The 57,671-nt window shown below is 39.9% G+C and carries 45 protein-coding genes and 1 pseudogene (1 of these 46 running past the window's edge); 41 read left to right on the top strand and 5 right to left on the bottom strand.

Features of this window, described 5'->3' with window-relative positions; all coding sequences use genetic code 11:
- The 29 genes and pseudogenes from ACIY19_RS05850 to ACIY19_RS05710 form a co-directional block, all read left to right on the top strand.
- The coding region annotated (locus ACIY19_RS05850) for an SspB-related isopeptide-forming adhesin (protein ID WP_409002934.1) crosses the window boundary (this coding region is incomplete at its 5' end): on the top strand, positions 1–1,274 show 1,274 of its 1,821 nt. Its footprint begins 547 nt before the window's first position.
- A 77-nt stretch (positions 1,275–1,351) separates the two neighbouring features.
- The gene (locus ACIY19_RS05845) at positions 1,352–1,789 is read left to right on the top strand and encodes a single-stranded DNA-binding protein (RefSeq protein WP_409002933.1); all 438 of its coding nucleotides are present in this window, start codon (positions 1,352–1,354) and stop codon (positions 1,787–1,789) included.
- 171 nt (positions 1,790–1,960) lie between these two features.
- Positions 1,961–2,206 carry a hypothetical protein gene (locus tag ACIY19_RS05840; RefSeq protein ID WP_061742871.1) on the top strand — a complete coding sequence of 82 codons (246 nt, stop codon included), beginning with the start codon at positions 1,961–1,963 and terminating at the stop codon, positions 2,204–2,206.
- Positions 2,207–2,210: 4 nt separating this feature from the next.
- Complete coding sequence (locus tag ACIY19_RS05835) at positions 2,211–5,339, top strand: VirD4-like conjugal transfer protein, CD1115 family (protein WP_409002932.1); 3,129 nt, start codon at positions 2,211–2,213, stop codon at positions 5,337–5,339.
- Between the two features lie 82 nt (positions 5,340–5,421).
- On the top strand, positions 5,422–5,919 hold the full coding sequence (locus ACIY19_RS05830; RefSeq protein ID WP_409002931.1) for a hypothetical protein: 498 nt from the start codon (positions 5,422–5,424) through the stop codon (positions 5,917–5,919).
- A 122-nt stretch (positions 5,920–6,041) separates the two neighbouring features.
- Entirely contained in the window at positions 6,042–8,321 is a 2,280-nt protein-coding gene (locus tag ACIY19_RS05825; protein ID WP_409002930.1) for a pLS20_p028 family conjugation system transmembrane protein, read from the top strand.
- A gap of 8 nt (positions 8,322–8,329) precedes the next feature.
- On the top strand, positions 8,330–8,611 hold the full coding sequence (locus tag ACIY19_RS05820) for a BRCT domain-containing protein (RefSeq protein ID WP_409002929.1): 282 nt from the start codon (positions 8,330–8,332) through the stop codon (positions 8,609–8,611).
- Positions 8,612–8,716: 105 nt separating this feature from the next.
- Positions 8,717–9,388, top strand: coding sequence for a hypothetical protein (locus ACIY19_RS05815; RefSeq protein WP_409002928.1), 672 nt, complete (start codon positions 8,717–8,719; stop codon positions 9,386–9,388).
- The gene (locus ACIY19_RS05810; RefSeq protein WP_261085707.1) at positions 9,369–10,499 is read left to right on the top strand and encodes an XRE family transcriptional regulator; all 1,131 of its coding nucleotides are present in this window, start codon (positions 9,369–9,371) and stop codon (positions 10,497–10,499) included. Before ACIY19_RS05815 ends, ACIY19_RS05810 begins: the two co-directional genes overlap by 20 nt.
- A gap of 163 nt (positions 10,500–10,662) precedes the next feature.
- Positions 10,663–10,971 (top strand): DUF5592 family protein, encoded by a 309-nt coding sequence (locus tag ACIY19_RS05805; RefSeq protein ID WP_049538583.1) that lies wholly within the window; start codon positions 10,663–10,665, stop codon positions 10,969–10,971.
- Positions 10,971–11,618, top strand: a complete 648-nt coding sequence (locus ACIY19_RS05800) for a hypothetical protein (RefSeq protein WP_409002927.1) — start codon at positions 10,971–10,973, stop codon at positions 11,616–11,618. Before ACIY19_RS05805 ends, ACIY19_RS05800 begins: the two co-directional genes overlap by 1 nt.
- Before the next feature lie 10 nt (positions 11,619–11,628).
- The gene (locus ACIY19_RS05795) at positions 11,629–13,578 is read left to right on the top strand and encodes a virulence factor (protein ID WP_409002926.1); all 1,950 of its coding nucleotides are present in this window, start codon (positions 11,629–11,631) and stop codon (positions 13,576–13,578) included.
- A 19-nt stretch (positions 13,579–13,597) separates the two neighbouring features.
- Positions 13,598–13,849, top strand: a complete 252-nt coding sequence (locus ACIY19_RS05790) for a hypothetical protein (protein ID WP_001107251.1) — start codon at positions 13,598–13,600, stop codon at positions 13,847–13,849.
- Between the two features lie 15 nt (positions 13,850–13,864).
- Positions 13,865–15,205 carry a CHAP domain-containing protein gene (locus ACIY19_RS05785; RefSeq protein ID WP_409002925.1) on the top strand — a complete coding sequence of 447 codons (1,341 nt, stop codon included), beginning with the start codon at positions 13,865–13,867 and terminating at the stop codon, positions 15,203–15,205.
- Positions 15,206–15,219: 14 nt separating this feature from the next.
- Positions 15,220–15,810, top strand: coding sequence for a hypothetical protein (locus ACIY19_RS05780; RefSeq protein WP_409002924.1), 591 nt, complete (start codon positions 15,220–15,222; stop codon positions 15,808–15,810).
- 123 nt (positions 15,811–15,933) lie between these two features.
- Positions 15,934–16,752 carry a ParA family protein gene (locus tag ACIY19_RS05775; RefSeq protein WP_000701737.1) on the top strand — a complete coding sequence of 273 codons (819 nt, stop codon included), beginning with the start codon at positions 15,934–15,936 and terminating at the stop codon, positions 16,750–16,752.
- Positions 16,749–17,021 carry a hypothetical protein gene (locus tag ACIY19_RS05770; RefSeq protein ID WP_409002923.1) on the top strand — a complete coding sequence of 91 codons (273 nt, stop codon included), beginning with the start codon at positions 16,749–16,751 and terminating at the stop codon, positions 17,019–17,021. Before ACIY19_RS05775 ends, ACIY19_RS05770 begins: the two co-directional genes overlap by 4 nt.
- Before the next feature lie 25 nt (positions 17,022–17,046).
- A complete protein-coding gene (locus ACIY19_RS05765; RefSeq protein WP_409002922.1) occupies positions 17,047–17,781 on the top strand; it encodes a hypothetical protein in 735 nt (244 codons plus the stop codon).
- Between the two features lie 28 nt (positions 17,782–17,809).
- Positions 17,810–18,139, top strand: a complete 330-nt coding sequence (locus tag ACIY19_RS05760) for a hypothetical protein (protein WP_006152272.1) — start codon at positions 17,810–17,812, stop codon at positions 18,137–18,139.
- A 109-nt stretch (positions 18,140–18,248) separates the two neighbouring features.
- A complete protein-coding gene (locus tag ACIY19_RS05755) occupies positions 18,249–19,586 on the top strand; it encodes an ISLre2 family transposase (protein ID WP_409002921.1) in 1,338 nt (445 codons plus the stop codon).
- Between the two features lie 521 nt (positions 19,587–20,107).
- Positions 20,108–20,521 (top strand): 30S ribosomal protein S12, encoded by a 414-nt coding sequence (rpsL, locus tag ACIY19_RS05750; protein WP_001142332.1) that lies wholly within the window; start codon positions 20,108–20,110, stop codon positions 20,519–20,521.
- 19 nt (positions 20,522–20,540) lie between these two features.
- Positions 20,541–21,011, top strand: coding sequence for a 30S ribosomal protein S7 (rpsG, locus tag ACIY19_RS05745; protein WP_000087873.1), 471 nt, complete (start codon positions 20,541–20,543; stop codon positions 21,009–21,011).
- A 278-nt stretch (positions 21,012–21,289) separates the two neighbouring features.
- Positions 21,290–23,371, top strand: a complete 2,082-nt coding sequence (fusA, locus tag ACIY19_RS05740) for an elongation factor G (protein ID WP_409002920.1) — start codon at positions 21,290–21,292, stop codon at positions 23,369–23,371.
- A 323-nt stretch (positions 23,372–23,694) separates the two neighbouring features.
- The gene (locus ACIY19_RS05735; RefSeq protein WP_409002919.1) at positions 23,695–25,395 is read left to right on the top strand and encodes an acetolactate synthase large subunit; all 1,701 of its coding nucleotides are present in this window, start codon (positions 23,695–23,697) and stop codon (positions 25,393–25,395) included.
- Positions 25,388–25,864, top strand: coding sequence for an acetolactate synthase small subunit (gene ilvN / locus ACIY19_RS05730; protein WP_409002918.1), 477 nt, complete (start codon positions 25,388–25,390; stop codon positions 25,862–25,864). The genes ACIY19_RS05735 and ilvN overlap by 8 nt, the downstream gene beginning before the upstream one ends.
- Before the next feature lie 65 nt (positions 25,865–25,929).
- Positions 25,930–26,952 (top strand): ketol-acid reductoisomerase, encoded by a 1,023-nt coding sequence (gene ilvC / locus ACIY19_RS05725; protein ID WP_000218054.1) that lies wholly within the window; start codon positions 25,930–25,932, stop codon positions 26,950–26,952.
- 79 nt (positions 26,953–27,031) lie between these two features.
- Complete coding sequence (gene ilvA / locus ACIY19_RS05720; protein ID WP_409002917.1) at positions 27,032–28,282, top strand: threonine ammonia-lyase IlvA; 1,251 nt, start codon at positions 27,032–27,034, stop codon at positions 28,280–28,282.
- An 82-nt stretch (positions 28,283–28,364) separates the two neighbouring features.
- The gene (locus tag ACIY19_RS05715) at positions 28,365–29,261 is read left to right on the top strand and encodes an SPFH domain-containing protein (protein ID WP_000244062.1); all 897 of its coding nucleotides are present in this window, start codon (positions 28,365–28,367) and stop codon (positions 29,259–29,261) included.
- 106 nt (positions 29,262–29,367) lie between these two features.
- Positions 29,368–29,582: pseudogene (locus ACIY19_RS05710) on the top strand (hypothetical protein).
- 92 nt (positions 29,583–29,674) lie between these two features.
- Here the strand turns inward: ACIY19_RS05710 and ACIY19_RS05705 are convergent.
- Together ACIY19_RS05705 and ACIY19_RS05700 are read right to left on the bottom strand one after the other, a co-directional pair.
- Positions 29,675–30,415, bottom strand: a complete 741-nt coding sequence (locus ACIY19_RS05705; protein ID WP_000193349.1) for an amino acid ABC transporter ATP-binding protein — start codon at positions 30,413–30,415, stop codon at positions 29,675–29,677.
- Positions 30,412–31,980: an ABC transporter substrate-binding protein/permease gene (locus ACIY19_RS05700; protein ID WP_409002916.1), complete on the bottom strand. Its 1,569-nt coding sequence runs from the start codon at positions 31,978–31,980 to the stop codon at positions 30,412–30,414. Before ACIY19_RS05700 ends, ACIY19_RS05705 begins: the two co-directional genes overlap by 4 nt.
- A 138-nt stretch (positions 31,981–32,118) precedes the next feature.
- Between ACIY19_RS05700 and ACIY19_RS05695 the strand changes: the two genes are divergently transcribed.
- Both ACIY19_RS05695 and ACIY19_RS05690 read left to right on the top strand, forming a co-directional pair.
- The gene (locus tag ACIY19_RS05695; protein ID WP_409002915.1) at positions 32,119–34,008 is read left to right on the top strand and encodes a DUF2207 family protein; all 1,890 of its coding nucleotides are present in this window, start codon (positions 32,119–32,121) and stop codon (positions 34,006–34,008) included.
- A 59-nt stretch (positions 34,009–34,067) separates the two neighbouring features.
- A complete protein-coding gene (locus ACIY19_RS05690; protein WP_409002914.1) occupies positions 34,068–34,913 on the top strand; it encodes an undecaprenyl-diphosphate phosphatase in 846 nt (281 codons plus the stop codon).
- Between the two features lie 35 nt (positions 34,914–34,948).
- Here the strand turns inward: ACIY19_RS05690 and dinB are convergent, their stop codons facing one another.
- On the bottom strand, positions 34,949–36,010 hold the full coding sequence (gene dinB, locus ACIY19_RS05685) for a DNA polymerase IV (protein WP_042769070.1): 1,062 nt from the start codon (positions 36,008–36,010) through the stop codon (positions 34,949–34,951).
- A 232-nt stretch (positions 36,011–36,242) separates the two neighbouring features.
- Between dinB and pflB the strand changes: the two genes are divergently transcribed.
- The 3 genes from pflB to ACIY19_RS05670 all read left to right on the top strand — a co-directional run bounded on the left by pflB (position 36,243) and on the right by ACIY19_RS05670 (position 45,508).
- Positions 36,243–38,558, top strand: a complete 2,316-nt coding sequence (pflB, locus tag ACIY19_RS05680) for a formate C-acetyltransferase (RefSeq protein ID WP_000260621.1) — start codon at positions 36,243–36,245, stop codon at positions 38,556–38,558.
- A 320-nt stretch (positions 38,559–38,878) separates the two neighbouring features.
- On the top strand, positions 38,879–42,952 hold the full coding sequence (locus ACIY19_RS05675; protein ID WP_409002913.1) for a Spy0128 family protein: 4,074 nt from the start codon (positions 38,879–38,881) through the stop codon (positions 42,950–42,952).
- Between the two features lie 450 nt (positions 42,953–43,402).
- Positions 43,403–45,508: an AAA family ATPase gene (locus ACIY19_RS05670; protein ID WP_095726272.1), complete on the top strand. Its 2,106-nt coding sequence runs from the start codon at positions 43,403–43,405 to the stop codon at positions 45,506–45,508.
- Positions 45,509–45,567: 59 nt separating this feature from the next.
- Here ACIY19_RS05670 and ACIY19_RS05665 read toward each other — a convergent pair whose 3' ends face one another.
- Positions 45,568–46,050, bottom strand: coding sequence for an S-ribosylhomocysteine lyase (locus ACIY19_RS05665; RefSeq protein ID WP_000032556.1), 483 nt, complete (start codon positions 46,048–46,050; stop codon positions 45,568–45,570).
- Positions 46,051–46,345: 295 nt separating this feature from the next.
- Here ACIY19_RS05665 and ACIY19_RS05660 point away from each other — a divergent pair, with 295 nt between their 5' ends.
- Genes ACIY19_RS05660 through ACIY19_RS05645 form a run of 4 tightly spaced genes read left to right on the top strand, consistent with a single transcriptional unit; the run spans position 46,346 to position 49,814 of the window.
- Positions 46,346–47,383 carry an ATP-binding cassette domain-containing protein gene (locus ACIY19_RS05660; protein WP_409002912.1) on the top strand — a complete coding sequence of 346 codons (1,038 nt, stop codon included), beginning with the start codon at positions 46,346–46,348 and terminating at the stop codon, positions 47,381–47,383.
- A complete protein-coding gene (locus ACIY19_RS05655; RefSeq protein ID WP_409002911.1) occupies positions 47,383–48,105 on the top strand; it encodes a lantibiotic ABC transporter permease in 723 nt (240 codons plus the stop codon). The genes ACIY19_RS05660 and ACIY19_RS05655 overlap by 1 nt, the downstream gene beginning before the upstream one ends.
- Before the next feature lie 12 nt (positions 48,106–48,117).
- A complete protein-coding gene (locus ACIY19_RS05650; RefSeq protein WP_409002910.1) occupies positions 48,118–48,816 on the top strand; it encodes a response regulator transcription factor in 699 nt (232 codons plus the stop codon).
- Positions 48,783–49,814, top strand: a complete 1,032-nt coding sequence (locus ACIY19_RS05645) for a sensor histidine kinase KdpD (protein ID WP_084945099.1) — start codon at positions 48,783–48,785, stop codon at positions 49,812–49,814. The genes ACIY19_RS05650 and ACIY19_RS05645 overlap by 34 nt, the downstream gene beginning before the upstream one ends.
- Before the next feature lie 135 nt (positions 49,815–49,949).
- Here the strand turns inward: ACIY19_RS05645 and ACIY19_RS05640 are convergent, their stop codons facing one another.
- Positions 49,950–51,434, bottom strand: coding sequence for a DUF1846 domain-containing protein (locus ACIY19_RS05640; RefSeq protein WP_409002909.1), 1,485 nt, complete (start codon positions 51,432–51,434; stop codon positions 49,950–49,952).
- A gap of 152 nt (positions 51,435–51,586) precedes the next feature.
- On the opposite strand from ACIY19_RS05640, the gene ACIY19_RS05635 reads away from it, so the two are divergent.
- The 3 genes from ACIY19_RS05635 (at position 51,587) to ACIY19_RS05625 (ending at position 57,452) form a co-directional block, all read left to right on the top strand.
- Complete coding sequence (locus ACIY19_RS05635) at positions 51,587–53,197, top strand: glycoside hydrolase family 13 protein (RefSeq protein WP_409002908.1); 1,611 nt, start codon at positions 51,587–51,589, stop codon at positions 53,195–53,197.
- Between the two features lie 168 nt (positions 53,198–53,365).
- Positions 53,366–55,333 (top strand): peptide ABC transporter substrate-binding protein, encoded by a 1,968-nt coding sequence (locus tag ACIY19_RS05630; protein ID WP_409002907.1) that lies wholly within the window; start codon positions 53,366–53,368, stop codon positions 55,331–55,333.
- A 157-nt stretch (positions 55,334–55,490) separates the two neighbouring features.
- The gene (locus ACIY19_RS05625) at positions 55,491–57,452 is read left to right on the top strand and encodes a peptide ABC transporter substrate-binding protein (RefSeq protein WP_409002906.1); all 1,962 of its coding nucleotides are present in this window, start codon (positions 55,491–55,493) and stop codon (positions 57,450–57,452) included.
- The last annotated feature ends 219 nt before the right edge of the window (positions 57,453–57,671 follow it).

Below are 57,671 nucleotides of genomic sequence, written 5' to 3'. Positions count from 1 at the left end.
ACACTGTTACGAACTACACACCGAAGCCACCTAAACCAGTAAAATCGGTTCTGGATCGCTCTGGTAAGGATATCAATGGTGCGAAAACATTTGATCGTAACGTGACCTTCCGCTTGATGACAGATTACAGCCCTTACACCAAAACACTTGCTTCAGTGGAAGCACTTGGTAAGAAGTTTGGAATCCTGGACGATGTTCAAGACAAAGCCTTCACAGTTGACCACAGCAAGATCAAGATGACCGCTGCAGGACAAGATGTGAAAAGTCTCTTTGATATGTATCATGTGCTTTCAGACAAAGGCCGTACAGATGCAATCAATAAGATTCTGAAAGAATTGAACTTGAATCCTAAAGGTGAGTTTTATCTTTGGACAGCGAAGGATTCTAAGAGTTTCTACCAAAATTACGTTAAGAAAAACAAAAACGTGACGATTGATCTACCAGCTAAGCTCCTGGTTAAAGCAGGGGAGAAAGTTGAAAATAGCTTTAAGCAAATTGACTTCGCTAACAGCTATCAGTCAAACCTCGTGACTGTTGAAGTACCAGATGTGAATCCAGAGAAACACGCTTTGGATCAAAAGGATAATAAGAAAATCCTAGACGGCCAAGAAGTGCAGATTGGCCAATATATTCGCTACTTACTTGACGGTGTAACCGTTCCAACCAAACACGATAGCCTCTTTCAATATGACGGTAGTGACCAGTTGGATGTGGTTCATGATCGATACACAGGCAAGTGGGAAGGTATTATCAAGGGAACAGAGTACACAGCTGCTCAAGACCTTATCTTACCTTATGACGTTATCCTGAAGGATGGTAAAGTCATCAAAGCTGGTGAGAAGATTTCCAAAGGTACATCTTATGCCTTCTTGTTTGAAGTGAACCAAGATACGGATCCTAACTTCCTCAAGAAAATTGTGACCGTTAAATGGAACGAAAAGGAAGGCAAATGGTCGTATGTTATTAACCAGGATTTCCTAAATTCTTTAGGTGTAAAAGGCACGTTCGATGCGGATTTCTACCTAGAGGTAGAACGCATCAAGGCTGGTAAGGTTGAAAATACCTTTATCAATACAGTCAATTTACAAGAGATGACGGCTAAAGTTACAACAACAACGCCGGAACCTCCAAAACCAGAGCCTAAAGAACCAGGCAAGCCACAACCGCAGCCATCACTTCCAAATACAGGAACATCAGCAAGCATGCTTCCAGTTGTGGGAATGATTTTGGGATTGTTGAGTCTTGCAGGTCTTCGTAAGTCGAAAGAAAACTAATTTGACGAACTAAAATGAAAGGATGACCACAAGCTGGGGTATAACTCTCTTGTGGTCTTTATTGAAAGGAGAAAAAAATGCAAGTATTTATCGCTACTGGACGTGTTGCATTCATCCCAAGTGATGCAGTAGGTCAAACTAAAAATGGTCATGCCAGTTTCAAATTTGAGTTTGTTTGTGATTCGAGTATGAATGATGATACAAATAAACCAATTTCTAGTTTCTTCCATGTGCAAGTATACGGAAAACAAGCAGAATTGATGGCTCAGAGTCTATCAAAAGGCTCTCCAATCCTCTTAAAAGGAGAAATTATCCAACGACCATATAATGATGAACAAGGTCAACGTCGGACGTATCAGTTTATTTCCCCAAACCAACAAGGAGGAATCACTTTCCTTGAAAATAAGGAAGCACCAAACCGACGTAAGCAGGAACAACAAGGCTTTTCTCAGCCGACACAAAGTTCTATTCCTACATCCTATCCTGAACCAATGGATGCGGATTCCCCATTCTAAAGGGATTGAAAGCATACAAGAACACTTGTGTGCTTTTTCTGTTGTTTATTTATTGTATAAAAAGTTATATAACTTATGGCACAATAATATCTTTTGTCCCTTTAACAAAGAATTTGATATTATCCTTTAGAATAGAGGGGAATTAAGAGATAATAAGAAAGGAGTGCAACAATGGAAAGACAAAAATACAATTATCTGTCTGATGAATTGATTGCGGAATCTCTTCAGGTGACCAATTACCTAGAACAAAGTCGATCCAGTCGATTGAATGTTCTTCAGTTGGATGGAGAGAAATGGTTAGAAAGTTACTTTCACCGTTATGAGAAAGCCTCTCCAAGGCTACAGTTTCACATATTTCTCTTTTCGAGCTTCTATACTCGAAAAATGGAATGGTTTTTGGAAGGTGTAAGGGGGTAGTCGTTTGTTTGAGTTATTTGAAGTAGTATTTTATACCCTTATCCAAGCGATTCGAGCCAGTTGGATCAATACCTTCCTTTTTCTAGGAGGCGCAGGTTATTACCTATTCAAACTCTTCCAGCCGTATTTTTTAAGAAATTATCAAAGGTTATTAACAGGTAAGACTAGTCTAAGCCAGGCAATAAAAAGAGGTTGGAAAAATCATAAAGAAATTGATTGGAAAAAAGTATGGCTCAAATCAATTAGAGGGCTGTTCAATTGGATGAAGTCATTCATACCTAAACTCTTGGCGCTTGTCTCTCTCATCCTTTGGAATGTTTTCTTCAGGATATTTTATACCCTCCCTTTTGTCAAACGAGAACGGAAACGTTTTGATAAAGAAATGAAACCCATTCTTTATTTTAAAAGTTATCGCAGCTTCGTTTATATGGGATTAGGTTTTAGCTTTATTGCTTTTATCTTGACGAATTATTTGGTTACTGTTTTGAGGGCTACAATCCGCTTTCTCTATTTTAGTATTTGGTCGTTTAAAGATGCTAGTAAGGCCGTAAACTTTGACTTAAACAGCCTCTTGTTTCAAAGTTTATTGAATGCTAAAGTCTTCTTGATAGCACCGATTTTAGCATTTCCAATCTTTTTACTGGGATTAGTTATCGCCTGGAAATCTGCCTGGGTGAACTTCGAGCAGTTTCGAGACTATAACAACAATGAAGAAGGAGATGACCGTTTTGTGACGATTGATGAAATTCGTCGTCAATACAAAAAGATCCCCAATAAAGATTTAACTTATCCAGGTGAAGGTGGAGCTCCTGTACTTCATGAACTGACTCATGATTTAGCAGGACAAACACTGAGAACTCAAATGTTATGGCAAAATAGAAAAATGAGCCGATACGTGACTAATGCGGAGCGGATTTTAGGCACGTTAGCTTTTCCTTCAGGTTACTACTATATTGAAGATAAGCCGACGAATCTGTTAGGGATTGGGATGACTCGTTCAGGTAAGGGTGAAGGTCATATTACTCCAGCAATTGAAATCAACAGTCGTGCTGAATTGCAGCCATCGATGGTACTAGCAGACCCGAAAGGGGAACATTATCAAGCCTCCTACAAACTCATGAGGCAACGTGACTATGATGTCAATGTTCTTTCTTTCCAAAATATGGATTGGTCTATGTCTTTCAATCCGCTAGCTCTAGCCATCGCTGCCGCAAAGAAGGGCTACTATGAGAAAACTCAAACCTATGTCAATGCAGTCGCAGAATCCATTTATCCGAAACAAAAAGGTGGAGAGAAGGGAAATGCGGAATACTTCCGTAAGTCTTCTATATCCCTGTTTAATGCTCTTACAATGGCTTTGATGGATCGAGCTAACGAAACCGTTCAAAATGGTGAAGACGATGCCTGGGATACCATTACGATCCCTAACGTTGCGAAATTCTTGGCGACAATGGGGTCTGAAGAAGTCTTTGTAGATGGTGCTGGAGAAATCGTCGAGAATCCAAGCAGAGAACAACAAGTGTCGAAAAAGTCAAAAATCACAGTCTATTTTGATAATTTGAGACAAGTCAATCAACAACAATTCTCGAAATTTAGACAAATGGCGGATATCGAATTTCGTGCTTCAGACTTTGGTGGTGATGAGACTAAAGGTAATGTCTACTCTAGCATGATGACAGGAATCAATCTGTTCTTGCAAGACAACGTGGCCAAACTGACTTCTAAAAACTCTATTGATTTAGAGTCTGTTGGCTTCCCACGTCGATTATCTGTTAAGTTCAGATCAAGCACCAACAGTCAGCTTAAAAACGAATTTAAGCACAAAACTGCTAAAGTAACGATTACAGGATTGAAGAAGTGGGGTAAAGTCGAAAAGAAAGTCGATTATATAAAGCAAGCGACAGCTTTAGTCGATGGGGAAGGCTATCTGACCTATGCCATTGAGCCTAAACTTCCAGATCAGTTTACGGTAACGATTGATTTCAATCATAAGAACAATGGGCATTCCCCTGTTCGAGATCAAATCTTTCAATTTTCAGCTGAAAAAGTCTATCGAAGAAACGGAGATAGTCTAGAACTAGATGAGTATAGCAAGAAGCCGATTTTAGATCATATCGATATAACCGTCCTTAAGAATAAAGAAGATACTAAAAATCTTCTTCAGGAGTCGGATATTGAACTGGTCTATTCAGATAAACCGAAAGTCATTTACTTGGTAACACCGCCAAATCGAACAGAGTATAATGGGATTGTTTCGTTATTCTTAGATCAGCTATTCAATGCCAACTATGAGCTTGCATTAACAAATGGTCGTAAATGTATTAATCGGATTCTCCATATCTTAGATGAGTTTACAAATATCCCTGCGATTCCTCACATGGATACAAAAATATCTATTGGATTGGGACAAAACATTCTCTATTACCTATGGATTCAAAATCTGGAGCAATTGGATGATAAATACGGCCAAAATGTTGCTCGAACCATTATGGACAACTGTTCATTGAAGGTTTATGTTAAAACAACATCTTCAGATACCAATAAGAAATTTAGTGCCGACTTAGGTACACGTACCATCACCAGAAGACGGCGCTCCAGCAATATCCTGGACGAAGCTAATCCAAATGTAGCTGTCGAGAATCCAAAACAAGAATTGTTGACACCAACGCAATTGGCGAAGCTCCAGGAAGGAGAAGCGGTTATCTTACGTGGAGTCAAGGGACGGGATAATGTTGGACGTAAGGTCACAACGGATCCAATCTTCGCACATGACAAGAACAGCTTCCCTTACAAGTACATGTTCTTACAAGAGGAGTTTGATACCTCAATGACTCTTGCAGATATTCCAGTCGAAAGTGCCCACCGTGAGCTAGAGCTTCAGGAAATAGCAGTTGATGCAGGTACAGCCTTCAACAACATCATCGACTGGAGGCAACGTTTGACCATGCCTCTTCTTAGCAACAATGGAGAGACACCCAAACTATCAGGCCGTCACAGTAAAGGACAAAAGGTACAATCTCAATCATTTGCTTCTACAGATGAATTATTTCAGGCAACTGTAGCTAGTGTCATTCAAGGTGATTATGATTATTATGATGACGGAGACGACTTCTTTGCGGATGAAGTTATCTAAAAAGATGTACAATAAGTTATATAAACACTTGCAAGAAAAAAAGCTGTTTGCTATAATAAAATAAAGAATAGTTAGGAGATAAATGATGAAAGCAAAGCACTTTTTAAGAATTGTTTTAGTAGGGTTAGCCTTGATTTTACTAGGGGCATGTGGTCAAAAATCACCTGATTCTATTGCTAAAAATGTGCTAAAAGATAGCTATACTGGATTTTCACCAGAACATAGTTATGAGAGTATTTATTTTGAAGGTGGAGTAGGAACTACTTTAAAGTTTGATAAAGCAGAACGAACCATCTCGAATAACGACGGTAGAAGTGTTAAGTACAGTGTTCTATCAGATGAACAAGTGAAGGCCATTCCAGCCTCTTTCAGAGGAACTATTGTTAGTTTAGAAAGTCAACTGAAAGGAAAGGATAATTTTACTATAGCTGTTGGTGATAATGCAGATAAGCCTGAAGAGGCTGGTGCTTACTATCAAGTCGTATTGACTGAAGGTGGTAAAAAAATCCGAATCATTGAGCTACGTCGTGGCTATAAAGAAGACAATGCTTTCTATGATTTCAACGGAACCGCAGATTAACGTACAAAAGTCTCAATTACTTGAGGCTTTTTTTGTTGTTAGAATTTCATTGTCCCTTTAAAAACGATTTTGTCATTATCGAATATGATAGGGGTATCTTAAAAAGAAAGAAGGTACCTTTAGTGCACTATCAAACCTTTTCAGATTTGATGAATGAGGTCAAGGATCTCGATGGTAAACTCACAGGCGAGAATGCAAAAAAGCTGGGGGAATTCTATTCCTATTGGGGGAACTATTTAGAACCGACTCCTGCATTTATGGCATTTCTAGCCTATTTGCCAGGAGGGATTGCCAAGGCTCTTTATCAAATCACTTCCAGCCTAGAACATGTTTTTAATAATATGTTCAAGCTCTTTGGGCTTTTCGGATATTTGGGGGATCAGAAGACAGTCATTGGTCAATTTTTCTACTGGTTTCAGATATTAGGAACGTCCTTGTTTACTCTGATTTTGGTTGTGTCGGTCGTCGTAGGAGTCTTTACTAAGCCAGTAAAGTATAAGGGGGTTATTATTAATTTCCTTTTGGTAACTGCAGTAACCTCGGTTTTGCCTTTAGCTTTGACAACTATTTCAACAGCAGTGGCACAGGATGCCATGTCTATCCAGATGGTCTCCAGTGAAGCGCCATCTGGTAGTCAACCAACTTCCTCCTTGGCTCTTCAACCTATGAAAAATAATGTGGTAGACCTAAAAGTCTTAATATACAAAGATTTTTCTACAGAGTTGTTTCCAATGGATGATTATGGCTATATCAAGCCTGTTCAGGAAGGTTCTACCCCTGTCAATAATATCACGGATGACCTTGCACAGCGGGATACGACTGATTTTGCGTCCAAGATTGATTTTGGGGCAAATTATGGTACGACAAATCCAAAAATGTTAGAGGAGATACAGGAAGACGATAAAATAAAAGGAATTAAGGGCTTGTTCCTACATAAGTTAAATTCCAATAATACTGGAGTTGAAAGCATTACAGAACACCGAGTCATTAATCAATTGAGTGCTTTTGAATCCGTTTATATGCGCTATAAAGTCAACTGGATAGGGATGTTTCTTCAGTACATTATCCTTGTTGTTCTCTTGGTCAGCATGATCATTAAGCTCGTTAAATCAATCTTTGATATTCTGATTGAAGCAATGATCTCTCCAATTCTTGGATATAGCTCCCTATCAAATTCAAAGAAATACAAAGAGTTGTTAAGAACGATTGGTGGTGCCTTAGCAGGAATCTTCTTTGAAGTTATCATTATGCGTGTAACACTTGAGATTTTCAGAGATTTACCAATCCTATCTGTCTCAGCAGTGACGAAGCTATCTGGCGGATTTTTTGATGGGCTGAACATGTGGGAGCAGTGTCTTGCAGCTGCTTTTGTCTATATTGGAGTATTCTTTGCAGCAATGCAAGGAGTGGCCATGATTGAACGCTGGCTTGGAGTTTCAACAGGACATAGCGAAACAGCTCAACAATTGCTTGGTGCTATGATGATGGGTAATGCCTTTGCGGCTGGAGCAGGTGGTGTCTTTAATGGCGGTATGGCGCTTGGTCAATTTGGTATGGATATGGCTAAAAAAGCTCCAGATGCCCTGTCTAAAGGCAGTCAGATTCTGGGGAATAGCCTTGCCAGAACTGGAGGTGGTATTCAAGGTGCTTTGAACTCTATAAAAGACCAGGGATTAATGAATGCGGCCAAAGGTGGAGTAAGTAACATGGTTGATTTGGCAGAATGGAAAGCATTTGAAACTATGCAAAATACGAAAGGGGCAGTTGGCAATGTTTTAAATAATTTGGATGATAAAGCCGCCTCTGCGCACAATGCGACCTATAACGCTTTGAAAAACGATGCTGTTCCTGGACTTGGTCATTCTGGACCAGTTGACATTCCTGAGTCACCAGTAGATTCTGGAACAACGGATGCACCTTTTGTAGATCCAACTATTCCATCTGAAGGAGTGGAGCCACCAATCCAAGACTCATCGCTTCCAACTGAAGGAGTGGAGCCACCAATCCAAGACTCATCGCTTCCAACTGAAGGAGTGGAGCCACCAATCCAAGATTCAACTCCTCCAACTGGAGGAACGGAAGCTCCAATTCAAGATTCAATTCATCTAACTGGAGGAACAGAGCCACCAGTCCAAAATTCATCTCATCCAACTGGAGGATCAGCATCACCAACTCAAGATTCAACTCCTCCAACTGGAGGAATGGAGACACCAACCCAAGGTTCATCTCCATCAGTTGTAGAATCGACACAACCACCGAAACAACCAGACTCTCCTCAACAAAAGTTTCAACAGAGCATGAGTCAAATGCAATACATGAACCAGCAGATGCAACAAGCAGGACAGCGTATGCAGGGAGGACGTCATATCACAGGTGCTGAAAGCCCTGAAGAGGAGGAATAGGATGAATTATGGATTTAACAGGGAAGAATATTGTTATCACAGGAAGCCTACGTCCTCTAACTAGAGAAGAAGCCATACGATTTTTTGAAAGTAAAGGAGCTGTCGTGCAAAACTATGTGTCATCTAGGACAGATATATTGGTTGTAGGACATAAGCAGTTGAATCTTTTTGATCTAGATAAAAGGTCTAAGAAGCATGATGCAGCGCTTAGAAGACTATCAGAAGGCCAATTGATTACTTTTCTTTCTGAAGAAGGATTCTTTGATTTAGTTAAGAAGTCTCAAGATTGAGGCTTCTTTTTGTGTGTAAAAGTATGTTATAGATATTGACATTTTTTTAAAAAAATGGTAAACTATTAACATAGCACATGAATAGTTAAAGATTGGAGAAGAGACATGGGAATTTTACAGAGTCACTTAGAAATAGAATGCGACCCAAGATTGGCAGGAGAATTAGCTTATAGTATAAAAGAAGCCTATCGATATCTATGGGAATTGATTAATGCTACTCCTGTATTGCAACATCCTGAAATGCGTAAAACTTATGGTCATATTAGACAAGCCTTAGTAGATGTCGCTCTACGTTTGGTTTTAGAAGATTCATCTATGCCAGTAGACGTGCAAATGATAGCTGCAACGAACAATAAAAGAAATGGTTATACCTATACTATGATTGAGACAAAGGGAGCTATTATATCCCCTGTGAAAACAAGAAGTGTAAGAGCTGTTCCTAAAAAAGCTCTACATAGAAGTGTTGCTAGTATTAAGAATAAGCAGTTTGATTTGTTCACTACTCAAGAAGATATCAATAAACAGTATGATGAGACTACTCCCCCATTTATATTACTCACTTATGGTGGACTAAATCATCATCTTCAGTTTGTTCAGCTTGGACTACCTGATGTTGATTCAGAACAATGGATTGAGAAAGTAGATATTTTAAATGCTCCACGCATTATAACTTCTACAGAACAAGAACGAGCAACCCAAAAGAAACTAGATTTGACATTAACAGAGCTATCGGAAGATCTTCGTAGGAGAGTAGTAAATGGAACAACGAATATTTAATCCCTCTAAATTAACAAAAGCTAGAATAGCTAGGGGATTAACAAAGAAAGATTTAGCAGAACGAACTGGGATATCCCGACAGATGATTTCGAATTATGAATTAGGTAAAACGCAACCAGGAGCCAATAACCTAATGACTATTGTTGCCGAACTAGATTTTCCATATAATTACTTTACTTCTGAATCAAAAAGTTTTTATGAAGGAGCAACTTTTTTTCGTAGTCAGTCTGCATCCACCAAGAAAATAAGAGATATGCAAGCAGTGAGATTGGAATTTCAAAAAGAAATTTATGATTTTTTATCTCGCTATGTGAATTTTCCCCAGTTAGTTCTTCCTGATATTCTAATGAAAAATATTCATGATATCACTAATAAAGATATTGAAGAAAAAGCCAGAGAATTGAGAGAGATTTGGGGACTTGGAATAGATTTACCAGTTTCTAATTTACTTGAAGTAGCGGAAATTAATGGTGTCATTATTGTTGAAGCAAATATGTCCGATGAAACACTAGATGCGGTATCAGAGTGGATAGGAGATAGACCGTTCATAATGTTGACAGACAACGGCGAATCAGCAGTTCGCAGAAGATTTAACATCGCTCATGAGATCGGACATATTTTACTTCACGGAGATATTGAAAGTATTCATGATTATACATCACAGGAATTAAAGAATGTTATTGAAAAACAAGCTAATTATTTTGCTTCTTGTCTATTGTTGCCTGAAAATGGTTTCTTAAAGTCATTGTTATCTACTAATTTAGATTTTTATATTGAGTTGAAAAAATATTGGAAGGTTTCTATTCAGGCTATGATTATGAGAACACATCAACTAGAGTTAATAAGTGATGATCAAAAGTTGTATCTGTTTAAGAAAATTGCTTTTAATAAGTGGAAGAGACAGGAGCCGTTAGATACAGAGATAATTCCTGAAAAACCAAGCCTTTATAGAAAGGTATATGAGCTGATTGTTACAAATGATATTCTTCAGAGGAATGAATTAATTTCCTATTTATCCCTGCCAAAAGATGAATTGGAGAAGTCTTTAGATATTTCAATTGATGAACAAAAACCACCAAAACATGGTCCAATTTTAAGAATAGTTAAGTAAGAAGTCTCAGTATTGAGGCTTCTTTTATTGTGTAAAAAAGTATATAACTTTTTGTGTAATTTATTCCTGAAGGATGATGGGAAAAATGCTATTGTCCCTTTAAAAGATATTTTCGATTATTCATTATAATGTTAGTGTCAAAACAAATATAAAGGAGAAATTAATGTACGGTGAAAAATATGGTGTACCTAGAGATATTTATGCCAAAATCAAGATTATAGGACTTCTTATTCTGGATATTACATTTGTAGGAATAACTGGGCTAATTGCTCTAAGCGTTGGATTAAGAATTTTTCCGAAAAGTCAATGGATACAAATGTTCGCATTCATATTTTTAACACCAGTTATGAGTTTGTATCTGGTGTTGCCAGCTAACGGTGGTAAAAAGAATTGGCACAGTATGTTTCTTTTCTTCAGACGAAGAAGAAAACGTTACATCAGTTTGAACTATATCAGAAGGAGAAAATCATAATGGCAATTAAACAAACTTCATCCAAAAATATTGAGAAACGCCCTTTAGGACGTATTCGAGAAATGAAGAAGCATACTCAGGAATATTTCGATTTACATTCTTGTGTTGAGTTGTTAGACGTAAAATCAATTATTCCAAACAGACAGGCTTATATCCAGTTAGTAGATTATGGATACTTGCAGCTGATGGAAATACCAGGTAAAGACTTAGGGTCGATGTCTTATAACGAGGTGATGCGTACAATCGAAAATTTTGAAACTTGGTTAACTCGATTTGGACCTAATATCCAAGTAGAGACGACAACCTTGCCAACAAATACTGATACACAAATTTCTGACTTGCGCCATCATTTGAATTTAGTGCGACAAGATCTCTCTAAGATATCAGTAAATGAGAGACGTTTTTTACAACTCAAAGATCGTGAGCTTTGGCTTCAAAGTCAAATTAAAGTTGAAGAGAGCATACGACAAGAAGTCTATAATACAGAGTTTATACTGTGGCTATTTGCACCTACAACAACTGAATTGGACGAATTGGTTCGGAAGGCTAAAACCTATGGAAATAATGATTTTGTTCCACAAGATATCAGCTACAGGAAGAAAATTCAAATTATAAAGCAATACAACAATATGAATGAGAAAGTGTAGGAGAGATAGCATGCCTGATTTATCAAAACGTAGACAAAGACAACTAAAAAATGAAGGATATGACCTTGCCTTTCTTAGTCAGATTCAACCGCAAGGAAATATTGATTTTCAAAAGGATGACCGCTCCTGGATAAGTGGGGATGGATACCATACGGTCTTACACTATTATGAGTATCCAACTGAAGGAATGGATCGTTTTTGGCTTTCCGAACTGTTATTGATCCCTGGGACACGTTCCTTCCTGTCCCTGTACAAGGAGGATAATAGACAGCTTCAAAAAGAGATTGAGGACTCTATTGAAGAGAAGTCAACACGGATTACAAACAATAGCAAACTAACCAATAATCGGAAAGAACTAGATGAAATTGACAATCTGAATAAACTAAGCCGTGAAATTGATAAGCAAAATATAGCTATGTACGGGATGTATATTCGTGTCTTTGTGTTTGCATCAACCAAAGAAGAATTATTCAAGAGGGTTGAAGAGGTCAAAGACAAAACGTCGAAATTCAAATCCACTATTCTATCAGGAGAATTAGATTTTGAATATCATGCCCCATTTATTCCAGCCGAATATCAGATCGATTTGCCCAATCATCGAAGAGGAATACCGACTCCAGCTCACTCAATAGCTGGTGGATATTTCTTTAATCATACGAAACTAGAAGATGAGAAGGGCTTCTACCTTGGATGGACTCCAACAAATGGAGCGGTAAATTTCAATTTTCTAGAACGTGACGAGAAAAGAACACGATCCTTTATGATCCTATCTGGAAATCCAAAGATGGGACAGCGATCTTTTCTTATGAAACACACAGACGGTCTCTATGCGAAGGGGCATTATATTCGTAACTTTGATGCTACTGGCCAATTTCTTGATCAGACACGAAAACAACATGGACTGATTTTTGATTTATCAGGTGAGTCCAACCGTATCAATATCTTCCAGGTATTTCCGACAGTAACCAATGAGGCAGGAACTGAAATTGATAAGAAAAAATCTTACAACCTTCACATCGAGAAACTGAAGAGTATCTATAAACTCCTGAATAATGAAGTGACAGGAGACGATTTAATCACATTTGGAACCCTCTTGAATGAGTTCTATATTGAAGAAGAATTGTGGGCTCGAAATCCTTCGTTGAATCCAGAAAAACTGAAAGCGACGGATATTGTGAAGGAACAGTATCCTATTCTGTCTGATTTCATTTTGTTTGTTGATGCCTACAAACGTCGACTAGAACAAAGTTATAGCACGGATATGGCTGAAATCAAAGCTGTTAAGCGTATTTACAATACGTTTAACGAACTATTGACAACAAACGCAGAAATTTTCGAGGGAACAACAGAATTCCAAGATATCTCTTCAGAGCAAGTTGTAACATTTGACTTCTCAGGGTTGAAGAACGCCCCTCATTTGTTAAATGTTCAGATATTCTCTGTTCTTTCACTTGTCTCAGCTGATATTGTCAATAACGGAAAACGCTGTAAGCAATTACTGAAGAGACGTCCTGACTTAACGGAGATGGATATGCAGCACTATATTGTCAATATTAGTGGAGCACAGACACTCATTGACCCTAAGCATGAAAGTAGTGTCAACCTTCTGGCCGATATGATTGATACAATGGGCGAAAACTTTGCTGGTGTTGTATTGTCTGTTAATTCACTGCGAGGGATTCTGTTTGAGACGGGGATTGGCACTCATAAGGATCCGTACGTAACGGCAGTCCAGAGGATTTTTGGTCTGATGCAATATAGAGTTTTTGCTCAGACGGACGAAACCAGTGTTCCTCTACTAGCTAACGCCTTATCTGGATCAATGAACCAGTCTGAACTAGAGACTTTGCCTCGTCTGGCGAAAGGACAGTTATTCATGAATATTGCAGGGGTAGGAAATCTGGTCTTTAACCAACAGCTGTTAGCCCCTGAAGTTGAGCGCTATGGCGGTATTGAGTAAGAAAGGAAGGTAAACCAGAATGGCCAAAAATAAACTAGGAATGATTGCCAGGACTAAGCAGAGATTTGATCAATACGTATTGATTCGTAAATATCGCATGCAACAAGAAAGAGATTATTTCGCTTCAGAGGGAGAATCTGATCCAAAACGCCTGGAAGCACAAAAAGAACGAGATAAGGAGTTTTTGAACGGTCTCAAGAAGATTGGAATAGGATTTATTGTATTTTTAGTTTTTTATGGAATTTTGCGAACAATATTAGGATTATGGTAAATAAGCGAGGTATCCATGAAAAAAATATTTAAACTGAAGATCCTCATTCCTTTTGTGGCTCTCCTATTAATTATCAATGTTGGGATAACCATGTTAGTTGGGATAATGGGAGCTGTAACCAATAATGGAAGAAATGATTGTGGTGCTGTAGAAACAACATCTTCAACTGGCGACTCCACAGTTTCTTCAGCTGATGGTTCCATCGATGACTTTGTAAAAAAGCACAAGGAAGCCTATATCCTGTCTTGGAAGGCAGGAGGTTTCCTACCTTCAGCTTCTATCACTCAAACGATGATAGAGAATGGGTTCAATTTTACGAATCCTAATGGTACTTCCTTCTGGAAAGCTCACAATATGGGAGGTGTTAAAACCTCTAGTAAAAGTAATTTTCCAGTTACTCTTGCGACGTATGGTGAAGATAGTGTTGATTTAAGTGGGACAAAGCCTGGAGCGAATGTCGGAGACGGTACAGGAGGAGCTTATACTTGGTTCTCTAGCTACGATGCAGGGATCGTAGGGAAAGCTGAGTTTATGGCTCACCAGACACTTTATAAAGGGGCTATAAACAATACAAATGGCATTGCTAGCCTATCCGCTATAGCAGATGGTGGATGGGCCACAGATGGCACTTATAAGAGCAAACTAACTGATATGTATCAAAAACTGGGTACGAAGTATCAGTGGCTTGATAAGGAAGCTATTGCTGCTCATGGTGAGAAGCCCTATGAAGGATCCAGTACACAAGATGTTAGTTCTTCAGATAGTACGGTGTCTTCTTCAGCTGAAAAAAGTGGATGTGGTGAGTCAGGTAGCAGTGCCGATGGAACGGGAACTGTCCCTTCAGATGCGACTGCATGGGGGTATAAACCAGAAGACTTGCCAGATAGCTTGAAACCATTCCTTATTGATCCTAAGAGCTTAGGCATGGATTATGCCAAGTCTACAGGATGGTATAATCCTGGAAGTGACGAGTATGCTGGACAATGTGTGAATCTTACAATTAGCATGGGAAATCACTTATGGGGTCATTCTGGCTCAGTACAGGGAGATGGGAAAGATCAAGCGGCGGCATGGGCTGCAATATTTGGAAATTCGGTTAAGACTACACCTAAAAGAGGCGCTATTTTCTCTTCACAGGTAGGAGGCGGAGGATATGGTCATACTGGAATTGTATGTCATGTTTTCGAGAATGGCTCTATCTTATTTGTAGAACAAAATACACCTCTGAGTGGTTGGGATCAGTTCAAAACTCCATATACATGGAATTATCGTATTTGGACTAAATCACAACAACAAGAACAGGTAATCTCTTTTGCTTATCCAGATGACAGAGAAGCTAAATTAAGTTCAAATTAAAAGGAGTATATAAGATGATTGATTGGATAAAGGAGAATATGGTTGCATCGATTGTAGTAGGTATTCTATTGGTTTTGGCAGGGATAGGGATTGTATCGAGTTTCAGGCCGTCTCAACAAACTAAAATAGAAGAAGCTGCCCAGGTGGGTTCTTCAGGAACCGCACAAAACGAGCCGTCTTCCAAAGAGGAAACAGCAGACGAGAAGCATTATCGGACAGCTAAGCTAAAACTAGAACGCCCCTATGCAGAGGCAAGCCCAGAAGACAAAAAAGAAGTGTTAAAAGCCTTTGAAGAAGCAGTAGCAGATATAAAAAAGACGAATTTTCTGCCAAATGTCAAGGGAACAATCGAAAATCATTTATCTATGACACAGAATGCGATGGTTCAAACTTTTGCGATGGCTCTTCTGACGAATCAGTATGATTTTCAACCTAAACAATTGGAAGTGATGCCAACTGAATCAGATGACGTGATTCAATTTTTAGTTGTTCTAACTAAAAATGGAGAAGAGAATAGCTATTTCGTTGGAAATTTCAATACTACGGTTCAACAAATCCAGCTAAAAGCCTATGTTGGCGGAAATATAGGTGGTACATACGGATAATAAGTTGCACAAAAAGTTATATAACTTTTTGTGCTTTTATATTGACAAACAAAGTTGTTTTAGATATAATTAAGTATATAAAAAGTTATATAACAAAATATACAATTATCTAAGGAGGGAATCATGAAGATTCAGACTACAAACTTAGGAAAAGGTGGCGGTGGTAAGACTACAGATACCTTTAATGAAGGGGATTGGTTGGCACGTGTTAAGGGGCTTAGAACACTACTCATTGATGGAGCTTGGGAATGTAATTTGACAAGAACATTTGATGTAAAATGTGAGAAAACCGTCTATGATATATTTACGACTGGAGAGTATGAGATTGTTCCAATATCAGAAAATCTCAGTTTGATTTGTGGTGATGAGCGTTTGACAGATGAGCAGTTAGATCTTGCTAGTCGAAACAACAAGTATCTCCAGTTGTTTATGTGGTTTAGCGAACATTACGAAGAGTTAGAAGCACAATTTGATGTCATTCTGATTGATACGCACAATGATGAGAGTTTAGTTACAGCAAATTTTATAGCTGTATCAGATATTGTCTTGGCTGTTTCTGATGCCTCTCTAAATGGTTTTCGTGCCTGGTTATCTTTGAAAAATTTTGTAGACTTCATTAAGAGCGAAGCTATCGAAGTTATTACCAAGAAAAGCTATGTTAAAGCAGAACCTTATCTTATTGGAAATAAGATTAAGTACGTTGGAAACAATGTAACAGACACCTGTAAACAATTTTTAGAAGTTGTTGAAGAAGATCAGGCTTACCTGGGATCTATCCAGGAGAAAGAGCTCATGGCCAAAAGTCTTGTGATCAGTCAGAGTGTCTTTGAGCAGCATGAAGAGATGACAGCTAACCAACAAGAGACACATCAAAAGTTTTATGATAATATAAACTACGTATATGAAAATATTTTGAGTGTGTTAGAAGGAGAGGTAGCATGACAGAGAATCGATTCGCACAAGTAAAACAAACATTCCAAAGTACACCAAAGAGAGAAAAGACTCCTTCATCGAGGAAACAAAATCAGGAGGCTAGAAAGTCTCCTGAAAGCTATAACAAAAAGCAAAGATATCCATTCTCTTTACATCATAATGTTCGATACGATATGCTAGATGCTTTAGTAGAGTATCACGGTGAAAAATCAGCTTCATCTTATATCGAGAATCTGATTATAAGAGAATGGGAAAAGATGGAGCGAAAGAAAAAATAGCGTTCCATAAGAAAGGAAATGTAGCATGGTTTTTACAGGGATGCCGTATTCTAGTTGGAAAAGACAATCACAATATAACGAAGAACAGGAGCGGATTTTTTGGGAAAAAGAGTCAATGAAGAGAAAGCGAGAAAATGATTTCATCCAAGAGCGTATAAAGTGTGATTTAGAGTTTGCAAAGAAACACTATCAGACAACTGGAAATACTACTTATAGTATTCCTGTTAATAATTTGCCAAAGGATTTCAATAATCTTGAAGTTAATCTTGAAGTTAATCTTTATAACCTCATTCATTATGTTTATTCTGATGATGAATTTAGATTTTTTTATAAGACATCTAAAATCAGCTTCATCTCAAATTTAACGGATGTTCTTAATATCTCTGAAGACATTGCATTACAGATCCATTCTTTATTGTCGGACGAAGAGTATATTTTTAAATCACTTCACGAAAGTTGGTTTAGATTATTTGAATTATATGAGTATAACAAACTATTCAAATCCAAATATGGATCTTACGCCCCATTTTATAAGATGGCTAACAATTCCCTTTTGGGAGAAATTGAAAAGTTGAAATCAAAGAGTAATTTTATAAAAAGCTGGAGGAATAATCGTTTTTGGAAAAAGAAAGGATTATCTCGAAAAAGTATTTCAAAATTGTACTCGCTTGTAGGTTTTTTCTACTTAGAACATGATTGGGATAGAGTGTCTTATCAAAAATTATTTGGTATCCAGACACGAGGAGATAATAAATTTTAAAATATTACTGATGAAGTAGGAGGAATCTATGATGATTTTCATTGATATTAAAAGACTTGTTCAACTGTTCTTTATTTTTATCGGAGCTATAGCAATCTATGTGTTCTATAAAACATTTGGACTTAGTACGGTGTTTATAATTGTTTTAGGGTTGGCCGTTTTGAAATTCGCTCCAGCTTTCCTTCCAGTTGTATTATTACTGTATTTGGGACTTCACTTTACAGGTGGTTTTTCCTTTATTGCAGATGGAATTGTGACGGTTTTATGGAGTATTATTTTGATTCCTATGGGGATAGCTACTATTGAAATGAGCAAATCCTATTTGAGTAAGAAAGAGAAACCCTGGTATGACAAGTAAGAGTTTATCTGAAAAGATAGGCTCTTTTTTTGTCAGAACAAAGGATTATTTGAACATTCAGGTCAAAATTTATTAAAATAAGCGTAATTTTAATAAGGGAGGATTCTGAATGGCTTTCTTTGATGAGAGAGAACTAAAAAATAAATTGCTGTTTCAAAATGCAAAAGAATTTTATAATTTTGTTTCTAGGTATGATGAGGAGATGATTCCAGTTATGAAAGCAAAGGGCTATACCTGTATTCATTCAATGGAGCGAACCGTCGCTTTTACATTTGGAGAGTTTACTTTCAGAAGAAGGCGTTGGAAAAAGGGAGATCATTGGGTCATTCCAGTAGATGAAAAGTTAGGGCTTCAGAAGAACGTCCGCTTCTCCTGGGAATTTATGTATCAGGTGGCCAAATTATCTACTTTAATGCCATATGATAAAGTAACTCAGGTGATCCAATTGACTTATCACATCTCTATCACAAAACCAATTGTAGTAAAAGCCGTAAAAATTTGTGAGAAGTTATTGGAGGAAAGAGAAGGCTATCGATATTATGAGGAGAATAAAGAAGTTAGCAAAAGAAAAACCCAGGTTATTTATATTGAGGGTGATGGTGTGATGGTTAAAGCACGTGACACACAAAAGGATAATAAACATTATGATTTATCCCATTTTGTAGTCCATACGGGAAGCCAGAAAGTTGGCAGCAATCGATTTGAACTCCAGGACAAAAAAGAATTTATTGGCCTTGACAACCGCTTAGTGAGGGAGCAGGTGATCGATTATCTGTTCAATAATTACGAAATTACGAACCAGACTTTATTGATTACGAACTCTGATGGAGGTCATGGATATACACCCTATGTTTTCAAAGAAATTGCGAAGGTTTTGCGAATTAAACGACACGAACATTTTTGGGATGAGTATCATGTAAATAAGGAGTTGAAGAATTATTTAAAATTTTACTCTGAAGATCTATTAGAGAGAGCTTTCCAGGCGATTAAGCAACATGATAAGCAGTTAATGAGAACTGTCCTAGATACGACCGAAAGTCATATCGAGACAGAAGAAGAACAAGAGATATTTGAGAAGTTCAAGAGTAAAATATTGAGAAATTTCCAATACACTAAACCAGCCGAACAAAGGGGATTCAGTCATGCAGGAATCGGGATAATGGAAAGTCAGCATCGGAAGGTCACTTATAGAATGAAAAAAAGAGGAATGTACTGGACACTTGCTGGAGCTGAAACGATGAGTCGAATAGTTGTTTTGAATTATGAAGATTCTTTGAGGGAACTATTCTTTGGCAACTGGAGAGAAGATTATGAAAAATTTATTTCTTTAGAGGAAGTTTCTGCTTATACCATTAAAAAGAGAATGAGTAAAACGGAAAAAGAAAATACATCTAGATATCAATGTTACCCTGATAGTAAAAGGTTATCCTACTTCCGAAAACAATAGAAGTACATAATAAAGTATATAAAAAGTTATATAACAATAACCTTTATAAAAAAAGGTCTTTTTGTGCTACAATCAAACATAAAATGCTTGCATGGTATGTAAAAATGTGTTATAATTTACTTAAATTAATCGAATAAAAAAAGACGAAAAGTGCGCTAACACTTCTCGCCTTACCGAGTAAGAACACGTCCTTCTTACTCAGTCTTTAATTAATGATACCTGATAACTGTATCAATGTCAAGACTGAGCAAGAAATTTGTTCAGTCTTTTTTTAAAACTCGGTGATGTTCTCCTAAAAAATGTATGAATTTAGGCGTTCTAAAAAATTCTACCGCATACAAAAATGAAAAATATCTTGACAATGAAGGAAAAATTGTGTTACAATAATAGACGGTACTTTTTACTTTTGGTCTCTCAAAAGTGTACAGGGACGTGCTGACAAATGTTGCAAAAGTACACACAGATGGTAGCTGTCACCAAGTGTATCATCACCAAAAATAAAAAAACACAGGAGAATGTAGATGCCTACAATTAACCAATTGGTTCGCAAACCGCGTAAATCAAAAGTAGAAAAATCTAAATCACCAGCTTTGAACGTTGGTTACAACAGTCATAAAAAAGTTCAAACAAACGTTTCTTCACCACAAAAACGTGGTGTTGCAACTCGTGTGGGAACAATGACACCTAAAAAACCTAACTCTGCCCTTCGTAAATTTGCTCGTGTACGTTTGAGCAACCTTATCGAAGTTACTGCCTACATCCCAGGTATCGGACACAACTTGCAAGAGCACAGCGTGGTGCTTCTTCGTGGTGGACGTGTAAAAGACCTTCCAGGGGTACGTTACCATATCGTCCGTGGTGCACTTGATACTGCAGGTGTTAACGATCGTAAACAAGGCCGTTCTAAATACGGTACGAAACGTCCAAAAGCATAAGGAAAGGGGATAAAGAGAAATGAGTCGTAAAAATAGAGCTCCAAAACGTGATGTATTGCCAGATCCGCTTTACAATTCACAACTAGTTACTCGTCTTATCAACCGCGTTATGCTTGACGGTAAACGTGGTACAGCTGCTTCAATCGTTTACGGTGCTTTTGAGCAAATCAAAGAAGCTACTGGTAACGATGCACTTGAAGTATTTGAAACAGCTATGGAAAACATCATGCCTGTACTTGAAGTACGTGCACGTCGTGTTGGTGGATCTAACTACCAAGTCCCAGTTGAAGTTCGTCCAGAACGCCGTACAACACTTGGACTTCGTTGGTTGGTAACCATCGCTCGCCTTCGTGGTGAACACACAATGCAAGACCGTCTTGCAAAAGAAATCTTGGATGCTGCTAACAACACTGGTGCAGCAGTTAAGAAACGTGAAGACACTCACCGTATGGCTGAAGCTAACCGTGCCTTCGCACACTTCCGTTGGTAATAAAACGATACCAAGAGCGGTAAAGGCCCAAGGCAAAAATAGGAAACTGATGAAGTGTTCCGTGAACACAAAGCAGTTTATCTTTTTTGCACCGGGCCTCGCTCGGGTTCAAATCAGTTAACTTGAGCTTCTAGCCCGAGTTCAATTCAACTTGTCTACAAGTTGAAACCAACAAAAACAAGATAAACATTGAGAACGGGTAGGTCCTGCCTATCCGTTTTTATTAAAATCGTGTTATAATAGAATAGAAATTAAAATAAATAGGAGAAACAAACCTCATGGCACGCGAATTTTCACTTGAAAAAACTCGTAATATCGGTATCATGGCTCACGTCGATGCCGGTAAAACAACAACTACTGAGCGTATTCTTTACTACACTGGTAAAATCCACAAAATCGGTGAAACTCACGAAGGTGCGTCACAAATGGACTGGATGGAGCAAGAGCAAGAACGTGGTATCACTATCACATCTGCTGCGACAACAGCTCAATGGAACAACCACCGCGTAAACATCATCGACACACCAGGACACGTGGACTTCACTATCGAAGTACAACGTTCTCTTCGTGTATTGGACGGTGCGGTTACTGTTCTTGACTCACAATCAGGTGTTGAGCCTCAAACTGAAACAGTTTGGCGTCAAGCAACTGAGTACGGAGTTCCACGTATCGTATTTGCCAACAAAATGGACAAAATCGGTGCTGACTTCCTTTACTCAGTAAGCACACTTCACGATCGTCTTCAAGCAAACGCACACCCAATTCAATTGCCAATCGGTGCTGAAGATGACTTCCGTGGTATCATCGACTTGATCAAGATGAAAGCTGAAATCTATACAAACGACCTTGGTACAGATATCCTTGAAGAGGATATTCCAGCTGAATATCTTGAACAAGCACAAGAATACCGTGAAAAATTGATCGAAGCAGTTGCTGAAACTGACGAAGAATTGATGATGAAATATCTCGAAGGTGAAGAAATCACTAACGAAGAATTGAAAGCGGGTATCCGTAAAGCGACTATCAACGTTGAATTCTTCCCAGTATTGTGTGGTTCTGCCTTCAAGAACAAAGGTGTTCAATTGATGCTTGATGCGGTTATCGACTACCTTCCAAGCCCACTTGATATCCCAGCGATCAAAGGTATTAATCCAGATACAGACGAAGAAGAAACTCGTCCAGCATCTGACGAAGAGCCATTCGCAGCTCTTGCCTTCAAGATCATGACAGACCCATTCGTAGGTCGTTTGACCTTCTTCCGTGTATACTCAGGTGTTCTTCAATCAGGTTCATACGTGTTAAACACATCTAAAGGTAAACGTGAACGTATCGGACGTCTTGTGCAATTGCATGCCAATAGTCGTCAAGAAATCGAAACCGTTTATGCTGGTGATATTGCAGCTGCTATTGGTTTGAAGGATACAACTACTGGTGATTCATTGACAGATGAAAAAGCTAAAATCATCCTTGAGTCAATCCACGTTCCAGAACCAGTTATCCAGTTGATGGTTGAGCCAAAATCTAAAGCTGACCAAGACAAGATGGGTATCGCCCTTCAAAAATTGGCTGAAGAAGATCCAACATTCCGCGTTGAAACAAACGTTGAAACTGGTGAAACAGTTATCTCTGGTATGGGTGAACTTCACCTTGACGTCCTTGTTGACCGTATGCGTCGTGAGTTCAAAGTTGAAGCGAACGTAGGTGCTCCTCAAGTATCTTACCGTGAAACATTCCGCGCTTCTACTCAAGCACGTGGATTCTTCAAACGTCAGTCTGGTGGTAAAGGTCAATTCGGTGATGTATGGATTGAGTTTAGTCCAAACGAAGAAGGTAAAGGATTCGAATTCGAAAACGCAATCGTCGGTGGTGTGGTTCCTCGTGAATTTATCCCAGCGGTTGAAAAAGGTTTGGTAGAATCTATGGCTAACGGAGTTCTTGCAGGTTACCCAATGGTTGACGTTAAAGCTAAACTTTACGATGGTTCATACCACGATGTCGACTCATCTGAAACTGCCTTCAAGATCGCGGCTTCACTTGCCCTTAAAGAAGCTGCTAAATCAGCACAACCAGCTATCCTTGAACCAATGATGCTTGTAACCATCACTGTTCCAGAAGAAAACCTTGGTGATGTTATGGGTCACGTAACTGCTCGTCGTGGACGTGTAGATGGTATGGAAGCACACGGTAACAGCCAAATCGTTCGTGCTTACGTTCCGCTTGCTGAAATGTTCGGTTACGCAACAGTTCTTCGTTCTGCATCTCAAGGACGTGGTACATTCATGATGGTATTTGACCACTACGAAGATGTACCTAAGTCAGTACAAGAAGAAATCATTAAGAAAAACAAAGGTGAAGACTAATCAGTCCTCACTCTAGAAGGAAGTCACTTAGTGGCTTCCTTTTTTTGTCTTTAACTATTCATTTTTGCTGAATATAGTATACAAATTTGGTCGCTAAGTGAGAAAAATACTAATTCTATCCAGAAAGAAAATATTCTAATTTGATAAATTAAAGTAAATAAAGCTTCCTAATTCCGCAGAAAAGTTAATAAAAATGAGGACAAGATTCATAAATACACTTTTAGATAGAAAATTCAGAAAATTGACTCTTTTGCCTTGAAAATTTTTGAAAAAATGGTATGATAGTAACAAGCTATTTTTTTAAGAGAAGAGAAAGGGGAACAATGGAGAAAATCAGTTTAGAATCCCCTAAGACGGGGTCGGACCTAGTTTTGGAAACACTTCGGGGCTTAGGGATTGATACCGTTTTTGGTTATCCTGGTGGTGCGGTCTTACCTTTGTATGATGCGATATACAATTTTAAAGGTATTCGCCACATCTTGGGACGCCATGAGCAAGGTTGTTTGCACGAAGCTGAAGGATATGCCAAATCAACTGGAAAGTTGGGCGTTGCCGTCGTCACGAGTGGACCGGGAGCAACAAATGCCATTACAGGGATTGCAGATGCCATGAGCGATAGCGTTCCCCTTTTGGTCTTTACAGGTCAGGTTGCGCGAGCTGGGATTGGGAAAGATGCCTTTCAAGAAGCAGACATCGTGGGGATTACCATGCCCATTACCAAGTACAATTACCAAGTTCGTGAGACCGCAGATATTCCTCGTATCATTACGGAAGCTGTCCATATCGCAACGACAGGTCGACCAGGTCCTGTTGTGATTGACTTGCCAAAGGATGTATCAGCTCTAGAGACAGATTTCATCTATTCACCAGAAGTTAATTTACCAAGTTACCAACCGACGCTTGATCCGAATGACATGCAAATCAAGAAAATCTTGAAGCAATTGTCAAAAGCCAAGAAACCTGTTTTGTTAGCAGGCGGTGGTATCAGCTATGCGGAAGCTTCTAAGCAGCTCAATGAATTTGCTGAACGTTACCAAATTCCAGTAGTCACTAGTCTTTTGGGGCAAGGAACCATTGCAACAAGCCATCCACTATTCCTCGGAATGGGAGGAATGCACGGTTCTTTCGCAGCCAACATTGCAATGACGGAAGCGGACTTTATGATTAGTATTGGTTGCCGTTTCGATGACCGCTTGACTGGAAATCCCAAGACCTTTGCTAAAAATGCTAAGGTTGCCCATATCGACGTTGACCCAGCTGAGATTGGTAAGATTATCAGTGCAGATATTCCTGTGGTGGGGGATGCTAAGAAAGCCTTGCAGATGCTACTGGCAGAACCAACTGTTCATAACAATACTGAAAAGTGGATTGAAAAAGTCACCAAGGACAAGAATCGAGTTCGTTCTTATGATAAGAAAGAACGTGTGGTTCAACCTCAGGCTGTTATTGAACGCATCGGTGAGTTGACAAATGGGGATGCCATTGTTGTCACAGACGTCGGGCAACACCAAATGTGGACAGCTCAGTATTATCCTTACCAAAATGAGCGTCAGTTAGTCACTTCAGGTGGTTTGGGTACCATGGGATTCGGAGTTCCTGCAGCTATCGGAGCCAAGATTGCCAATCCAGAAAAAGAAGTCATCCTTTTTGTCGGTGATGGTGGTTTCCAAATGACCAACCAAGAGCTAGCAATCCTAAATATCTACAAGGTACCGATTAAGGTTGTCATGTTGAATAACCACTCACTAGGAATGGTTCGTCAGTGGCAGGAATCCTTCTATGAGGGTAGAACTTCAGAGTCAGTCTTTGATACACTTCCTGACTTCCAGCTGATGGCACAGGCCTACGGCATTAAAAATTATAAATTTGACAATCCAGAGACGATAGAGAAGGATCTAGAAGTCATTCTGGAGGATGTGCCCATGTTTATCGAGGTGGATATTTCTCGTAAGGAACAGGTCTTACCGATGGTACCAGCTGGTAAGAGCAATCATGAGATGTTGGGGGTGAAGTTCCATGCGTAGAATGTTAACAGCTAGATTGCAAAACCGTTCAGGAGTTTTGAATCGTTTTACAGGTGTCCTTTCTCGTCGTCAAGTCAATATTGAGAGTATCTCAGTTGGTGCGACAGAGAACCCCAATGTATCGCGTATCACTATTATTATTGATGTTGCTTCTCATGATGAAGTGGAGCAAATCATCAAACAGCTCAATCGTCAGATTGATGTGATTCGCATTCGAGATATTACAGACAAGCCTCATTTGGAGCGCGAGGTGATTTTGGTTAAGATGTCAGCACCAGCTGAGAAGAGAGCTGAGATTTTAGCGATTATTCAACCTTTCCGTGCAACAGTGGTAGACGTAGCGCCAAGCTCGATTACCATTCAGATGACGGGAAATGCAGAAAAGAGCGAAGCCCTATTGCGAGTCATTCGCCCATACGGTATTCGCAATATTGCTCGAACGGGTGCAACTGGATTTACCCGCGATTAAAAATCCAACTTAAATTTGTTAAACCAGCTTAAAAGGCAATAAATAATAGAAAAGAGAGAAAAGCTATGACAGTTCAAATGGAATATGAAAAAGATGTTAAAGTAGCAGCACTTGACGGTAAAAAAATCGCCGTTATCGGTTATGGTTCACAAGGGCATGCGCATGCTCAAAACTTGCGTGATTCAGGTCGTGACGTTATTATCGGTGTACGTCCAGGTAAATCTTTTGATAAAGCAAAAGAAGATGGATTTGATACTTACACAGTAGCAGAAGCTACTAAGTTGGCTGATGTTATCATGATCTTGGCGCCAGACGAAATTCAACAAGAATTGTACGAAGCAGAAATCGCTCCAAACTTGGAAGCTGGAAACGCAGTTGGATTTGCCCATGGTTTCAACATCCACTTTGAATTTATCAAAGTTCCTGCAGATGTAGATGTCTTCATGTGTGCTCCTAAAGGACCAGGACACTTGGTACGTCGTACTTACGAAGAAGGATTTGGTGTTCCAGCTCTTTATGCAGTATACCAAGATGCAACAGGAAATGCTAAAAACATTGCTATGGACTGGTGTAAAGGTGTTGGAGCGGCTCGTGTAGGTCTTCTTGAAACAACTTACAAAGAAGAAACTGAAGAAGATTTGTTTGGTGAACAAGCTGTACTTTGTGGTGGTTTGACTGCCCTTATCGAAGCAGGTTTCGAAGTCTTGACAGAAGCAGGTTACGCTCCAGAATTGGCTTACTTTGAAGTTCTTCACGAAATGAAATTGATCGTTGACTTGATCTACGAAGGTGGATTCAAGAAAATGCGTCAATCTATTTCAAACACTGCTGAATACGGTGACTATGTATCAGGTCCACGTGTAATCACTGAACAAGTTAAAGAAAATATGAAGGCTGTCTTGGCAGACATCCAAAATGGTAAATTTGCAAATGACTTTGTAAATGACTATAAAGCTGGACGTCCAAAATTGACTGCTTACCGTGAACAAGCAGCTAACCTTGAAATTGAAAAAGTTGGTGCAGAATTGCGTAAAGCAATGCCATTCGTTGGTAAAAACGACGATGATGCATTCAAAATCTACAATTAATTCTTGTAAAGAAAGACAGAAGGCGAGTTGGGGGTACCTAACTCGTTTTTTATCTTGAACAGTATTTGAGGAGGAGACAATGCTAAGTGCAAAAGATGTGGTGAAAGCCCACAAAGTTTTGAGTGGTGTAGTAGTTGATACACCACTAGAATATGATCATTATTTATCAGAAAAATACCAAGCAAAGATTTATCTCAAAAAGGAGAATGCGCAACGAGTTCGCTCTTTTAAAATTCGTGGAGCCTATTATGCCATTTCTCAACTATCAAAAGAAGAACGTGAGCGTGGTGTAGTCTGTGCCTCTGCGGGAAATCATGCCCAAGGTGTCGCCTATACTTGTAATGAGATGAAGATTCCTGCAACCATTTTTATGCCCATCACAACACCGCAACAAAAGATTGGGCAGGTTCGCTTTTTCGGTGGAGAGTTTGTGACAATCAAGTTGGTTGGGGATACATTTGATGCTTCTGCTAAGGCGGCACAAGAATTTACATTGACAGAAAACCGCACCTTCATCGATCCTTTTGATGATGCGCATGTTCAGGCTGGTCAAGGGACGGTAGCCTATGAGATTCTTGAAGAAGCCCGTAAAGAGTCTATTGATTTTGATACAGTACTTGTACCAGTAGGTGGTGGCGGATTGATTGCCGGTGTTTCAACTTACATCAAGGAAACCAATCCGACCATTGAAGTGATCGGGGTAGAAGCTAATGGTGCTCGCTCTATGAAAGCTGCCTTTGAAGCTGGGGGACCAGTTAAGTTAAAAGAAATTGATAAGTTTGCTGATGGGATAGCTGTGCAGAAGGTTGGACAATTAACCTATGAAGCGACCCGAAAAAATGTTGAAACGCTGATTGGGGTGGACGAGGGATTGATTTCCGAAACCTTGATTGATCTTTATTCCAAACAAGGTATTGTAGCAGAACCAGCCGGAGCTGCCAGTGTTGCAGCCTTGGAAGTTTTATCAGACTATATCAAAGGCAGGACGATTTGTTGTATCATTTCTGGAGGAAATAACGATATCAACCGTATGCCAGAGATGGAAGAACGTGCCTTGATTTACGATGGAATCAAGCATTACTTTGTAGTGAATTTCCCACAACGTCCAGGAGCTCTACGAGAGTTTGTAAATGACATTTTGGGGCCAAATGATGACATCACTCGTTTTGAATATATCAAACGAGCAAGCAAGGGGACAGGCCCTGTCTTGATTGGGGTAGCTCTTGCCAATAAGCATGACTATGCTGGATTGATTCATCGAATGGAAAAGTTTGACCCATCTTATATTAATTTGAATGGGAACGAAACGTTGTATAATATGTTAGTTTAAGCTAAAATAAAATTATTATCATATTATTTGCGTAATAATGATGATGGTGCTATAATGAGGGTGACGAAAGGGGGAGATTCCCATGGTTTTACAAATTTTACTTGTTTTATTGTTTTTAGTGGTGATTGCATCAGTGATTATGGTTAGTTCTGTGTATGTGGTTCGACAACAATCTGTCGCTATCATAGAACGCTTTGGTAAATACCAAAAGTTGAGCAATAGTGGTATTCATTTACGAGCTCCTTTTGGAATTGATAGGATTGCGGCAAGAGTTCAACTACGCTTGTTGCAAAGTGAGATTGTTGTAGAGACAAAGACGCAAGATAATGTATTTGTAACGATGAATGTGGCAACTCAGTATCGAGTGAATGAAAATAATGTCACAGATGCTTATTATAAATTGATGCGTCCAGAAGCCCAAATTAAATCCTATATTGAAGATGCTTTGCGTTCATCTGTACCAAAGCTAACCCTAGATGAGTTGTTTGAGAAGAAGGATGAAATCGCCTTAGAAGTTCAAAAACAAGTGGCTGAAGAAATGTCTACATATGGGTATATCATTGTCAAAACGCTGATTACTAAGGTTGAACCTGATGCTGAAGTAAAACAATCAATGAATGAAATTAACGCGGCTCAACGTAAGAGAGTTGCGGCGCAAGAGCTTGCTGAAGCAGATAAGATTAAAATCGTGACCGCAGCAGAAGCTGAAGCAGAAAAAGATCGCCTACATGGTGTAGGGATTGCAGAGCAGCGTAAAGCAATTGTTGACGGACTAGCTGATTCTATCCAAGAGTTAAAGGGAGCCAATGTTGAGCTAACTGAAGAACAAATCATGTCTATCCTATTAACGAACCAGTATTTAGATACGTTGAATAATTTTGCAGATAAAGAGGGTAATAATACAATCTTCCTACCAGCAAATCCTAATGGAGTCGAGGACATAAGAACTCATATATTATCGGCTTTAAAAGCCAAATAAAAATATGCAGAATAATATAGTTACGACGAATATATGTTTTTTTATTGACAAACGAAATAAAAACGTATACAATTAAGTATTGTAAAGAATAATTTAGGAGAAGAACATGGCTAAGTCGAACTTTGAAAAAGTAGAAGCAGTTGTTGGCTGGGCTCGTGATAAGAAAATCACAGGCTACCGTATCTCTAAAGAAACGAATGCGCGGAAATGTCTATCATTGCTCTAGCACAAGGACGCGCAAAAGTTAAAAATATTTCATTTGAAACAGCTCTTGGTTTAATCGATTTCTATGAAAAAAATCATGAAAAATTTGAAGATTAAACTGTGGTCACAGGCAGATTCCTGATTCGAGTCTGCCTTTTCTTTACAATTACAAACTAAAAAGACTGCATTCTTTATGCAGTCTTTGTTTATTAGCTGAGATAGCGTTGAAGAAATTCTTTTGTCCGTTCTTCTTTAGGGTTCGTGAAGAGTTCTTCTGGTTTGCCTTCTTCAGCAATGACACCCTTATCCATAAAGATGACACGGTGAGAGACATCGCGAGCGAACTCCATCTCGTGGGTTACGACGATCATGGTCAAGCCTTCTTGAGCCAAATCCTGCATAATTTTGAGAACTTCTCCGACCATTTCTGGGTCAAGGGCAGATGTTGGTTCGTCGAAGAGAATGGCATCAGGATTCATGGAGAGAGCGCGGGCGATAGCCACGCGTTGTTTTTGTCCCCCTGAGAGTTGTTTGGGCTTAGCTTGCCAGTAACGTTCTCCCATACCGACTTTTTCGAGATTCTCTTTGGCAATTTTTTCAGCTTCAGAGTGGTCGCGTTTGAGTACAGTCGTTTGGGCGACGATTGTATTTTCAAGGACATTCAGATTTTCAAAGAGATTGAAAGATTGGAAAACCATACCGAGTTTTTCACGATAATGGGTGAGGTTATAGCCTTTTTCTAAGACATTTTCTCCTCGATAGAGAATCTCTCCCTCTGTAGGTGTTTCTAGTAAATTAATCGAACGAAGGAAGGTTGATTTTCCGCTTCCTGAGCTCCCGATGATGGAAATAACCTCTCCTTTATGGACGGCGAGAGAAATGTCTTTTAGCACTTCGTTTTGCCCATATGATTTTTTGAGGTGTTTGATTTCAAGGATTGGTTGTGTCATTTTTTCAAATCCTCCGTTTGCATTTGGTTAGCACCTGTAGTGTAAGTATCCATGTCCATACGACGTTCGATGAAGCGTAGGATACGGGTCACAGTAAAGGTGAGGACAAAGTAGATCACGGCGATGATGGTAAAGGTCTGGAAGTATTGATAGGTTTGTGTTGCTACAGTATTTCCTGAGAAATAAAGCTCAACAACTGAAATAACGTTCAATACAGAGGTATCTTTGATATTGATGACAAATTCATTACCAGTAGCAGGTAGAATATTGCGGACAACCTGAGGTAGGACAATCTTACGCATGGTTTGGTTATGAGTCATACCAAGAGCAGTCGCGGCTTCAAATTGTCCCTTGTCAACCGCTAGGATACCACCACGGACGATTTCAGTCATGTAGGCACCGGTATTGATTGAAACGATGAAGATAGCAGCTAGTGTACGGTCAAGGTTGATACCGAAAGCTTGGGCAGTTCCATAGTAGATAACCATCGATTGAACGATCATTGGGGTACCACGGAAAATTTCAATGTAGACATTGAGGATCCAACCGACTAGTTTTTGTAGGCCATAAATGGCTTTATTCTCAGATAGAGGAGCAGTACGGAAGACACCAATGGCAAGGCCGATAATGAGACCTATGATGGTTCCGACAATAGAGATTAAAAGAGTGATACCAGCACCGCGCAAGAGTTGTTGCCAGTTTTCAGAGAGAATTTTAGCGACTTGGCTAAAGAAACTACTGCTAGTCTCTTCAGTTGTTGTAGCTTCGGCAGGTTGTTCCTTGATCATACGATCCATCAAGGCAACTTGATCGTCTTTTGAAATGGTTTCAATGCTGGCATTGATTTGGCTAATACGGTTGTCATCTTTACGAAGTCCAATGGCAATAGCTGTATCTTCTTCTCCAGTTTTGAAACCTGGTTCTACTTGAACCATCTTGAACTTAGAGTTAGCAGCTTCGGCAGTCAGAGCTTCTGGGCGTTCAGAAACATAGGCATCGATGACACCAGCCTCAAGAGCTTGGCGCATTTGAGCGAAATCTCCCATGGCTGTTTCTTTTTTAGCACCTGGGATTTGTGCAATCAAGTCGTAGAGGTAGACACCTTGTTGAGAAGTGATTTTCGCACCATTAAAGTCATCTAAAGATTTAGCATTTGCGTAGGCAGAATCTTTTTTGACTAGTAGAACTGGTTCGCTAGTATAGTAACTACTTGAAAAGGCAATTTCTTGTTTGCGCTCAGCAGTAGGACTCATACCTGCGATAATCATGTCAATCTTACCAGAAGTAAGGGCAGGGACTAGACCTTCCCACTTGGTTTTAACAACTAAAGGTTCTTTGCCTAAGTCCTTAGCGATTTTCTTGGCGATTTGAACATCGTATCCGTTAGCATACTGGTTAGTCCCATCGATTTTGACAGCCCCATTGCTATCATCATCCTGGGTCCAGTTAAAGGGAGCATATGCTGCTTCCATCCCGATGCGTAAATATTCATCAGCTTGAGCAACATTGACGAGTCCCAGCATCAGCAAGAGACCTGTGAAAATAGATAAGTATATTTTTCTCATGATTTCTCCTATTTCTAATCTATTAAAAAATAACTGTCTCCTATTTTATCGAAAAATGCGTAATTTTTCAACATAAGTAAGCCTTTACTTACGAAAAAATGTTATAATGATAAGAAAGATAAAAAGGGGGCTTAGTTGATGAAAAAAACTTTTTTCTTACTGATGTTTGGCTTGTTTTGCCTTCTGCCATTTTCTGTTTTCGCCATTGATTTTAAGATAAACTCTTATCAAGGTGATTTGTATATTCATGCAGACAATACGGCAGAATTTAGACAGAAGATAGTTTATCAGTTTGAGGAGGACTTTAAGGGCCAAATCGTGGGACTTGGACGTGCTGGCAAGATGCCTAGTGGATTTGACATTGATCCTCACCCAAAGGTTCAGGCTGCGAAAAACGGTGCTGAACTGACAGATGTTACTAGCGAAGTGACAGAAGGAGCAGATGGTTATACTGTTAAAGTTTATAATCCAGGTCAAGAAGGCGACATAGTTGAAGTTGACCTTACCTGGAACTTAAAAAATTTGCTTTTTCTATATGATGACATTGCTGAATTAAATTGGCAACCTTTAACAGATAGTTCAGGGACTATTGGGAAGTTTGAATTTCATGTAAGGGGAGACGAGGGGGCAGAAAAACTCTTTTTCCATACAGGGAAACTTTTTAGAGAGGGAACGATTGAAAAGAGTAACCTTGATGATACTATTCGTTTAGACAATCTTCCGGCTAAGCGTGGGGTTGAATTGCATGCCTACTGGCCTCGAACTGATTTTGCTAGCGCTAGGGATCAGGGGTTGAAAGGGAATCGTTTAGAAGAGTTTAATAAGATAGAAGACTCGATTGTTAAAGAAAAAGAGCAAAGTAAACAACTCCTTACTTGGGTATTCCCTTCGCTACTTTCCATTTCCTTGTTATTGAGCGTCTGCTTCTATTTTATCTATAGAAGAAAGACCACTCCTTCCGTCAAATATGCTAAAAATCATCGTCTCTATGAACCACCAATGGAATTAGAGCCTATGGTTTTATCGGAGGCTGTCTACTCAACCTCCTTGGAGGAAGTGAGTCCCTTGGTCAAGGGAGCTGGAAAATTCACCTTTGACCAACTTATTCAAGCTACCTTGCTAGATGTGATAGACCGTGGGAATGTCTCTATCATTTCAGAAGGAGATGCAGTTGGTTTGAGGCTAGTAAAAGAAGATGGTTTGTCAAATTTTGAGAAAGACTGCCTAAATCTGGCCTTTTCAGGCAAAAAAGAAACAACTCTTTCCAATTTGTTTGCGGATTACAGGGTATCTGATAGTCTTTATCGTAGAGCAAAAGTCTCTGATGAAAAACGGATTCAAGCAAAGGGGCGTCAGCTCAAATCTTCTTTCGAAGAAGTGTTGAAAGAGATGCAAGAAGGGGTGAGAAAACGAGTTTCCTTCTGGGGGCTTCCGGATTACTATCGTCCCTTAACTGGTGGGGAAAAGGCCTTGCAAGTGGGTATGGGTGCCTTGACTATCCTGCCCCTATTTATCGGATTTGGTTTGTTCTTGTACAGTTTGGATGTTTATGGTTATCTTTACCTCCTCTTGCCAATACTTGGTTTTCTAGGTTTGGTTTTGGCTGTTTTCTATTATTGGAAGCTTCGACTAGATAGTCGTGATGGTGTTCTGAATGAAGCAGGAGCAGAGGTCTACTATCTCTGGACCAGTTTTGAAAATATGTTGCGTGAGATTGCACGATTGGATCAGGCTAAGCTGGAAAGTATTGTGGTCTGGAATCGCCTCTTGGTCTATGCGACCCTATTTGGCTATGCGGACAAGGTCAGTCATTTGATGAAGATTCATCACATCCAAGTAGAAAATCCAGATATCAATCTCTATGTAGCTTATGGCTGGCATAGTATGTTTTATCATTCAAGCGCGCAAATGAGCCATTATGCTAGTGTCGCAAATACAGCAAGTACCTACTCCGTATCTTCTGGAAGTGGAAGTTCTGGCGGTGGCTTCTCTGGAGGCGGAGGCGGTGGTAGCATCGGCGCCTTCTAAAAAATCTATCGCAACATCTGAAATTATGTTATAATAGAGGACAGAAAAAGGAGTAATGTATGTATTTTATTGAAATTTTGAAGTCAATCTTTTTTGGGATTGTTGAAGGAATTACAGAATGGTTGCCCATTTCAAGTACTGGCCACTTGATCTTGGTTGAAGAATTTGTACAATACAAGGACCAGAATGAAGCCTTCATGTCCATGTTTAATGTTGTCATCCAGCTTGGTGCCATTTTAGCAGTTATGGTCATTTACTTTAATAAGCTCAATCCTTTCAAACCTGGTAAAACTAAGGTCGAAGTTCGTAGGACTTGGCAATTGTGGTCAAAAGTCTTCGTTGCGACCTTGCCTTTGCTATTGGTCTTTAAACTAGATGATTGGTTTGATGCCAACTTCCATAACATGGTTTCTGTTGCTCTCATGTTGATTATCTACGGGATTGCCTTTATCTATTTGGAAAAGCGCAATAAAGCGCGTGCTATCGAGCCAAGTGTAACAGAGTTGGACAAGCTTCCTTATACGACAGCTTTCTATATCGGACTCTTCCAAGTTCTTGCCCTTTTACCAGGGACCAGCCGTTCTGGAGCAACGATTGTCGGTGGTTTGTTAAATGGAACCAGTCGTTCTGTTGTGACAGAATTTACCTTCTATCTTGGAATTCCTGTTATGTTCGGAGCTAGCGCCTTAAAGATTTTCAAATTTGTAAAAGCAGGACAGCTCTTGAGCTTTGGGCAATTGTTCTTGCTCTTGGTTGCGATGGGAGTCGCCTTTGCAGTCAGCATGGTCGCTATTCGTTTCTTGACAAGCTATGTGAAAAAACACGACTTTACTCTTTTTGGTAAATACCGCATCGTGCTTGGTAGTGTCTTGCTACTTTACAGTTTTGTCCGTTTGTTTGTATAAGAAAAAAAGCTTGAGGGAATTTTCCTTCAAGCTTTTTAAAATCCTGTCACCGTAATTCCTAGTAAACGGATACCTTTTTCTTTTTCAGCTAGTTCTTCGTAGAGTTGAAGGGCAGTTTGAGAAACCTGACTAGCGTCCTGTGTTGCTTGTGGGAGACTTTTTCGTCTAGTCAGAGTGGAGAAGTCAGCATATCGTATTTTTAGGATAATGATTTTTCCAGCTTTGTCCTGCTTGCTGAGATTGTGAGCTACCTTTTCGGAGAGAAGAGACAGCTCTTTTTTGATGTCTTCTTCTACTTGTAGGATCTTTCCGTAGGTTTTTTCCTTGCCAATGGACTTACGAATGCGGTCGGGCTTGACCGGTGAGTTATGAATACCTCTTGCCTTTCGATAAAGGTCAAAACCGAGTCTGCCGAACCGATCGATTAAAGTAACTTCTGAGACATCCAATAAGTCTGCACCGGTATAAATGCCCATTTCATGAAGGCGTTCAACTGTTTTCTTACCAACACCATGAAATTTAGCAATGTCCATTTGTTTGAGAAAGTCTTGAGCCTGATCTGGGAGGATAACTGTCAAACCATGTGGTTTTTGATAGTCACTAGCCATTTTAGCTAAAAATTTGTTATAAGAAACACCAGCAGAAGCTGTCAGGTGTAGCTCCTGCCAGATATCTTGTTGGATGAGGCGGGCTATTTTGACAGCTGACTTGATACCGAGTTTATTTTCCGTCACATCTAAGTAGGCTTCGTCAATACTCATAGGTTCAATCAAATCAGTGTAGCGTTTAAAAATAGCTCGAATCTCAAGTCCCACAGTCTTATACTTTTCATAATTTCCAGAGATAAAGATAGCTTGGGGACAGCGCTCATAAGCTTCTTTAGAACTCATGGCTGAATGAACACCAAAAGCTCGTGCCTCATAGCTACAGGTAGAAACGACACCACGCCCACCTGTTTGTCTGGGGTCGCTTCCGATAATGACAGGTTTGCCCTTTAACTTAGGATTATCTCTTATTTCCACCGCAGCAAAAAAGGCATCCATGTCGATATGGATGATTTTTCTGGACAGATCATTTATCAATGGAAATATGAGCATTCCAATCCCTTTCTAGTGTCATTTTCTATTTATTATACCCTTTTTTCTGAAAAAATGGGAAAGTTCAACCTGACTTTCAAAAATATAATACAGATAAGAACAAAAAAGAGACTGTATTATAAAAGAAAGCGTCTAAAATGCCGATTTTCTCTTGTTGAAATCGGTTACTGTATGGTATACTTGTCTCAAGAATGTAACAGATGACTGTTACTAGAAAAAAGAGGATATTAACATGGTTGTTAAGACAGTTGTTGAAGCACAAGATATTTTTGATAAAGCTTGGGAAGGCTTCAAAGGCGTAGATTGGAAAGAAAAAGCAAGTATTTCTCGCTTCGTTCAAGCTAACTACACACCTTACGATGGAGATGAAAGTTTCCTTGCTGGACCAACAGAACGTTCACTTCACATCAAAAAAATCGTAGAAGAAACAAAAGCACACTACGAAGAAACTCGTTTCCCAATGGACACTCGTCCAACATCTATTGCTGATATTCCTGCTGGATTTATCGACAAAGAAAACGAAGTGATTTTTGGTATCCAAAACGACGAACTCTTCAAATTGAACTTCATGCCAAAAGGTGGTATCCGTATGGCTGAAACTACTTTGAAAGAAAATGGATACGAACCAGATCCAGCTGTTCACGAAATCTTCACTAAATACGTAACAACAGTTAACGACGGTATCTTCCGTGCCTATACTTCAAATATCCGTCGCGCTCGTCACGCTCACACTGTAACTGGTCTTCCAGATGCCTACTCACGTGGACGTATCATCGGTGTTTACGCACGTCTTGCTCTTTACGGTGCTGACTACTTGATGCAAGAAAAAGTAAACGACTGGAATGCGATTAAAGAAATCGATGAAGAAACAATCCGTCTTCGTGAAGAAGTAAACCTTCAATACCAAGCATTGCAACAAGTTGTTCGCTTGGGTGACCTTTACGGAGTTGATGTCCGCAAACCAGCGATGAACACGAAAGAAGCCATCCAATGGGTTAACATCGCCTTCATGGCTGTCTGCCGTGTTATTAACGGTGCTGCTACATCTCTAGGACGTGTGCCAATCGTATTGGATATCTTTGCAGAACGTGACCTTGCTCGTGGTACATTTACTGAATCAGAAATCCAAGAGTTCGTTGATGATTTCGTTATGAAACTTCGTACAGTTAAATTTGCTCGTACAAAAGCTTATGACCAATTGTACTCAGGTGACCCAACCTTCATCACAACTTCTATGGCTGGTATGGGTAACGATGGTCGTCACCGTGTTACTAAGATGGACTACCGTTTCTTGAACACTCTTGACAACATCGGTAACTCTCCAGAGCCAAACTTGACAGTTCTTTGGACTGACAAATTGCCATACAACTTCCGTCGCTACTGTATGCACATGAGCCACAAACACTCTTCTATCCAATATGAAGGTGTAACAACAATGGCTAAAGACGGATACGGAGAAATGAGCTGTATCTCATGCTGTGTGTCACCACTTGACCCAGAAAACGAAGATCAACGCCACAACATCCAGTACTTCGGTGCTCGTGTAAACGTTTTGAAAGCCCTTCTTACTGGTTTGAACGGTGGTTACGACGATGTTCACAAAGACTACAAAGTATTTGACATCGATCCTATCCGTGACGAAGTTCTTGAATTCGAATCAGTTAAAGCGAACTTTGAAAAATCTCTTGACTGGTTGACTGACACTTATGTAGATGCTTTGAACATCATCCACTACATGACTGACAAGTACAACTACGAAGCTGTTCAAATGGCCTTCTTGCCAACTAAACAACGTGCTAACATGGGATTCGGTATCTGTGGATTTGCAAACACAGTTGATACATTGTCAGCTATCAAATACGCTACCGTTAAACCAATCCGTGACGAAAATGGATACATCTACGATTACGAAACAATCGGTGAATACCCACGTTGGGGTGAAGATGACCCACGTTCAAACGAATTGGCAGAATGGTTGATCGAAGCTTATACAACTCGTCTACGTAGCCACAAACTATACAAAGACGCAGAAGCTACTGTATCACTTTTGACAATCACATCTAACGTTGCTTACTCTAAACAAACTGGTAACTCACCAGTCCACAAAGGTGTATACCTCAACGAAGATGGTTCTGTGAACTTGTCTAAACTTGAATTCTTCTCACCAGGTGCGAACCCATCTAACAAAGCTAAAGGTGGATGGTTGCAAAACTTGAACTCACTTGCTAGCCTTGACTTTGGTTACGCAGCTGACGGTATCTCATTGACAACTCAAGTTTCTCCACGTGCTCTTGGTAAGACTCGTGACGAACAAGTTGATAACTTGGTAACAATCCTTGATGGTTACTTCGAAAACGGTGGACAACACGTTAACTTGAACGTTATGGACTTGAACGATGTTTACGAAAAGATCATGTCAGGTGAAGACGTTATCGTACGTATCTCTGGATACTGTGTAAACACTAAATACCTCACTCCAGAACAAAAAACTGAATTGACACAACGTGTCTTCCACGAAGTTCTTTCAATGGATGACGCATTGAGCTAAGATTCAATTAGAATGAAAAGAAAGCTAGTCTATAGGACTGGCTTTTTACTATAATATCAAAGATTGACCTAATTACAGATGCAACATATATTAAGCTATTTATATTGGTTTACCGATATAAATAGCTAAAAATTGAATGGCTAGGTTATAGAATGATGCAAATACGTGTATTTTTAAGTTAATATACTTGAATAGATTGTATTGAGATGTTATAATATAATAGACAAGCTCTAGTTAGTGATAGAGGTTGTCAAAATGTTATGATGTAATCTCTTAGGGAGATTAGAAATAAAAATTTCATATAGAAAAGAGGAGAAGAAATGTCGAAAAGCAAAGCGTTAAAAATGCTTTCTAAATTTTCTGCGTTAGTTTTTGCTATTTTAGCTCTAGCATCTGTTTTAGTAGGCATTGTTAAAGCAGATAATCCAGTATCAAAAGAATTAACACAAGTAATTACAGACATTGATCTGTTAGATGCTTCAGATACTAAGCAAAATGTGAGTTCAGAAGGAGATTTCGAGCTTCGTACGAATTTAGCATATAAGCTTCGTGTGACTTTTGATCTCAAACAGTATAATGAACATCTGAATAATGGAGATTATTTTACCTTTGATATACCTGCTCCTATGGCAGTTTATGAAGGGAGTCAGGATTTAATTGATCCGACAACAAAAGTTACTATTGGAGAAGCAGAAGTGACTTCAAATGGTACTGATCAAGGTGGGAAAGCAAAAATCACCTTAAAAAACTTGGATAAATATCTAGAGAAAACTGGTGGAGATAAGGTAAAGGATGTGTCAGGGAATTTTTCTGTTACTTTTAGATTCTTAAAGGATCAGAATAAAACCCGCATTAACTTTAATTCATCCTCATTAAAGCAAGAAGTGACTCACATTTATTCATCAAAAACAATCGATGGTCCCAAAGTTGGTACTGAAAATTATGCTAAAATTGGGGGTCGTGCTGCCCTTGAAAATTGGAACTCTCCAAAACTGGCTGAGATTGGTTCGGTTAGCAAGGGAGATGCATGGTCTACCTGGCGCGTACGTGTAAATACAGAGAAACAAGACTTAGGACAAAATATTGTATTACATGATACTATACCAAATGATGATACTAGTTACACTCCTGCACAGTATATTCCTGAGACTCTAAAAGTGTATAAGGCAAATATCACTGTTGGGACTTCTGCTGTTCCAGATGATGCAGTATTGTTAACGGAGGGACAAGACTATACCGTTTCGTGGAACGAAAACTATACTTCATTCGATATCATTTTTAAAGATGGAACGACCTCTTATATAGTATCTTATAACACAACAACTCCTAATGATGGAAGTAAAGTAGGAAATAGGGTTGCTCTGTCATTGGCTGACGGGACTAAATTAGCACAGAATACAAGTCGTCCGGGAGCACTTGATATGACAGCTGAGGCGACGTCTTTGATTTCTGGAACGATTGTAGCATCTACTGCTTACCAAATTAAGATTCATAAGACTGATGCCTTCACTCTTGCTCCGGTTTCGGGTGCGGTATATACTGTGACAGCAGCAGATGATGCAAGTGAAACAACAGAAGTGACTACGAATGAAAAAGGAGTAGCGCTTACGAAAACTTATGATCAGAAATGGGAAGGTAAAACGTTTAAGATCAAAGAGAAGACTGCCCCAGCAGGTTATAAACTAGATGAAAAAGAGTATACAGTTAAACTCGGTGCTGCGGGTTCTACTATTCATCTTAAAGATGAACCTGTTCCAGCTGTATTCAATGTGACGGCTAAGAAAGTAGTAGAAGGACGTACAGATAAACTTCCAAAAGCAGATGAGTTTACCTTTAACCTGTTTACTGCAGAGAACTTGAAGGATCCTGTAGCTACAGCAAAATCAAAAGCTGATGGGACTATTACCTTTGAGAATCTCCAAGTAAAAGGTGCGGGAACTTATCACTACATCATCAAAGAAGACACTTCAACAGCAGTTGCAGGCGTTGCATTTGATACAGAAGCCAAGGAAGTTACTGTAGCAGCAACTTTCCAAAGTGGAGTTTTAACAGCAACTGTCACATCTGCAGAACCAACTTTCACTAACACCTATAAAGCAACTCCAGCTAAAGAAACTATCACAGCTAAGAAAGTCTTGAATGGTAAAGACCTTGAAGCTGATAAATACGAATTCGAACTTAAAGAAGGTGACAAAGTCGTTGCGACAGCTAAAAACGCTGCAGACGGCACCGTTACTTTCAAAGAAATTGAGTTAGAAACAGCAGGTGAATACACTTACACTATCACTGAAAAAGCAGGTAGTGAAAAAGGTGTGACATACGATACTGCTAAACACGAAGTTAAGGTAAAAGTTACAGATAACGGCCAAGGTCAACTTGTTGCAACTGTTACAGGTAACAACCCAACCTTCACCAACACTTATAAAGCAGCTAAAACAAGTGCAACGATTACAGCTAAGAAAGTCTTGGAAGGTAAAGCCCTTGAAGCTGATAAATACGAATTCGAGCTTAAAGAAGGTGACAAAGTCGTTGCGACAGCTAAAAACGCTGCAGACGGTACTGTTACTTTCAAAGAAATCGAATACAATGAAGCAGGCGACCACACTTACACTATCTCAGAAAAAGCAGGTAGCGAAGCAGGTGTGACATACGACACTGCTACACATGAAGTGACAGTAAACGTTACAGATAACGGTCAAGGTCAACTTGAGGCGGCTGTTGCAGGTAACAACCCAACCTTCACCAACACTTATAAAGCAGCTCCAGCAAAAATTGCTATTGAAGCTAAAAAAGTTTTGAACAGTAAAGAGCTAGAGATAGATGAGTTTGAGTTTGAACTGAAAGAGGGTGATAAGGTTGTTGCGACAGCAAAGAATGCTGCTGGTGGATTGATTCGTTTTTCTGAAATTAGCTATTCAAAAGCAGGAGTATATAACTATACTATTACAGAAAAGGTTGGCAATAAACTTGGTGTAACTTATGATAAAACAGAACATCCAGCAACTGTAGAAGTGAAAGATAATGGCTCAGGTCAACTTGTCGCGACAGTTACAAGTGAAACACCAGTTTTCGTTAATGACTATAAAGCGGAACCTGCGCAGGCTACAATCAAAGCTAAGAAAGTCTTGAAAGGAAAAGCGCTTGAAGCTGATGCTTATACTTTCGAACTGAAAGAAGGTTCAGACCTTGTAGCTACGGCTAAGAATACTGCCTCAGGAGAAGTTGTCTTCAACGTCACTTTCTCAGCAGCAGGCGATTACGCTTACACTATTACTGAAAAAGCTGGTGACGATAAAACAATCACTTATGATCAAATTGCGTATGAAGTGTTCGTCACTGTTGCGGATGATGGTAAAGGCCAATTGGTTGCGACTGTAGAAGATGCGGATACAGAACGGGTCTTCACAAATATTTATACAGCACCAGCTCCAACAGCTACATCAGCAACACTTGAGTTTACGAAAGAATTGACTGGTCGTACTTTGGTTGATGGTGAGTTCCAATTTGAATTGTACAAAGATGGACAAAAAATTGATACAAAAACAAACCAAGGTGGGAAAGTAACATTTAATACAATCAACTATGATGCAGAAGGTGTTCATACTTATACTGTAAAAGAAGTGAATGCTGGAGCAACTGGTATTACTTACGATACAGAAAAGACTGCAAAGGTAACAGTAACCAAAGATGCAGCAACCAACGCCTTGAAGGCAGCTGTTGAATATCCAGCAGGTAATGTCTTCAAGAATAGCTTCAAAGCACCAGCGGTAGAAGCGACGATTGAAGCAACTAAGAAACTTGAAGGTAAAGAACTTGCGGCTGATGCTTATACTTTCGAATTGAAAGAGAAAGGCGCCGTTGTAGCAGAAGCTAAGAATACTGCTGAAGGTAAAGTAGCTTTTGTTCGTTCATTCGAAGAAGCAGGTACTCATACTTATACCTTGGTTGAAAAAGTTGGTACTGAAGAGGGGATTGAATACGATAAGACTGAGCATACCGTAACAGTCACTGTAGTTGCGGATGATCAAGGTCTCTTGACTGCAAAGGTTTCGTATGCCGATGGTAAAGAAGTTGTATTTACAAATAAATACACTGTTCCAACACCAACACCAGAACCAAATCCAAATCCAGCTCCAAATAATCCAGGAACAACGCCAGATCCAGCACCAACACCAGATCCAACGGCAAATAATCCAGGAACAAATCCAACTCCAGGAACAGAACCAACTGATCCAGGACAAAAGGAGGATCCGAAACCAGCACCCCCAGCTACTGAGAATAAAGGTAAAGCTGAACTTCCAAACACAGGGGAAGCAACCTCTATCCTTTCTGCGCTTGGATTTGTAGTCTTGGCATTGAGTGGATTGGTATTCTTCGTAAAACGTAAAGCTTAAGCTTTCATAGAAGAAACATGAAACTTGGTAAGTGAGAATTCTACTTCTCTCTTAAACTTGATAGAGAAAGTCTCTAGAAAATTCGTTTTCTAGGGGCTTTTTTGTACTTCAAAAAATTTTTTTAAAAATAGTCAAATTTGGTCAAAAAACTATTGACTTTTACTGACTAATGTGATATAGTAGGAACATAAGGAAAATGAATTCCTTAAAAACTTCATTTTCAATGATTCTATTTCTTGAAAATGTACGATAGATACCCTAGAAAGGGGTGAGGCCTGTGTTGAATCTAACAGACTTTGAAAAGAAGATGATAAAAGGCTTATTTAAAAAAGAAAAACCAGAAATTATACGTAGAGTAGCGAGTTAGCTAGTCTAAAATTTTTAAAACAAAGGTCAAAGATAGTCAATATCAGAGATCGTACTTAATTAACAATAAACGAGGTAAAGAATATGAACAACAACTTTAATAACTTTAACAACATGGATGATTTATTTAACCAATTGATGGGTGGTATGCGAGGATATAGTTCTGAAAATCGTCGCTACTTGATTAATGGACGTGAAGTGACACCTGAGGAATTTGCTCACTATCGTGCAACTGGTCAATTGCCAGGAAATGCAGAATCTGATGTGCAAATGCAACAACACGCTTCAGGTATGAAACAAGACGGTGTCCTTGCTAAACTAGGTCGCAACTTGACAGCGGAAGCTCGTGAGGGCAAGCTGGATCCTGTAATCGGACGAAACAAGGAAATTCAAGAAACATCTGAAATCCTCTCACGTCGTACGAAAAATAATCCTGTTCTAGTCGGAGATGCGGGTGTTGGTAAGACAGCCGTTGTCGAAGGTCTAGCACAAGCGATTGTGAATGGAGATGTTCCGGCTGCCATCAAGAACAAGGAAATAATTTCTATTGATATCTCAGGTCTTGAGGCTGGTACTCAATACCGTGGTAGCTTTGAAGAAAACGTTCAAAATCTAGTCAATGAAGTAAAAGAAGCAGGGAATATTATCCTCTTCTTTGATGAAATTCACCAAATCCTTGGCGCTGGCTCAATCGGAGGAGACAGTGGTTCTAAAGGGCTTGCGGACATTCTCAAGCCAGCTCTCTCTCGTGGTGAATTGACCGTTATTGGAGCGACAACTCAAGACGAATACCGTAACACCATCTTGAAAAATGCAGCTCTTGCTCGTCGTTTCAACGAAGTCAAGGTTAATGCTCCTTCAGCAGAGGATACCTTTAAAATTCTTCAAGGAATTCGTGACCTCTACCAACAACACCACAATGTTATCTTGCCAGATGAAGTCTTGAAAGCAGCAGTGGATTATTCTATCCAATACATTCCACAACGCAGCTTGCCAGATAAGGCTATCGACCTTGTCGATGTAACGGCTGCTCACTTGGCAGCTCAACATCCTGTAACAGATGTTCATGCTGTTGAACGAGAAATCGAGGCAGAAAAAGACAAGCAAGAAAAAGCAGTTGAGGCAGAAGATTTTGAAGCAGCTCTCAATGCCAAGACACGTATTGCTGAATTAGAGAAAAAAGTCGAAAACCACACAGAAGACATGAAAGTGACTGCAAGCATCAACGATGTGGCTGAGTCTGTGGAACGAATGACAGGTATCCCAGTGTCACAAATGGGAGCGTCAGACATCGAACGTTTGAAAGATATGGCTCATCGCTTGGAACACAAGGTTATCGGCCAAGACAAGGCGGTTGAAGCTGTAGCTCGTGCTATCCGTCGTAACCGTGCTGGTTTTGATGAAGGCAATCGCCCAATCGGTAGCTTCCTCTTTGTAGGGCCTACTGGGGTTGGTAAGACGGAGCTTGCTAAGCAATTGGCGCTCGATATGTTTGGAACCAAGGATGCGATCATCCGCTTGGATATGTCTGAATACAGTGACCGCACAGCCATTTCTAAATTGATCGGTACAACAGCTGGTTATGTTGGGTATGATGACAATAGCAATACCTTGACAGAACGTGTTCGTCGCAATCCATACTCTATCATTCTCTTGGATGAGATTGAAAAGGCGGATCCTCAAGTCATTACCCTTCTCCTCCAAGTCTTGGATGACGGTCGTTTGACTGATGGTCAGGGAAATACCGTTAACTTTAAAAACACTGTCATTATCGCAACATCAAATGCTGGCTTTGGCTATGAAGCCAACTTGACAGAAGATGCGGATAAGCCAGAATTGATGGATCGTTTGAAACCATTCTTCCGTCCAGAATTCCTTAACCGCTTTAATGCAGTTATCGAGTTCTCACACTTGAATAAGGAAGACCTTTCTAAGATTGTGGACTTGATGTTGGCGGAAGTCAACCAAACCTTGGCTAAGAAAGACATTGATTTGGAAGTCAGCCAAGCAGCTAAGGACTTTATCACAGAAGAAGGTTATGACGAAGTTATGGGTGTTCGTCCTCTCCGTCGCGTGGTTGAACAACAAATTCGTGATAAGGTAACAGATTTCCACTTGGATCATCTAGATGCCAAACATTTGGAAGCAGATATGGAAGATGGCGTTTTGGTCATTCGTGAAAAAGCCTAACTCAAGATTTTGAGAATAAAAAAAGAAGGAACTAGCTAAAAGCTGGTTCCTTTTTGTGTTTAGATGATATGGCGCTCAAAGGCATCATCTGAGATTCCTTGTTCCAGGATGAGTTTCGCCCATTCTTTAGCTGAAAAGAGGCTGTGGTCCTTGTAGTTTCCGCAAGATTCGATGGTTGTTCCAGGGACATCTTCCCAAGTAGTAGTTTCAGCGATTTCCTTGAGCGAATCTTTGATAACAGCAGCAATCTCGGCGCTAGTATGGCGTCCCCACATAATCATATGGAAACCAGTACGGCAGCCAAATGGTGAGCAGTCAATCATACCGTCAATGCGGGTACGGATGAGTTTGGCCAAGAGGTGCTCAATGGTGTGAAGCCCAGCAGTAGGGATTGAGTCTTCGTTTGGTTGTACCAAGCGAATATCAAAGTTGGAGATGACATCTCCCTTTGGACCTGTTTCTTCTCCAATCAAGCGAACATAGGGTGCTTTAACAATGGTGTGGTCAAGTTCAAAACTTTCAACAATAACTTCTTTTGACATGGTAAATCCTTTCAGTTTTCTTCTTTCATTATATCATAAAGGGTGCTGTTGATGGGGTTTGATAAATGACTTTTTGGTACTAGAATGATAATAAAGTCTCTATACATAAACCTCAGAATTATAAAGAAAGAATGGAGAGAAGAATACCTTGTGAAAGAAAAGTTTAGTTTTTCTAGTGGAACTCAGGTGACTTTTGAAAAGTGGATCAACTTTTTCTGAAATTTCTGTTTAATCTCTGAACTAATTCTGAACTAGATTGGGTATACTGGAGAAAATAAAGATAAAGGAGTTCAGTATGGAACATATTGTAAAAATTGATCGTGTTTCTAAAAAATATGGAGACAAGCAAATTTTAAAGGATATTTCTTTTACAGCTAGGAGTGGTCGCATTACGGCTTTTCTAGGACATAATGGTGCAGGAAAAAGCTCGACCTTGAGGATTCTCTTGGGCTTAGATCGGGCGACAGCAGGAACTGCGACTTTTGATGGACAAACCTATCAGTCAATGATTTATCCTCTCAAAACAGTAGGTGCGGCTTTTGACGGTATTGGAGGTCTGCCAAATAGAAAGGTTTACGACCATCTGCATATTATTGCTGCAAGTAATGCTATTCCGAAGTTTCGGATTGATGAGGTATTGGATATGACTGGGATCGCTCATAAGAAAAAGGATTTCTTATCAAGCCTGTCTCTAGGAGAGGGGCAGCGCCTGGGGTTGGCAGAAGCTATTGATCCGCTTGAATATCTAGGTCTTAATGGCGCTTCTATGGGTGGTATGGTTTTAGTCATCTTAGCTGGAATTTTGGGAGCAACAGAATTTCAGTCTCATAGCTTGCGAACCAGTCTATTGGCTTGTAATAATCGCTTGAAGCTACTTATGGGGAAAATATTGACCTTTGGTTTGTTTTCACTCATCATTAGCTTGTTATCCATTTATTTGAGCTATATTGTCATGCACTTGGCTTTAGGAAAAGAAGGGCTACATCCAATTTTACTTAATCAAGCTGCCTGGAGTCATCTTTTATGGAAGGCACTAGCTACTGCATTGCTAGGTCTCTTGTCCTTTTTATTGGGATTGCTTGGGCGGACGATGTTGCTTCCCTTACTCTTTCTTGTGCCCCAGCTCTATAATCTGGGAAACTATCTGGCAGCTCATACGAGTTGGGGTGCTTATCTGCCACAGCCTGCAGGAGAGTTATTTGTTGCAACGCCGACTTCCCAATATGCCAACAATCCCTTGCAAGGACTCTTGATACTAAGCGTATGGTTGCTAGTTATCGGCGTCATGGCCTCTCTGCGCTTTTTGAAGACGGATTTAGGAGGACGCTACTGATGATAAAAGCTCTGCTTAAAAGTGAATGGATTAAGTTTCGTTCTTACTATCTCGTTCTTGGTGCCGCCTTTGTGGCTCTGGTAGTCGTTCCTTTTTTTCTGATGAATCTTGACTACAGTCAGACAGCAGTTGGCCAGACAAAGGCTCTGAGTGAAGCTTTGCATGCTCTCTATCTGGCGCAGCCTGTCATCGTCATCTTTACTTCCCTCTATTTTGCCCAGGAGTTTGTCAAGTCTGGGATGCGAACGAATTTTCTAACCGTATCAAATAGAAAGGCTTGGTTGGCTGGGAAATTCCTTTTTCTGTCCTTGCTGCTCTTGGCTCTCTACAGTGTCATGATAGGCAGCTGTTTCCTTGTTATGCTGGCTCGTTTTGACCTAGACTTTAGCTGGTCCTTACTGGGGAAATTCCTTTATTACAGCTCTTTTGGTCTTCTCAGCAATCTTTTTCTGGCTTTTTTAACTGCCGGCCTCGCTTTGGTCTTTCAATCTTGGGTTGTGCCGGTGTCAGTGCTCTTTCCTCTCTTGATTGGTCTCAGCCGTTTATTGGCAACGTTCATCAAGGAAGCAAAATACCTACCCGATCTGGCTACGCTAAATCTTTTTGAGTATGAAGGACTTCAGCATTCAATAGATCTATCAGGGCTGGGAATACAGCTGTTCTGGCTAGCTTTGGTTTGGAGCTCTGCTATATTCTTGACCTTGAAACGAGATGTTCGCTAGAGGTATGCTATAATGGAATTCATGAGACAGTATCGTATTTTGGTGGTTGATGATGACCGAAGCATTTTGAAGCTGGTGAAAAATGTCCTAGAGCTCGATGCTTATGATGTGACGACGCTTGATCGAATAGAAGAGCTAGAGCTGACGCATTTTGTCGGATATGACTTGATTTTGCTAGATGTGATGATGGAGCCTGTTAATGGTTTTGAGCTGTGCTCCTACATTCGTCCTCATCTTTCGTGTCCCATCATATTTTTGACGGCCAAGGAATTGGAGGCGGACAAGGTGGAAGGGCTCTTTCGCGGAGCAGATGACTATGTTGTCAAGCCTTTTGGGACCAACGAATTGCTGGCGCGTGTCAGGGCGCATCTTCGGCGGGAGGAAAGACGGGAGGAGCGATATTCTGAAATTGCTTCTTGTCAATTTTATCCAGAGCGCTATGAAGTTGCCTATTTTGGTAAAGTCTTGAAATTTTCAGAGCGAGAGTTTAAGTTGCTGCATTTACTAGCTAGCAATTCCAAGCAGACCTTTTCAGCTGAACGCCTGCATACCTTGCTTTACCCAGAAAGCTCAGAAACACAGCTTCGCTCCATCTCAGAATACGTATATCAGATTCGCCAAAAATGCAAACAAGAAGGGCTGCAAGCAATCGCAACAGTGAGAGGAGTAGGCTATAGATGGCAATTAGAACCCGAAATTTCAAAAGCCTAGTTTGGACAACCAGTTTAAAAATCGTCTTTTTCCATGTTTTGATTTTTGTGCTTATAGGTTATGAATTTACGCAAGGAAGTGATCACGTTCTTTTCACCTTGTTCTTTTGGGCGGGGAGCTTGCTGCTGATTACTTTTTATCATATTTTGAAATTGCTCCGAAAAATCGACAGGGAAATAAAAATGCTAACGAGTAAGAAGCTTTTAGAAGAAAATCAAAGCCAGCTTTTTCGGATCGAGGAAATGCTCGAAGTCTATAGCGATTTACGGAGTAGCCACCAAGAAAATGCTCGTCTTCTAGAAAAAGAGCAGCAGCATAATCAGGAGTTGATTTTACAGCTATCAGCGACATCGCACGATTTGAAAACGCCCCTAACTGTGATTAAGGGGAATGCTGAGCTCTTGGAATTGGCGCAGTTAGGACAGCCACAGGCAGACTATGCTGCTGAGATTTTGCAGGCTAGTTACAAGATGGAAGAATATTGTGGCTCTCTTATTGATTACGCTAAGGCTTTTCAGATTGATTCTAATCAGTTCAGTCAGCTTTCCTTAGAGGACTTTTTGGCTTATCTCCAGGACGATTGGGCACTGTTCAGTAAACAGGAAAGCTATCGTTTTTATCTCCAAGAAGATTGTGATCTTAGCTTGAGATTGTCCATTCATTTGGACTATCTCAAGCGAGCTTTGCTCAATATTTTACTGAATGCGCTTGAACATGCAGACCAGAATCAAAAGGAAGTCAAGCTGATGGTATCAGTGCAGCAGGACCAGTTGGTTTTTGCTATCTGGAACAATGGACCTGCATTTTCAGAGGAGATGCTGCTAGGAGCGGAACGGCTCTTTTATCAGAGTGACCAAAGCCGCAATTCAGCTAATCCCCATCATGGTATCGGCTTAGCCTTTTCTAAGCAGGTAGCTCTCTTGCATGGTGGTCGTCTGACCCTGCTCAATCTAGACCAAGGAGGAGCCTCTGTCGAGTTGACAATTTCATTGAAATAAATGAGGATGGAAAAATCATAAAAACGCATAATACCAAGTGTCCAAAAGACTTGATATTATGCGTTTGATTTTTTTATTATGTAAAGATTTACTGGATTTTTATCTCGAATTGAGTTTTTGTCCAGCCTTGTTTATTTATTTGCGATACAAGCGATCGTATTGGTAGAATGGGTCAAAGGTTACGTTGATACCTAGTTTGCGAAGGACGTTCTTGTCTTCATCGGTCAAGATGATGGTTGAATGAGCTTCGCTTCCTTTGAGATTCCCAAGTTCTTCCATGGCACGCGCAGCATCAGGATTTTCCATAGCTGTGATTGCAAGTGCAATCAAAATTTCATTTGAGTGGAGGCGAGGATTGCGGCTACCTAGATGATCGATTTTAAGACCTTGAATTGGCTTGACGACTTCAGGCTCGATTAGTTTCACTTCCTTAGCGATATCAGCTGATTTTTTGATGGCATTGATTAAGGCGGCAGCTGTAGGACCAAAGAGTTCAGAGTTTTTACCAGTCACGACTTCCCCGCTTGGCAATTCAAGGGCTAGGGCAGGACCACCAGTTTCTTCTGCTTTTTGGCGTGCAGCAACAGCAACCTTACGGTCTGCAGGAGTGATACCGAGGTCGTTCATGAGCAGTTCAATTTTCTTGACAGCAGTTTCTCCGACTTTTTCAGCTTTAAAATCAAGTACAGTCTGATAGTAGCGACGGATGATTTCTTGTTTTGAAGCTTCGATAGCAGATTCATTATCAGTAATAGCGAAGCCAACCATGTTGACACCCATGTCTGTTGGTGAAGCGTATGGAGATTCACCGAGAATGCGTTCCAACATACGTTTTAGCACTGGGAAGATTTCGATATCACGGTTGTAATTGACAGTAGTTTCTCCGTAAGTTTGAAGATGGAAGGGGTCAATCATGTTGACATCATCAAGGTCTGCGGTTGCAGCCTCGTAGGCCAAGTTGACCGGATGATGAAGGGGAAGATTCCAAACTGGGAAGGTTTCAAACTTAGCGTAACCAGACTTGATGCCATTAAGTTGGTCGTGGTACATATTGGACATACAAGTGGCCAATTTTCCAGAACCAGGTCCAGGAGCTGTTACGACGATCAAGTTGCGACTGGTTTTGATGTAGTCGTTTTTCCCCATGCCTTCGGGAGAAATAATGTGATCCATATCCGTCGGGTATCCTTTGATTGGATAATGAAGATAGGAATCAATCCCGTTTTTATCTAACTGGTTGCGGAAGGCATCTGCAGCAGGTTGTCCAGCGTACTGTGTGATGACAACTGAGCCAACAAAAATTCCCAGCTCATTGAATTTGTCAATCAAACGAAGAACTTCTTGGTCATAAGAAATGCCTAGGTCGCCACGTGCTTTGGAATGTTCGATGTTGCTTGCGTTAATGGCGATCACAACCTCAACTTGCTCTTTCAATTCTTGCAAGAGCTTGATTTTATTGTCAGGCTCATAACCAGGAAGGACACGAGCAGCGTGGAAATCTTCCAACATTTTGCCACCAAACTCCAAGTAGAGCTTGCCGTCAAATTGGTTAATGCGCTCCAAAATGTGGTCGCGCTGTAGATTCAAATATTGTTCAGAACTAAAAGCTTGTTTTTTCATTTTTTTACCTCTGACCTCTATTATAATAAAAAATTGGAAGATAGGAAACTACGGAGTCAAAAAAGAAATCAAAAAGATTAGGCAAACGCTTGCACTAAGTTTAAAAAAGCGCTATCATAGATTATAGATTATTAAAATAATGAGGTAAGAAGATGCAAGAAAAATGGTGGCACAATGCCGTAGTCTATCAAGTCTATCCCAAGAGTTTTATGGACAGCAACGGAGATGGCATTGGTGATTTGCCAGGAATTACCAGTAAATTAGACTATCTAGCTAAGTTAGGGATTACAGCGATTTGGCTTTCTCCTGTTTATGACAGTCCGATGGATGATAATGGCTATGATATTGCTGATTATCAAGCGATTGCTGCTATTTTCGGAACCATGGAGGACATGGACCAACTCATCGCAGAAGCTAAGAAACGTGATATTCGTATCATCATGGACTTGGTGGTCAATCATACCTCGGATGAGCATGCTTGGTTTGTCGAGGCCTGTGAAAATCCTGATAGCCCTGAGCGAGACTACTATATCTGGCGAGATAAGCCCAATGATTTGGAGTCTATCTTTAGTGGATCTGCTTGGGAATACGATGAAAAGTCGGGTCAATACTATCTTCACTTTTTCAGCAAGAAACAGCCGGATCTCAACTGGGAGAATGAAAAACTGCGCCAGAAAATTTATGAGATGATGAACTTCTGGATTGATAAGGGCATTGGCGGTTTTCGTATGGATGTTATTGACATGATTGGGAAAATTCCTGATGAGAAAGTAGTTAATAACGGTCCCATGCTCCATCCCTATCTCAAGGAAATGAATCAGGCGACTTTTGGAGATAAGAATCTCTTGACAGTAGGGGAAACATGGGGGGCAACGCCAGAGATTGCTAAACTCTACTCGGATCCAAAGGGGCAAGAATTGTCTATGGTCTTCCAGTTTGAACACATCTGTCTTCAGTATCAGGAAGGGCAACCTAAGTGGCACTACCAAAAAGAGTTAAATGTAGGGAAGTTAAAAGAAATTTTCAACAAATGGCAGACAGAATTAGGAGTTGAGGACGGCTGGAATTCCCTTTTCTGGAATAACCATGACCTCCCTCGTATCGTCTCTATCTGGGGAAATGATCAAGAATACCGCGAAAAATCTGCCAAAGCCTTTGCAATCTTGCTTCATCTCATGAGAGGGACTCCTTATATCTACCAAGGTGAGGAGATTGGGATGACCAACTATCCTTTTGAAACACTGGATCAAGTAGAAGATATTGAATCCCTCAACTATGCGCGTGAGGCACTTGAAAAAGGTGTTCCGCTCGAGGAAATTATGGACAGTATCCGTGTCATCGGACGTGATAATGCCCGTACCCCGATGCAATGGGATGAAAGCAAAAATGCTGGTTTCTCAACTGGTCAACCTTGGTTGGCAGTTAATCCAAACTATCAAGAAATCAACGTTCAAGAAGCACTAGCAAATTCAGATTCGATCTTCTATACTTATCAAAAACTCGTTCAAATCCGTAAGGAGAATAGTTGGCTGATTCGAGCTGATTTTGAATTGCTTGATACGGCTGATAAGGTCTTTGCTTATATCCGTAAGGACGGTGATCGTCGTTTCCTAGTTGTGGCTAATTTGTCCAATGAAAAACAAAACTTTTCAGTAGAAGGAAAAGTTAAATCTGTCTTGATTGAAAACACTGTGACTCAAGAAGCAGTTGAAAAACAGGTCTTGGCTCCGTGGGATGCTTTCTGTGTGGAACTGACTGACTAAAATGAGCAAACCTCAAGTTTTTGAAGCTTGAGGTTTTTTACTAAAAGTTGTATTGAAAAATCTTTAAAAAATATTTGTTAGAATTTTCTAAAAAATTATGCGAAAGCCCTTGCTTTTATAAAAAAATAGGGTATAATGGTGAAAATACTATCTTAAAGGAGATTACTTATGAGATCGAAAAAGTGGCTCTTAGGAGCAGGTGCTGTCTTGAGTGCGGCCCTTCTGTTAACTGCTTGTGGGCAAAGTGAAAAAAAGGCTGATGCTCCCAAGACATTTTCTTATGTCTATGCTATGGATCCATCATCTTTGGACTACAGCGTGACGAGCAAGAGTTCAACTTCTGATGTTATAGCTAACGTTGTCGATGGGCTCTTGGAAAATGATAAGTATGGAAACTTAATTCCATCACTTGCAGAAGACTGGTCCGTTTCTAAAGATGGCTTGACCTACACCTACAAACTTCGTAAGGGTGTAAAATGGTATACTTCTGAAGGAGAAGAGTATGCTGAAGTCAAAGCCCAAGACTTTGTTACAGGTCTGAAACACGCAGCTGATGGCAAATCAGACGGTCTCTCACTCCTTCAAGATTCTATCAAAGGTTTGGCTGCTTACATCAGTGGAGAAAGCAATGATTTCTCTACTGTAGGAGTTAAGGCTGTTGACGATTACACGGTAGAATACACGCTCAACAAACCAGAAAGTTTTTGGAACTCTAAAGTTACAACTGCTACCATGCTTCCAGTTAATGAAGAATTCTTGAATTCTAAAGGGAGCGACTACGGTGCACCAACACCATCAAGTATTCTTTATAACGGTCCTTACCTTTTGAAATCATTGACTTCAAAATCAGTCATTGAGTATGAAAAGAATCCAAACTATTGGGACAAGGACAATGTTAAGATTGACAACATCAAACTAACCTTCTATGATGGTTCTGACCAAGAATCCTTGATTCGTAGCTTTACACAAGGTGCCTATACAACAGCTCGTCTCTTCCCAACAAGCTCAAACTTTGAGTCAACTAAGAAAGAGTATGGCGATAAGATTGTCTACAGTCCACAAGAAGCGACAAGCTACTATCTCACTGTTAACGTAAACCGCCAGTCTTACAATAAAACAGCCAAAACAGACGAGGCTCAAAAAACATCAACAAAAGAAGCCCTTCTCAACAAAAACTTCCGTCAAGCCTTGAACTTTGCCCTTGACCGTCATTCTTACACGGCTCAGTTGAATGGTGAAGAAGGTGCGGATAAAATTATCCGTAACAGTCTAGTACCTCATGACTACGTTCAAGTAGGTGAAAAGACATTTGGAGAGTTGGCACAAGCAGAGCTGGTTTCTTATGGAGACCAATGGAAAGATGTAGCCCTTACTGATGGTAAGGATACGCTTTACAGTCCTGAAAAAGCCAAGGCAGCCTTTGCAAAAGCCAAAACAGAATTGCAGGGCAAAGGGGTTACCTTCCCAATTCATTTGGATATCCCGGTTGAACAAACAGATGTAATCGCCGTTCAGCAAACTAACTCACTCAAGCAGTCTATCGAATCATCACTTGGTACTGAAAATGTCATTGTCGATGTCCTTCAAATGACTGATAATGAAAAAATGAGCATTACGTCTCAAGCCAAGGTTCCATCCCAAAAAGACTATGACTTGAACGGAACTGGTTGGGGCCCTGATTATCAAGACCCAGCTACCTACCTCAACATTCTTGATGCCAAGAAGGGTTCTGCCCTTAAACACTTGGGTATCACTCGTGGAAAAGATCCAGAAGTGATGGCTCAAGTTGGACTGGACGAATACAAGAAACTCTTGGATGATGCTGCAGCTGAAACCAGCGACCTCAACAAACGCTATGAAAAATACGCTAAAGCTCAAGCTTGGGTGTCTGATAGCTCACTCTTAATCCCAGTTGCTTCTTCAGGTGGTTCTCCAACTGTTAGCCGAACTGTACCATTCACAAAAGCATACTCTCAAGTCGGAATCAAGGGAGACCCATTTGTGTTCAAAGGATTGGAGTTGCAAAATGATGTTGTGACTGCAAAAGAATACGAAGAAGCCTTCAAGAAATGGCAACAAGAAAAAATCGAAACAAATGCCAAATACCAAAAAGAACTTGAAAAACATGTCAAGTAATCTATAAACAGAAAAGGGAAGTTGCAGGAAACTGTGCTTCCTTTTTTTGTTTTGAGACACCAGTTGTCATAAAAGCAGTAACTTTACATTTTTGAATAAATTTGATAAAATATGGTTATGTTATAAAACGTAACATTCGTGAGTGATTGAGGAGTAGATGATGAAAATGAAAAAAAGACTAATCGGGACAGGTCTTGTTTTAGCGACAGGTATTTTGCTTTCGGCGTGTGGACAGTTCAACACAAATACTAGCACTTATTCATCAACATTTAGTGCGAATCCAACAACTTTTAACTATCTTCTAGATTATTATGCAGATAATACTGCCGTTATTACCAATCTCGTAGATGGTTTGCTAGAAAATGATAGCTATGGCAACCTAACGCCAGCTCTAGCTGAGGATTGGTCTGTTTCAGCAGATGGTTTGACCTATACCTACAAGCTTAGAAAAGATGCAAAGTGGTATACGGCTGATGGTGAGGAATATGCTTCAGTCAAGGCTCAGGATTTTGTCACTGGGATCAAATATGCCGCTGACAACAAGGGGCAAGCCATGGATCTGATCCAAAATTCAATCAAGGGATTGAATGACTATGTGACGGGTGTGACCAATGACTTTTCGACTGTTGGTGTCAAAGCCTTGGATGATTACACAGTCGAGTACACTTTGACTCGACCAGAACCGTATTGGAATTCAAAGACAACCAATAGTATCCTTTTTCCAGTCAACGAAGAGTTCTTGAAATCAAAGGATAAAGATTTCGGTACCTTGACGCCAGACAGCATCCTTTATAATGGTCCATATTTGTTAAAAGATTTCACATCAAAATCTTCGATCGAGTATGTGAAGAATCCACACTATTATGACCATGATAAAGTGACCATTGAAAAAGTTAAGTTAGCCTACTTTGATGGGTCAGATCAGGAGATGACCATTCGTAACTTTGAAAGTGGTGCCTATACGCTTGCGGGAGTCTATCCAAATAGCTCGAGCTATGCCAAGACAAAAGAAAAATACCAAGACAATATCGTTTATAGCTTGCAAGACAAGACTTCTTGGTACTTCAACTTTAATGTAAACCGTAAAGCCTATAACCATACTGCAAAAACGACGGATGAACAAAAGAAATCAACGCAAACAGCGATTTTAAATAAAAATTTCCGTCAGGCCTTGAACTTTGCCATCGATCGGACAGCCTATTCTGCTCAATCTAACGGGCAAGAAGCAGCAAGTAAGACCCTTCGTAATACCCTTGTTCCCCCGACATTTGTGCAGGTAGGAGACAAGAGCTTTGGAGAAGTGGTTTCTTCTAAACTTGTTCAGTATGGAACAGAATGGTCAGAAATCAACTTGGCAGATGCCCAAGACGGTTACTTCAACAAGGAAAAAGCTCAAGCCAAATTTGCGGAAGCTAAAAAGGAATTGGAAGCCCAAGGGGTGACCTTCCCGATTCATTTGGACATCCCAGTTGATCAAACCAATAAAAATGCGGTTTCTGGTATGAATTCGGTTAAACAAACACTTGAAACAGTACTAGGTTCTGATAATGTCGTTATTGATGTTCAGCAACTTTCAACGGATGAATTTGGGAATGTTGCTTTCCTAGCACCAAATCCAGCAGCTCGTGATTACGATTTGAACTTTGATGGCTGGGTTGGTGATTACCAAGATCCGTCAACTTATCTGGATCCATTTAATGCCGAAGATGGTTTTTATCTCAAAATTTTCGGTCTAGATGCTAAGGAAGATCAAGAACTCATCAAGAGTCTAGGACTTGATACCTATACGAAACTTCTAAAAGAAGCAGACGCTGAGAATCAAGATGTCGCTAAGCGTTATGAAAAATACGCTGAAGCTCAAGCTTGGATGATTGATAATTCTCTGATCATGTCTACGATGTCAAATGGTGGTACAGCCTCTGTGACCAAAGTAACTCCCTTTACACGTGCCTACTCTCTAGTGGGAATCAAAGGTGATGGAAACAACTACAAGTACATGAGACTGCAAAAAGATCCTGTTACCAAGAAACAATTTGATGAAGCTAAGGCTAAGTGGGAAGAAGAAAGTAAAAAGGCTATCGAAAAGAGTCAAAAAGAATTTTCAAACCACTTAAAATAAAAAAGAAAGACAAGCTGGCACGATAAATTGCCCTTGTCTTTTTAATTTGTCATTGAAAAATGAAGTTAGTATAATTTTAAAGCAAATAAAGAACACAGAAGTGAATGAAAACGCTGAGAATGACGGGAATAAATTGAATTTCGATAAAGTCCGTATAATTGTGTAAAAGTAAAAAGGCCATATAACAGTCCTTTTACGGTACAATGTTTTTAACGACAA

This window comes from Streptococcus sp. ST14 (assembly GCF_046098195.1).
Taxonomy (GTDB): Bacteria; Bacillota; Bacilli; order Lactobacillales; family Streptococcaceae; genus Streptococcus.
The sequence above is the reverse complement of the archived record's forward strand: the minus strand, read 5'-3'. Positions and strand labels throughout refer to the sequence as shown.

Coding starts and splice junctions, on each gene's coding strand:
- ACIY19_RS05845 (WP_409002933.1), top strand. CDS start 1,352: ATGCAAGTATTTATCGCTACTGGACGTGTTGCATTCATCCCAAGTGAT.
- ACIY19_RS05840 (WP_061742871.1), top strand. CDS start 1,961: ATGGAAAGACAAAAATACAATTATCTGTCTGATGAATTGATTGCGGAA.
- ACIY19_RS05830 (WP_409002931.1), top strand. CDS start 5,422: ATGATGAAAGCAAAGCACTTTTTAAGAATTGTTTTAGTAGGGTTAGCC.
- ACIY19_RS05820 (WP_409002929.1), top strand. CDS start 8,330: ATGGATTTAACAGGGAAGAATATTGTTATCACAGGAAGCCTACGTCCT.
- ACIY19_RS05815 (WP_409002928.1), top strand. CDS start 8,717: ATGGGAATTTTACAGAGTCACTTAGAAATAGAATGCGACCCAAGATTG.
- ACIY19_RS05810 (WP_261085707.1), top strand. CDS start 9,369: ATGGAACAACGAATATTTAATCCCTCTAAATTAACAAAAGCTAGAATA.
- ACIY19_RS05805 (WP_049538583.1), top strand. CDS start 10,663: ATGTACGGTGAAAAATATGGTGTACCTAGAGATATTTATGCCAAAATC.
- ACIY19_RS05800 (WP_409002927.1), top strand. CDS start 10,971: ATGGCAATTAAACAAACTTCATCCAAAAATATTGAGAAACGCCCTTTA.
- ACIY19_RS05795 (WP_409002926.1), top strand. CDS start 11,629: ATGCCTGATTTATCAAAACGTAGACAAAGACAACTAAAAAATGAAGGA.
- ACIY19_RS05790 (WP_001107251.1), top strand. CDS start 13,598: ATGGCCAAAAATAAACTAGGAATGATTGCCAGGACTAAGCAGAGATTT.
- ACIY19_RS05785 (WP_409002925.1), top strand. CDS start 13,865: ATGAAAAAAATATTTAAACTGAAGATCCTCATTCCTTTTGTGGCTCTC.
- ACIY19_RS05780 (WP_409002924.1), top strand. CDS start 15,220: ATGATTGATTGGATAAAGGAGAATATGGTTGCATCGATTGTAGTAGGT.
- ACIY19_RS05775 (WP_000701737.1), top strand. CDS start 15,934: ATGAAGATTCAGACTACAAACTTAGGAAAAGGTGGCGGTGGTAAGACT.
- ACIY19_RS05770 (WP_409002923.1), top strand. CDS start 16,749: ATGACAGAGAATCGATTCGCACAAGTAAAACAAACATTCCAAAGTACA.
- ACIY19_RS05765 (WP_409002922.1), top strand. CDS start 17,047: ATGGTTTTTACAGGGATGCCGTATTCTAGTTGGAAAAGACAATCACAA.
- ACIY19_RS05760 (WP_006152272.1), top strand. CDS start 17,810: ATGATGATTTTCATTGATATTAAAAGACTTGTTCAACTGTTCTTTATT.
- ACIY19_RS05755 (WP_409002921.1), top strand. CDS start 18,249: ATGGCTTTCTTTGATGAGAGAGAACTAAAAAATAAATTGCTGTTTCAA.
- rpsL (WP_001142332.1), top strand. CDS start 20,108: ATGCCTACAATTAACCAATTGGTTCGCAAACCGCGTAAATCAAAAGTA.
- rpsG (WP_000087873.1), top strand. CDS start 20,541: ATGAGTCGTAAAAATAGAGCTCCAAAACGTGATGTATTGCCAGATCCG.
- fusA (WP_409002920.1), top strand. CDS start 21,290: ATGGCACGCGAATTTTCACTTGAAAAAACTCGTAATATCGGTATCATG.
- ACIY19_RS05735 (WP_409002919.1), top strand. CDS start 23,695: ATGGAGAAAATCAGTTTAGAATCCCCTAAGACGGGGTCGGACCTAGTT.
- ilvN (WP_409002918.1), top strand. CDS start 25,388: ATGCGTAGAATGTTAACAGCTAGATTGCAAAACCGTTCAGGAGTTTTG.
- ilvC (WP_000218054.1), top strand. CDS start 25,930: ATGACAGTTCAAATGGAATATGAAAAAGATGTTAAAGTAGCAGCACTT.
- ilvA (WP_409002917.1), top strand. CDS start 27,032: ATGCTAAGTGCAAAAGATGTGGTGAAAGCCCACAAAGTTTTGAGTGGT.
- ACIY19_RS05715 (WP_000244062.1), top strand. CDS start 28,365: ATGGTTTTACAAATTTTACTTGTTTTATTGTTTTTAGTGGTGATTGCA.
- ACIY19_RS05705 (WP_000193349.1), bottom strand. CDS start 30,415: ATGACACAACCAATCCTTGAAATCAAACACCTCAAAAAATCATATGGG.
- ACIY19_RS05700 (WP_409002916.1), bottom strand. CDS start 31,980: ATGAGAAAAATATACTTATCTATTTTCACAGGTCTCTTGCTGATGCTG.
- ACIY19_RS05695 (WP_409002915.1), top strand. CDS start 32,119: ATGAAAAAAACTTTTTTCTTACTGATGTTTGGCTTGTTTTGCCTTCTG.
- ACIY19_RS05690 (WP_409002914.1), top strand. CDS start 34,068: ATGTATTTTATTGAAATTTTGAAGTCAATCTTTTTTGGGATTGTTGAA.
- dinB (WP_042769070.1), bottom strand. CDS start 36,010: ATGCTCATATTTCCATTGATAAATGATCTGTCCAGAAAAATCATCCAT.
- pflB (WP_000260621.1), top strand. CDS start 36,243: ATGGTTGTTAAGACAGTTGTTGAAGCACAAGATATTTTTGATAAAGCT.
- ACIY19_RS05675 (WP_409002913.1), top strand. CDS start 38,879: ATGTCGAAAAGCAAAGCGTTAAAAATGCTTTCTAAATTTTCTGCGTTA.
- ACIY19_RS05670 (WP_095726272.1), top strand. CDS start 43,403: ATGAACAACAACTTTAATAACTTTAACAACATGGATGATTTATTTAAC.
- ACIY19_RS05665 (WP_000032556.1), bottom strand. CDS start 46,050: ATGTCAAAAGAAGTTATTGTTGAAAGTTTTGAACTTGACCACACCATT.
- ACIY19_RS05660 (WP_409002912.1), top strand. CDS start 46,346: ATGGAACATATTGTAAAAATTGATCGTGTTTCTAAAAAATATGGAGAC.
- ACIY19_RS05655 (WP_409002911.1), top strand. CDS start 47,383: ATGATAAAAGCTCTGCTTAAAAGTGAATGGATTAAGTTTCGTTCTTAC.
- ACIY19_RS05650 (WP_409002910.1), top strand. CDS start 48,118: ATGGAATTCATGAGACAGTATCGTATTTTGGTGGTTGATGATGACCGA.
- ACIY19_RS05645 (WP_084945099.1), top strand. CDS start 48,783: ATGGCAATTAGAACCCGAAATTTCAAAAGCCTAGTTTGGACAACCAGT.
- ACIY19_RS05640 (WP_409002909.1), bottom strand. CDS start 51,434: ATGAAAAAACAAGCTTTTAGTTCTGAACAATATTTGAATCTACAGCGC.
- ACIY19_RS05635 (WP_409002908.1), top strand. CDS start 51,587: ATGCAAGAAAAATGGTGGCACAATGCCGTAGTCTATCAAGTCTATCCC.
- ACIY19_RS05630 (WP_409002907.1), top strand. CDS start 53,366: ATGAGATCGAAAAAGTGGCTCTTAGGAGCAGGTGCTGTCTTGAGTGCG.
- ACIY19_RS05625 (WP_409002906.1), top strand. CDS start 55,491: ATGATGAAAATGAAAAAAAGACTAATCGGGACAGGTCTTGTTTTAGCG.